Raw genomic sequence first — 54,495 nt, 5'->3', positions numbered from 1 at the left:
CAGACGTGGACGGTGGTGATCGGGAGGGAGGAGTCGGCCGGGATCTCCAGGGACGACGGGGTGACGCCCGCCGCCACCAGGTCGGAGCCCAGGGTGGCCACCATGGCGCCGTTGTCGGTGCACAGCCCCGGCCGGGGGACGCGCAGCCGCACCCCCGCCGCGTCGCAGCGTTCCTGCGCCAGGGCCCGCAGCCGGGAGTTGGCCGCCACACCGCCGCCGATCAGCAGGTCCCGGACGTCGTGCTCGCGGCACGCCTGAAGGGCCTTGCGGGTCAGCACGTCGACCACGGCCTCCTGGAACGACGCCGCCACGTCGGGCACGTGGATCGGCTCGCCGGACCTCTCCCTGGCCTCCACCCAGCGGGCCACGGCGGTCTTCAGGCCGGAGAACGAGAAGTCGAGGGTGCCGTCGTCGTACTTGCCCCTCGGGAAGGCGATGGCCGTGCCGGAGCCGTCGCGGGCCGCCCGGTCGATGTAGGGGCCGCCGGGGAAGGGCAGGCCGAGCACCCGCGCCACCTTGTCGAACGCCTCGCCCGCGGCGTCGTCCACCGTGGAGCCGAGCGAGACGACGTCCTTGGCGACGTCGGGGACCAGCAGCAGGGAGGAGTGACCTCCCGAGACGAGCATGGCGATGCACGGCTTGGGCAGGGCGCCGTGTTCGAGCTGGTCCACGGCCACGTGGGCGGCCAGGTGGTTCACCCCGTACAGCGGGACGCCGAGGCCCAGCGCGTACGCCTTGGCGGCGGCGACGCCGACCAGCAGCGCGCCGGCCAGCCCCGGCCCGGCGGTCACCGCGATCGCGTCGATGTCGGAGAAGCGCAGACCCGCCTGCTCCAGCGCCCGCTCGACGGTGGGGGTCATCGCCTCCAGGTGCGCCCGGGACGCCACCTCGGGCACCACCCCGCCGAAGCGGGCGTGCTCCTCGACGCTGGAGGCGATCGTGTTGGCCAGCAGGGTGTGCCCCCGGACGATGCCGATCCCGGTCTCGTCGCAGGAGGTCTCGATGCCCAGGACCAGGGGTTCGTCACTCATCAATGAGATCCTTCCGCATCGTGATCGCGTCGGTGCCGTCCTGGTAGTAGCGGCGGCGCAGGCCGAGCCGGACGAAGCCGAACCGCTCGTACATCGCCTGCGCGGCGGGGTTGTCGGCGCGCACCTCGAGGAAGACCGACCGCGCGCCGCGCCTGCCGGCCTCGGCCAGCAGCTCGGTGAGCAGGGCGCCGCCGACCCCGGTGCGCCGCCGGCCGGCCGCGACGGCGATGGTCTGCACGTCCGCCTGGTCGCCGGCGGCGAAGAGCCCGGCGTAGCCGATGATCCCCTCACCGGTCTCGGCCACCACGTAGTGACGGGTCCCGGGCTGCCCGGCGAGCTCGTCGCGGAGCATGCCCTCGCTCCAGGCGTCCGCCGGGAAGGTGTCCCGCTCGATCTCCATCACGGCGGGCAGGTCGTCCCCGGTCATCGGGCGCAGCGTCACGGCCATCAGGTGACCTTCTTGGGCGCGGCGGGAACCTGCGCGTCGGGGCGGCGGAGGTACACCGGGCGGGGCAGGCTCAGCACGGGGTGCGTGCCGCTCTCCACGACCTCGCGGACGTCGGGCTCGCCGAGCTGCTCGGCGGCCAGCGACGCCAGCGCCCCCGCGAAGGGGTACTCGGGGGCGTCCGCCAGCCGGGAGGCGCCGACGACCTCGGCGTACATCCGCGCGCCCGCACCGACGAGCGGGAGGTCGCCGGGCAGGTCGTGGGGGCGGCTCACCGCGGGGCCGGACAACCGGGTCCGCATGTCCTCGTAGTGGCCCCAGAACACCTCCTTGCGGCGGGCGTCGGTGGCCACCAGGAACGGCTCGGACAGCCCGCTGCCGTAGGCGACGGCGTCGAGCGTGCACACGCCGTACGCCGGGACGCCGAGCGAGGCGGCGAGGGCCTGGGCGGTCATCAGGCCGACCCGCAGGCCGGTGTAGGGACCGGGTCCGGCGCCCGCGACGACGACGGTGACGTCGGCGAGCGCGGCGCCGGCCTCCCGCAGGACGGTCTCGATCGTGGGCACGAGCAGTTCGCCGTGGCGGCGGGCGTCGACGGTCGTCGACTCGGCGAGGACCCGTTCACCGTCGTGCAGCGCTGCGGTGACGGCGGGGGTCGCGGTATCAAAGGCCAGGACCAGCACGAACAGTTAGCCTAGTCCGTCGCGCGGGAGCCGGGACCGCCCGGGCGGATCAGGTCCTGGGGTCGGCCCGTTTGACCAGGGTGGCGTAGACGATGACGTTGTCGCGGTACTCGTGGCGGTCCCAGTCGAAGTCCCCGCCGCAGGTGATCAGCCGCAGGCCGTCCTGGAGGTAGACCTTGTCCGCCGGGAAGCGGTCCTTGCTCACCCGCTCGACGGAGTCCACCCGGTACTGGGCGACGTCGCCGTCGCTGCGCCTGACCTTGACGACCTGCCCCTCACGGATGTCCTTGAGCCGGTAGAAGACCGCGGGGTCGGTCTTGGTGTCCACGTGCCCGAGGATCACCGCGGGGCCCTCGTCGCCGGGCACCGCGGTGCCCTTGACCCAGCCCGCCGCGTTCGGCTTGTCGTACGGCGGGAGCTCGACCTCGCCGTTCTTGACCCCGAGCCTCATCAGGGGCGCCTTGATGCCCAGCGAGGGGATCTCCACGCGTTCGGGCACCACCGGGTCGCGGATCTCCGGGACGTCGACGCCCGCGCCCCGGAAGAGCACCATGACGAGGCCGGTGACGAGGCCGGCGGTGATGACGTGCGACCAGCGCGTGGGTGCGGCCATCGGCGGCTACGAACGCCGTCGCCTGGCGATCGCGACCCCCGTGCCGCCCACCAGGGCGGCGGCCAGCAGCACCCCGGGCACCCCGAGCGGCGAGCCGTCGTCGTCCGGGCCGCCGGCCGCGGTGCCTCCGCCGCCGGTGGAGGGCGCGCGGGTGCTGATGACGGTCCGGGTCGGCCGGGGCCTCGGCCTGCGGGTCGGCTCTTCGGACGCCTCCTCGGTGGGGGCGGCGCTGGGCCTGGTCTCGCCGACCACCCGGAGGCTCGCCTTGCCGGTGTCGTTGGTGCCCTCGCAGCGGGCGTTGACCTCGTAGACGCCGGCCGCGGTGCCGGGGGCCACGGTGGCCTGGCCCCGGACCCACGGCCGCGGGGTCGGCGTGGCGCTCGACGAGGGGGCGGGGCTGGGCGTGACCAGGATCGGGTCGAGGGTCACCGCGGTACGGAAGATCCGGGACGACCCGGTGCCGCGATGCTCCGGCCCGCCCTGCGGGATCGGGCAGTTGGCCAGGATCCACACCTTCTGCCCGGCCTTGACCCGGGCCGGCTGGAGCTGGACCTCGATGTCGCCTCTGCCGGCGGACGTCTGCGACGCCGCGGGTGAGGTGGTCGCCCCCGGCTCGGAGTCCGCCTCGGCCGTGCACCCGGTCACCCCGAGCAGAGCGAGGCCACCCAGAGTGGCCCCCAGAACCGCGGCATGCTTGACGCTTGGCACCGTCGCACTCCACTTCCACTCCGGCCGACGACCCTCGCCCGGCACCACTGCACCTGTTCCCCTTAAAACAAGGGCAAACCCGCTTGGGTCAATCATCGATTTCGATGATCTATACCAACTCGGACGCGGAACGGACGCTCCGGGTTCCGGTCAGACGACACCCTCCCACCGGGCGCCGACCCCGCGCAGCCGTACGGCGCGCTCCTCGCCGGTATCGCCGCGCTCGATGGAGATCTCCAGCCGGTCCTCGGCGAGTCCCTCGACCAGGCCCTCGCCCCACTCCACGACCGTCACCGACTCCTCCAGCGAGGCGTCGAGGTCGAGGTCGTCGACCTCCAGGTCACCGCCCAGCCGGTAGGCGTCCGCGTGCACGAGCGCCGGCCCCCCGGACAGCGAGGGGTGCACCCGGGCGATGACGAACGTCGGCGAGGTGATGGGGCCGCGCACCTTGAGGCCGTCGGCGATCCCCTGGACCAGGGTCGTCTTGCCCGCGCCCAGCGGCCCGGACAGCACCGCCAGGTCACCCGGGCGCAGCAGCCCGGCGAGCTCCCTGCCCAGCTCCCGCATCTCCTCGGCGGTCGCCGCGATTCTCACTTCTCGATCAACTCCCCTGCGATGGTCACGTCCCGCGAGCCGCGTCCGGCGGCCCGGTCATCCGCGCGGGCCTCAGGCATCGGTCCCGCCGGCCTCGCCCGTCCCGTCGGAGTCGGTCCCGCCGGTGCCGGCGCCGTCGGCATCGGCGGCCTCGTCGGCGAGTGCCCGCTTGATCAGGTCGCGCAGCGCGTCGTTGACCACGGCGGGCCGTTCGAGCTGGACCAGGTGCGAGCTGTCGGGAACCTCGGTGAACCGGGCGCGGGGCAGCGCCGCCGCCATGGCCTTGCTGTGGTCCACCGGCGTCAGCCAGTCCTTGTCCCCCACGATGATGGAGGTCGGCACGTCGTCCAGCACTCCCAGGGCGGCCAGCTTGTCGTGGGACATCAGCGCCGGGTAGAAGTCGGCGATCACCTCGAACGGGGTGGAGCGGATCATCGACTCGATGAAGTCCACCACCGTGGGGCTGACGTTCGCGGCGTCACCGAAGCCCAGGTGGCGCAGCATCAGGAAGGCCAGGTCGTTGGCCGCCTCCCGGCCGCGGTCCACCAGCGCGCCCCGGCGGCCCAGCAGCGAGACCGTGCCCGGGGTGACCGTGTGCACGGCCCTGGCCAGCAGGGCGGGCAGTCCCAGGGAGACCTCGCCCAGCCTGCCGGCGGAGGTGGAGATCAGCGCGACCCCCCTGATCTTCTCCTCGAACAGCTCAGGGCGGCGGTCGGCCAGCGCCATGATCGTCATGCCGCCCATGGAGTGGCCCACCAGCACGCACGGGCCGGGTACCAGTTCCTCGATCACCTCGGCGAGGTCCTCGCCCAGCCGGTCGATGAGGACGCCGTGGTCGTCGACCGACGCGCGCGGCGAGCGCCCGTGGGAGCGCTGGTCCCACAGCACCATCCGGTAGGAGTCGAGCAGGTCGCGCCGCTGGTAGTGCCAGGAGTCGAGGTTGAGGGTGTAGCCGTGGCAGAACACCACGGTCAGCGGGGCGTCCTCGGGCCCGTCGACCTCGGCGTGCAGGACCACGCCGTCGGAGGCGGTGACCGCGACGGGCCGGCCGCGCAGCTCGCCGAACGGCTCGCCGGCCTCCAGGTCGGGCCGGAGCCTGATGCGGCCGATGGCGTAACGCTTGGCGAAGGCCGCGGCGGCCACCCCGGCGGACGCGGCGCCGACGAGCGCGCCGGCGACCCCCACCCTGCGCCGTGTGGCGATGCCCATGCGACCCCCTGACGTGCCTCTCACCGGTGAACGCGCGGGACCCGCGAACCGATCCGGGTCACGATCTCATACGAGATCGTGCCGAGGGAATCCGCCCATTCCTGGGCGGTCGGCTCGCCGTGCGAGCCGTCGCCGAACAGGATCACCTCGTCGCCCTCGGCCAGCGGGTCGTCCCCCACGTCGATCATGAACTGGTCCATGCAGACCCGTCCGGCGATGCGGCGGCGCCGTCCACCCGCCATCACCTCCGCCCGATTTGTCGCATATCGCAGAACGCCGTCCGCATACCCGAGGGGCACCAGTCCAAGCGTGGTCTCGCGATCCGTGACGTAAAGGTGCCCGTAGGACACCCCGGATCCGGCCGGAACCCGCTTGGCCAGCGCGATCCGCGCGGTCAGGGTCATCGCCGGGCGCAGGCCGAAGTCCCCGAGGGCGGGCACCGGGCTCAGGCCGTAGACCGCGATACCGGGACGGACCATGTCGTAGCGCGCCCGCGGCAGCGTCAGCGTCGCCGCCGAGTTGGCGATGTGCCGGACCACGTGGGAACCCGCGACGCCCGCCTTCTCCGCCATGGCCAGCGCGTCGTCGAAGACGGCGAGCTGGGATGCGACCGACGGGTGCCCCGGCTCGTCGGCGCAGGCGAGGTGCGACCAGATCCCGGCGACCTCGATCGTCCCCTCCGACTGCCGGGCCAGGGCCCGGTCGAGCAGCGCGGGCCAGTCGCCGAACGCCGCGCCGCCGCGCGACAGGCCGGTGTCGATCTTCAGGTGCAGCCGGGCGGACCGGCCGGCGCGGACCGCCGCCTCGGCGATCCGGTCCACCAGGCCGGGTGCCCCGGCCGACAGCTCCACGTCACGGCCGACCGCCTCGTCCAGCGGCTCGCCCGGAGGGATGATCCACGACATGACCGGCGCGGTGACGCCGGCGTCGCGCAGTTCGAGGGCCTCGCGGATGTAGGCGGTGCCCAGCCGGGCGGCCCCGCCCTCCAGCGCGGCCCGCGCGCAGGCGACCATGCCGTGCCCGTAGCCGTCGGCCTTGACCACGGCCATGACGTCCGCCCCGGGGGCCCGCCCGGCCAGCAGGGCGACGTTGTCCCGGATCGCGGACAGGTCCACCCGCGCCTCGGCGGGCGTCGTCGGGAAGCTCATCTTTCCAGTTTGGCAGCTCGGCCGTCCTCCCGGAGCCGGTCCGTGACCTCCCTGACCGCCTCCGGGACGCCTTCCAGGACGTCCCACGCCGAGACCGGCCCGTTCCGCCCGGCCAGGCCGTGCAGGTACGCCGCGCAGGAGGCCGCGTCGTACGGTCCCAGCCCGGCGGCCAGCAGCGCGCCCGCGACCCCGGCCAGCACGTCGCCGGTGCCCGCGGTGGCCAGCCACGGGCTGCCGGTGAGGTTGATCCTGACCGGCCGCTCGTCCTCGGCGACCACGGTGGTCGAGCCCTTCAGCAGGGTCGTCACGCCCAGCTCGTCCGCGGCCCGCCGCGCGTACTCCACCCTGCGGGCCTCGATCCGCGATCTCGGCACGCCCAGCAGCCGCGACAGCTCACCCGCGTGCGGGGTGATCAGCACCGGCGCGGAGCGGCGCAGCAGCGATCGGTTCCCGGCGACCAGCGTCAGGCCGTCGGCGTCCACCAGCACCGGGACGTCACTCGCCAGCACCGAGTGGGCCACGGCGAGCGCCTCCGGTCCGGTGCCCAGGCCGGGCCCGAGCACCCACGCCTGCACCCGTCCGACCTCGCCGATCCCCTCGCCCGGTTCGAGCGGGGTGATGACGACCTCGGGCCAGCGCGCCCGCACCTGGGCCACGGGCTCGGCGGGACCCGCGTAGCGGACCATCCCCGCTCCCGCCCGGACCGCCCCGCCCACGGCCAGCACCGCCGCGCCGGTGTAGAGGTGGCTCCCGGCCGCGACGCCCACGACGCCCCGGCGGTACTTGTCGGACTCCACGCCCGGCCGGGGCAGCATCAGCGCCACGTCGGGGCCGGTGAGCGCCGACGCCCCGGGGTCGGGGAGATACGGTCCCAGCCCGATGTCCACCAGCTCGACCCGGCCGGCGCGGGCCGCGCCCGGGTCGACGAGCAGCCCGATCTTGCGGGCCCCGAACGTGACGGTGACGTCCGCCCGGACCGCCGGCCCGTCGACCCGCCCGGTGCTCGCGTCCACCCCGCTCGGCACGTCCACCGCGACCACCGTCGCGGGTCCCTCGGCGGCCAGCCGGGCCAGGGTCGCGTACGGCTCACGCAGCGCGCCCGTCCCGCCGATCCCCACGAGCCCGTCCACCACGAGGTCGGCTCCGTCGAGGAGGCGCCGCACCCCGGCGCCCACCGCCGCGCCCTTCCCGGATTCCTTCCCGGAGTCCTTCCCGGAGTCCTTCCCGGTCTCCCCCGCGGGACCCGTCGCGGGATCCGTCACGGGGCCCCGCGCGGGGCCCGCCGCTCCGGCACCCGCCGGGGCCTCCCGGGTCGCGCCGCCGAGGTCCGTCACCCGGCCCCCGGCCCGCCGCAGCGCCGCGAGCCCGCCCTCGTGGGCCCGCGTCCCGGCCAGTACGGCGTGCACCCGGGCACCCCGGGCGGCGAGCCGCGCCCCGGCGTACAGGGCGTCGCCGCCGTTGTCCCCGCCGCCGGCCAGCACCACGACGCGGGAGCCGTACACCGTCCCGAGGACTCCGGCGCAGACGACCGCGAGGCCCGCGGCGGCCCGGTCCATGAGCGTCCCCTCGGGCAGCATCGCCATGAGCGCCGCCTCGGCGGCCCTGATCTGATCGGAGGTGTACGCGGTCAGCATGGCTCCGACGGTATCCCGCGACGATCTCCGGCGCGTGCTCCGGCGCGGCCCGCCGTACGGCCGGCCCGCCGTCGCGCGTTCCCGCGCCCGCCACGCCCCGCCGCGCCCTCACCTCCTTCCCGCGTCGCCGCGCCGTACGACCGGTCGGCGGGGCGGGGCGGCGGGGCGCGGTCAGGCTTCGGCGATCACGTAGGCGATGGCGACGCCCCCGTCGTGGGTCAGCGAGAGGTGCCAGCGCCCCACGCCCAGCCGCTCCGCGACCTCGGCGACCCGGCCGCTGACGTGCAGCTCCGGCCGGCCGTGCGGGCCGCGGCGCACCTCGGCCTCCAGGTGCTCCAGCCCCGGCGGGGCGCCGAGCGCCTTGGCCACCGCCTCCTTGGCGGCGAAACGCGCCGCCAGGGAGGGCACCGGCAGGTCCCGCTCGGCCTCGGTGAACAGCCGCTCCCGCAGGGCGGGGGTCCGCTCCAGCGCTTCTTCGAGCCGGGCGACGTCCACGACGTCCACCCCGATGCCCACGATCACCGCCTCAGGCTACAAGCCGCGCCCGTCCCCGCCCCGCTCCGGCGGCTACTCCACGGTCACCGACTTGGCCAGGTTGCGGGGCTGGTCGACGTCGTGGCCCTTGGCGGTGGCCAGCTCGCAGGCGAAGACCTGCAGCGGCACCGCGGCCACCAGCGGCTGGAACAGGGTCTCCACGGCGGGGACGCGGATCAGCGTGTCGGCGTAGGGCTCCACCGCGGTGTCCCCCTCCTCGGCGATCACGATGGTCCTGGCGCCGCGTGCCCGGATCTCCTGGATGTTGGACACGATCTTGTCGTGGATGACCCGCTGACCCGACGGGGAGGGGACCACCACGACGACGGGCAGACCCTGGTCGATCAGCGCGATCGGGCCGTGCTTCAGCTCCCCGGCCGCGAATCCCTCGGCGTGCATGTAGGCCAGCTCCTTGAGCTTCAGCGCCCCTTCGAGGGCGACGGGGAAGCCCACGTGCCGGCCGAGGAAGAGCACGCACCGCTCACCGGCCAGCGAGCGGGCCAGCGCGCGGACCGGCTCCATGGTCGCCAGCACCTCCTCCACCTGGGCGGGCATCCCGGCCAGCCGGTCCAGGACCTGGGTGATCTCGTCGCCGAACTTCACACCGCGGACCTGCGCGATGTACAGGGCGACGAGGTAGCAGGCGACGAGCTGGGTGAGGAACGCCTTGGTGGAGGCGACGGCGATCTCCGGACCGGCGTGCGTGTAGAGGACGGCGTCGGACTCGCGCGGGATCGTGGAGCCGTTGACGTTGCAGATGGCCAGCACCCGCGACCGCTGCTCGCGGGCGTGCCGTACGGCCATCAGCGTGTCCATGGTCTCGCCCGACTGGCTGATCACGACGACGAGCGTGTCGCGGTTGAGGATGGGGTCGCGGTAGCGGAACTCGCTGGCCAGCTCGACCTCGCACGGAACCCGGGCCCAGTGCTCGATCGCGTACTTGGCGATGAGACCGGCGTGGTAGGAGGTCCCGCACGCGACCACGATGATCTTGCTGACGTCCCGCAGCTCCTGGTCCGACAGCCGCATCTCGTCCAGGGTCAGCAGCCCGTCGGAGCCGATCCTGCCGAGCAGCGTGTCGGCGACCGCCCGCGGCTGCTCGGCGATCTCCTTGAGCATGAAGTGGTCGTAGCCGCCCTTCTCCGCGGCGGAGGCGTCCCAGCCGACGTGGTAGTCGCGCGTCTCGGCCGGGGCCCCATGGAAGTCGGTGACCGTGATCCCCTCGTCCCGCAGCTCGACCACCTGGTCCTGGCCCAGCTCGACGGCCTCACGGGTGTAGGCGATGAACGCGGACACGTCCGAGCCGAGGAAGTTCTCCCCCTCGCCCCGCCCGACGACCAGCGGCGAGTTGCGGCGGGCGCCCACCACCACGCCGGGCTCGTCGGCCGACACGGCCAGCAGCGTGAACGCCCCCTCCAGCCTCCGGCACACCCGGCGCATCGCCTCGGCCAGGCCGTCGGCGGCGTGCCGCTCCAGCAGGTGCGCCACCACCTCGGTGTCGGTGTCCGACAGCAGCTTGTGCCCGTCGTCCTCCAGCTCGGCCCGGAGCTCGGCGAAGTTCTCGATGATGCCGTTGTGGATCACCGCGATCCTGGAGCGGCAGTCGGTGTGCGGGTGGGCGTTGCGGTCGGTCGGCGCGCCGTGGGTCGCCCAGCGGGTGTGCCCGATGCCGACCGTCGCCTCGGGGAGGGACCGCGACGTCAGCGCCGAGCGCAGGTTGGCCAGCTTCCCGGCCCGCTTCTCCACGGCCAGTTCCCCGGAGGGACCGACCAGCGCGATGCCGGAGGAGTCGTAGCCGCGGTACTCCAGCCGGCCCAGACCCTCGACGGCGACCTCGACCGCCGGCCGATGGCCGACATATCCCACTATTCCGCACATGTCCCAACCTCCTTCTTCCTGTGAGATCGACCGACGAGCCTATGGAGAACCCCCGGATGAAACCAAGAATCCTGCCCGCCATCGGGCAGGACCTGCCCCGGACGGAACCGCGCATGCCCGGACCCGCGCGGAGCGGTCCCCGGCGGATCAGTACGCTTGCTGGCTATGACCAACGGGTGGGAGGCGACTCCGTACGTGGAGCTGAGCCGCGAGCAGTGGAGCGGTCTCCGCAGGAACACGCCGCTGACGCTTACCGAGGACGAGCTGGAGGAGCTGCGCGGCGTCGACGACCCGATCGACCTGGCCGAGGTCACCGACATCTACCTGCCGCTCACCCGGCTGCTCAACCTGCACTTCACCGGGGGCAGGCAGCGCGGCGCGGCGGTCAGCACCTTCCTCGGGACGGGCGCCGGGCCCGCGCCGTACATCCTGGGCATCGCCGGCAGCGTCGCCGTCGGCAAGTCCACCACCGCCCGGCTGCTGCACACCCTGCTGGCCCGCTGGCCCGAGCACCCGCGGGTGGACCTGATCACCACCGACAGCTTCCTGTACCCCAACGCGGTCCTCACCGCCCGGGACATCACGCACCGCAAGGGCTTCCCGGAGAGCTACGACCGGCGGGCCCTGGTCAGGTTCGTCGCCGACGTCAAGGCCGGCCGGCCCGAGGTGACCGCCCCGGTCTACAGCCACCTGGAGTACGACATCGTCCCCGGCGCGACGCAGACCGTCCGCCGGCCCGACATCCTCATCGTCGAGGGCCTCAACGTGCTGCAGCCCGCCCCGCCGGCCGCCCTCGCGGTCAACGACTACTTCGACTTCTCCATCTACGTGGACGCCAAGGTCGAGAACGTCCGGGACTGGTACCTCGACCGCTTCCACAAGCTGCGCCGTACCGCCTTCGAGGATCCGCGGTCCTACTTCCGGCACCTGGCCCAGCTGTCGGACGACGAGGCGACCGAGTTCGCCAGGAACGTCTGGCGCGACGTCAACGAGCGCAACCTCGTCGAGAACATCGCCCCCACCCGGGGCCGGGCCGACCTGGTGCTGCACAAGGGCTCAGACCACTCCGTGCGCCGGGTGGGACTGCGCCGCATCTGACGGGTAGGAGGAGTCGCGTGCTGCATCTCCGCGTGATCAGCCCGTCCGAGCGGACGGAGGAGGTCCTCGGCCTGCTCGACGAGGCCGTCGGCGTGGCCAACGTCGTCGTGCTGCACGGCGCGGCCCGCTCCCCCAAGGGCGACCTCGTGCAGTTCGACATCGCCCGCGAGGCCGCCAGCGAGATGATCGACTGCCTGCGCGACCTCGACCTGGACACCGTCGGGTCCATCGCGGGCGAACGGGTCGACCTGTCGGTCTCCGAGGTGGCCGCCCGCGCGGAGGAGGAGGCGCCCGGCCACGGCGACGACGCGGTGATCTGGGACGAGCTCGCCCAGCGGGTCGAGGACGACACCGAGCTGAGCTGGGCCTTCCTGGCGTTCCTGGTGATCGCCACACAGATCGCGGCGGTCGGCGTGATCGTGAACTCGCCGATCCTGATCGTCGGCGCGATGGTGCTCGGCCCGGAGTTCGGCGCGGTCGCGGCCGTCTGCTTCGGCCTGCTCAGAGGCGACCGGCACCTGATCGTCCGTGCCCTGCGCACGCTCCTGACCGGGTTCGCGGTCGCCATAGCGGTCACGCTCGCCTGCGCGCTGGCCTTCCGCGCGCTGGGCTGGATCGACCCCGCCACGCTGCGCGGGCACGAGGAGATCGAGTTCATCGTCAAGCCCGACCGCTGGTCGATCGTCGTGGCGCTGCTGGCCGGGGCGGCCGGGGTGCTGTCGGTCACCGCGGGCAAGTCCTCGGCCCTGGTGGGCGTCTTCATCTCGGTGACCACCGTTCCCGCCGCCGGATACCTCTCCGTCGCCGTCGCCCTCGGCCGCTGGGACGACGTGACGGGCTCGGTCACCCAGCTCGCGGCGAACATCGCCGGCATGGTCGTCTCCGGTACGGTCACCCTGGTCGTCCAACGGGCCTACTGGTCGCGGTTCGGCGTACGGTTCCCCACGCGCGGGTCACGCGGCGGGGGGCCGGGACTCCCACGGGTCGGCCGGTAGGGATCGCGGCCGGCGGGAACCGGACGGAAGCCCGGACCCGGCGAAAGCCCGAGCCGGGCGGAGACCGTACGGCCGGAACCGGGCGGCAGCCCGAACCGGGTGAAAACCGTACGGCCGGAGCCGAACCGGCCTTTCGGCCGAGGCGGATTCGTCCGCACGGCGGAGGAACCAGGCACGGCCGGTGGATAGTGTCCGGGTATGACTATCCTCGCCACCGAGGGACTCACCAGACGATTCCCCCGGGTGACGGCACTCGACGGGCTCACCGTCGAGGTCGGCCCCGGCGTGACCGGCCTGGTCGGCGCGAACGGCGCGGGCAAATCGACGCTGATCAAGATCCTGCTGGGTCTGCTCGCGCCCTCGGCCGGCCGCGCCGAGGTGCTGGGCATGGACGTGACGACCCGGGGCGCGGAGATCCGCGGGGCCGTCGGGTACATGCCCGAGCACGACTGCCTGCCCCCCGACCTGTCCGCCACGGAGTTCACCGTCCACATGGGCCAGATGGCCGGCCTGCCGCGCACGGCGGCCCGCGAGCGCGCCGCCGACGTGCTGCGCCACGTCGGCCTGTACGAGGAGCGCTACCGCGCCATGGGCGGCTACTCCACCGGCATGAAGCAGCGGGTCAAGCTGGCCCAGGCCCTGGCGCACGATCCCCGGCTGGTCCTCCTGGACGAGCCCACCAACGGGCTGGACCCCCAGGGGCGCGACGAGATGCTGGCGCTGATCCGCAGGATCGGCACCGAGTTCGGCATCAGCGTGCTCGTCACCTCCCACCTGCTGGGCGAGCTGGAGCGGATCTGCGACCACGTCATCGTGATCGACGGCGGCAGGCTGCTGCGCTCCTCCCCCATCTCCGACTTCACGCAGACCACCCGGACCGTCGTGGTGGAGGTGGAGGAGGGCCGCGACGCCCTGGCCGCCCGGCTCACCGAACTGGGCGAGACCGTCACCCCGCACGGCCGGACGCTCCTGGTGGAGGTCGGCGCGCCGGAGACCTTCGACACGCTCCGCGACGCCGTCTGCGACCTCGGCCTGCACCTCGTCCGCATGGAGCAGGGCCGCCAGCGCATCGAGGACGTCTTCCGGGAGCCCGCCGATGCCTGACCTGCCCGGCCCGCCGGACGACCGGAACCGGCCCCGCCCGCCCGACCAGCCGGACGACCTGACCGGCCGCGACACGCCCATCCGCCCGGACGGGCCCCCGGCGGGCCCCGGTCGCACCCGCGAGAGGACCGCCGTGCCCGAGACGCCCCCAGCGCCCTCCGGCGCGCTCACCCCGGCCCCCGCCGGGGTCATCCACGACATCGGCTACCGCCACTACGAAGGGGTACGGCTCGGCCGCGCCCACGCCGTCGCGGCGCTGACCCTGCACACCCTGCGCGGGGTGTTCGGACTGGGCCGCCCGGCCCGATCGAAGATCATCCCGTTCGCGCTCGCGACGGTCATGATGTTCCCCACGGTCGTATCCATCGGGGTCATGGCGCTGATCAAGCGTGAGGGGATCATCACCTACACCGGTTACGCGACCATCATGCAGGTCGTGATCGCCGTCTTCCTCGCCGCGCAGTCCCCCTACACCGTCGCGCCCGACCTGCGCTTCCGGGTGCTGCCGCTCTACCTGTCGCGGCCGGTGCGGCTCGTCGACTACGTCGGGGCCAAGGTCGCCGCGATGACCGCGGCGATGTTCCTGATCCTGGCCGTCCCGCTCACCGTGCTGTTCATCGGCGAACTGGTCATCGACCTGCCCGGCCCGACCAACGTCTCCGGCTATCTCACCGCCCTCGCCGGGGCCGCCGTCCTCGCCGTGACGCTGTCCTGCCTGGGCGTGGCGATCGCCTCCTTCACCCCGCGGCGCGGCCTGGGCGTCGCCGCGGTCATCGCGTTCTACCTGCTCACCTCGGCGGTCTCGGGTGCGCTCGCGGCGATGCTGGAATCGGTGAACGACTACACCGCCGCCGCGTGGGCGTGGATGATCAATCCGTTCTTCCTCGTGGACGCCGCGGTCCAGGTGGGCGTCTTCGGCGCGAAGGCGTCCGGCCCCACCACCTACCCGGCGGGCGCCGGCGTCGCCGTGACGATCCTGGCCGTGGCCCTGCTGATCGCCCTGTCCGTGACCGCCCTGATCCTGCGCTACCGGAAGGCGGCCTCGCAATGAGGATCGAACTGGCCCAGGTCTCCCGCTGGTACGGCAACGTCGTCGCCGTCAACGACGTCACCATGACCATCGGCCCCGGCGTCACCGGCCTGCTCGGACCCAACGGCGCCGGCAAGTCGACGCTCCTGCACATGATGGCCGGGTTCCTCGCCCCGTCCAGCGGCACGGTGACCCTCGACGGGACGAAGATCTGGCGCAACCACCGCGTCTACCGCTCCATCGGCCTGGTCCCCGAGCGTGAGGCCGCCTACGGCTTCCTCACCGGCCGGCAGTTCGTGCTGTCCGGAGCCCGGCTGCACCGCCTCCCCGACCCCGAGGACGCCGCCCGCAAGGCGATCGCCCTGGTCGAGATGGAACCCGCCGGGGACCGCAGGATCGAGACCTACTCCAAGGGGATGCGGCAGCGGATCAAGGTCGCCGCCGCCCTCGTCCACGACCCGCAGGTCCTCCTGCTCGACGAGCCCTTCAACGGCATGGACCCGCGCCAGCGCATGCACCTGATGGAGCTGGTCACCGGCATGGGGGCGGCGGGCAAGACCATCCTGTTCAGCTCGCACATCCTGGAGGAGGTCGAGCGCGTCGCCCAGCACATCGAGGTCATGGTCGCCGGCCGGCACGCCGCCTCCGGCGACTTCCGCGAGATCCGCCGCAGGATGACCGACCGGCCGCACGTGTTCCGGATCCGCTCCAGCGACGACCGCCGCCTGGCGTCGGCCCTGGTCGCCGACCCCTCCTCCAGCGCGGTCTCCCTCACCGGGCAGGGCCTGGAGGTGCAGGCCGTCGACTTCCGGCGGTTCACCCACCTGCTGCCCAGGGTCGCCCGAGACGCGGGGGTGCGGATCACGCAGGTCTCCCCTGCCGACGAGGACCTCGAAAGCGTCTTCTCCTACCTGATCGACAGGAGCAGCTGATGAACGGTGTCATCGCCGGGATCTCCTACCGCGCGCTGCTCGGCCGCAGAAGGATCTGGCTGCTCGTCCTGCTCCCACTGGTGCTCCTCGGCCTGGCCGTGCTGCTGCGCTGGATCGGCGAGGCCGGCGAGCAGGCGACCATCACGCTCCTGCAGACCTTCGCCATCGGCACGATGCTGCCGCTGCTCGGCCTGATCGCGGGCACCGGCGTGATCGCCCCTGAGATCGAGGACGGCACGGTCGTCCACCTGCTGTCCAAGCCGATCTCCCGGCCGGTCATCGCGCGGACCAAGTTCGCCGTCGCCGCCTCCCTGCTCGCCCTGTTCGGCGCCGTCCCGACCTTCGCCGCGGCCTACCTGCTGGTCGGCTCCGAGTCCGGCATCGCGTACGGCTTCACCGCCGGCGCCCTGGCCGGGGGCGTCGCGTACGCCGCGGTGTTCATGCTGCTGGGCATCATCACCCGGCACGCGGTCACGATCGGCATCGCCTACGCCCTGGTGTGGGAGGGCGTGGTCGGCAACTTCGTCCCGGGCGCCCGCAGGTTCTCCATCCAGCAGTGGGCCCAGACCGTCGCCGACCAGGTGTCGTCATCGGCGTTCCTGTCCACCGGGATCGCGATCGGCTTCGCCTCCGTCGCCCTGCTGGTCGTCACCGTCGGCGCGGTCGTCTGGGCCGGTCACCGCCTGCGGGGCTTCTCCCTCACCGGCGACGAGTAGTTCCGGCGGCATGCGCGCCCCGGCGAGGGGGCGCGCATGTACCGTTCACACATGAGGTCTCTGACGGAGCTGCGTCTCACCGAGTTCAAGACCTTCCGCGACGAGACGCTCCCACTGGGTGGCATGACGACGCTCATCGGCCGCAACAGCAGCGGTAAGTCGAACGCGCTGGACGGCTTGGAGGTGCTCTCCCGCCTGGCGTCCGGAGCGGACCTCGTCGACGCGCTCGACAGCAGGCGGGGCGATGAGGGTCCACTGCGAGGAGGCATAGAAGGGTGTCCTCCCCATGGAAGCGACAGATTCCAGTTGGGCTGCACTCTTCTCTCCCTCGATCGGATCGATAAGGGATATTTCCTGGTCAAACTCGATATCACCGTCCAGGTCCATCCGGAACCTGAGATCCTCAGTGAGACACTCGTCGGCATCTCCGAAAAACACCGTTCAACTCGGAACCCGCAAGGCCGGATAGCCCATGATCTGCTGAGGACGGTGGACACCCAGCCGGGGTCCGGCAGCATCGACGCCTCCTGGTACAACGGTCGCCCGGGTCGTGACCCTCGGGCGTCGTTCCGCTCCACACGACTGCTCACCAGCCAGCTTCCACTGCGGCTCCCGGGCGAGACGGAGGCCGAGCGCCGGGTGGTCGCCGCGGCGGAAGACGTCCTGGAGGCGCTTCGCGGGGTCTTCCACCTGGACCCTGTGCCACACCTGATGCGGCAGTACGTTCCCAGCCGTGACACGCGGCTGAGGAGAACCGCGGAGAACCTCTCCGCAGTGATCGGTCACATGGAGCGGCACGACCCCGATCGGTTCCGGCAGCTCGTCGCTCGCGTGCGCGATCTCGTCGAGCATGACGTGGCCGGAATCGAGATCATCCGCTCCCAGCTCAACGACGTCATGGTGGCCCTGCGCGAGGACGGGGCGGTCACTCCGGCCAGGGAGATGAGCGACGGCCTGCTGAGGTTCACCGCGATCGCCACGAGCCTGCTCCGCCAGGGGCGGGACCTCGACCTCGGCGGGCGCGGCGCGGAGGATGACCGCAGATCACCGATTCTGGTCATCGAGGAGTTGGAGAACGGCCTGCACCCCTCTCAAGCCAGTCAGATACTAGATCTGGTCAGGCAGGCCACACAGGAGGACGCCTCCCAAGTGATCTTCACCACGCACAGCCCCGCCTTGCTCTCCGCCCTGGACGCGGATGATCACAAACGTGTCGTCGTCTGCTCCCGTGATCGCAATACCGGTCTCTCCCGTCTCCGGGGGCTTTCGAAGATGGAGGGGTATCCCAGCCTGATGGCCCAGGGCGATCTCGGCACGGTCGTCACCTCCGGCCTCCTGGAGCAAACCCCCGCCCGCGAGCGCGATTTCACCGAGTTCGACCGGCTGATGGGAATCGGCTGACGGTGAGACGCAGGGTGGAGTTCGTCGACACGTCGGTGCTCTGCAACATCCTCGACGTCCCCGGTAAGAACCAGAGCCGGAAGAACGTGGTACGGCAGTGGCGGGAAGAGAAGAGGGACTGCGACCTCATCCTGCCCGTCACCGCGGTGATCGAGACGGGCAACCACATCGCCCAGCTCCCGGACGGCCGGATTCGCAGGGATCGCGCCGAGAGGCTTCAGCAGCTCCTCGAACTGGTCATCACCGGCCAGGCACCCTGGGTCCTGCACACCGTCGAGTGGGGAGAGGACTTCCTCCGGCGGCTCCTCGCCGGAGCCGGCACCGGAACACCGTTCTCCGATCACGTGATGGCGAAACTCGGCCTGGGAGACCTCTGCATTCTCACGGAACGGGAGCTCTATCGGAGCAGGGTGACCGGGGTGGAGGTCGGCATCTGGACGCTCGACGGCCAGCTCCATTCCCACTCGTGACGAAGGGGGGCGGGGGGGGGCGGGGGGGGGCCGGGCCCCCCCCCCCCCGGCCGGCCCCGGGGGGGGGGGCCGGGGGGGGGGGGGGGGGGGGGCGGCCCCCCGCCCCCCGCCGCGCGCCCCCCCGGGGGCGGGGGGGGGGGGGGCCGGGGGGTCCCCCCGGCCCCCCCGCCCCCCTTCGTTCGAACGCTCCGGCGGTCCGGTGGTCAGGCGCAGGCCGTGCGGACGACCTGGGCCAGGCGGTCCGCCATCAGCTCGGCCTGCTCCGCCGAGGCGGCCTCGACCATGACGCGGATCATCGGCTCGGTGCCGCTCGGCCGGATCAGGACCCGGCCGGTCTCCCCGAGCTCCGACTCCGCCACGGCGACCGCCGCCGACAGCTCCGGAACCGAGGCCTTGGTCCGGTCGACGTCCTTGACGTTGATCAGGACCTGCGGCATCCGGGTCATCACCGAGGCGAGCTCCGCCAGTGGCCTGCCCTCGCGGGCGACCGTCTGCAGCAGATGGAGGGAGGTCAGCACGCCGTCGCCGGTGGTGGCGTGGTCGAGCATCAGGACATGACCCGACTGCTCGCCGCCGAGGTTGTAGCCGCCCGCCTTCATGGCCTCCAGCACGTAGCGGTCGCCCACGGCGGTCTCGACCACCTCGATGCCGGCGTTCCGCATGGCGATCTTGAAGCCCAGGTTGGACATGACCGTTGCGACCACGGTGTCGGCCGCCAGCCTGCCCTCGGCGCGCAACGCCAGGGCGAGCACCGCCATGATCTGGTCACCGTCGACCACCTCGCCGGTGTGCGCCACCGCCAGGCAGCGGTCGGCGTCGCCGTCGTAGGCGATGCCGACGTCGGCCCCGCCGGAGACCACGGCCTCCTGGAGCCGCTCCAGATGGGTGGAGCCGACCCCGGCGTTGATGTTGAGACCGTCCGGGCTCGCGCCGATGGTCTCGACCGTCGCGCCGGCCCTGCGCAGAACCTCGGGGGCGACCACGTGGGCCGCGCCGTTGGCGCAGTCGACGACCACCCGCAGGCCGTCCAGACGGCCCGTCATGGTGGACAGCAGATGGGACACGTAACGGTCGGCCTCGCCGTACGCCTCGCGCACGCGGCCGACCGCGGCGCCGGCCGGGCGGTCCCACTTCTCGCCGAGGCGCCGCTCGATCTCGTTCTCCACCGCGTCGGGCAGCTTGTGACCGGTGCGGGTGAGGAACTTGATCCCGTTGTCGGGGGCGGGGTTGTGGGAGGCGGTGATCATCACGCCCGTGTCGGCTCCGAGAGCCGTGGTGAGGTAAGCGACCGCCGGGGTGGGCAGCACGCCGAGCCGGAGGACGTCCACGCCGGACGACGCGAGGCCGGCGACCACGGCGGCCTCCAGGAACTCTCCTGAAGCCCGCGGGTCCCGGCCCACGACCGCGACGGGGCGGTCGTGCCGCCCCGTACCGGCGTTGAACGCTCCGGCGTCGCCGAGGACATGAGCCGCGGCCACGGACAGCTCCATGGCCAGCTCGGCCGTGAGGTCGCTTCCCGCGACCCCACGGACCCCGTCGGTGCCGAAGAGGCGCCCCAACTTAACGCTTGCTGTACTGCGGAGCCTTGCGGGCCTTCTTGAGGCCGTACTTCTTGCGCTCGGTGGCGCGGGCGTCACGGGTCAGGAAGCCGGCCTTCTTCAGCGGCGGGCGGTTGACCTCGACGTCCAGCGTGGCCAGCGCACGGGAGAGGCCCATGCGCAGGGCGCCGGCCTGGCCGGTCACGCCGCCGCCGTCGATGCGGGCGATGACGTCGAACTGGTCCTCGGCGCCGAGCGTCACGAAGGGCTCGTTGACGATCTGCTGGTGGACCTTGTTCGGGAAGTAGACGTCCAGCGGACGGCCGTTGATCGTCCACTTGCCGGTGCCCGGCACGATGCGGACGCGGGCGACGGCCTCCTTGCGGCGGCCGGTGCCGTAGGAGTTGCCCGTCGTGATGGGCTTGCGGACGGCGGCCTCGCCGCCGGCAACGGACTCGGTGGTGTACTCGGAGGGGAACTCCTCCGACAGAAACGTTTCCTGCTCACCCTCGACGGGCGTCTCGACACCGGTGGGCTCAGCCACGGTTCTCCTCTTACTTTCCTACTTGGCGCCGGCCGTCGGACCGGCGCTGCTGGCGATAAGCAGCTGGGCGACTACTGGGCGATCTGGTTCAGCTCGAACGGCACCGGCCTCTGAGCCTGGTGCGGGTGCTCGGAGCCGGCGTAGACCTTGAGCTTCTTGATCATCTTTCGGCCGAGGGCGTTCTTGGGGAGCATGCCCCGCACGGCCTTCTCGACGGCGCGGTCAGGACGCTTGTCCATGAGCTCGCCGTAGGTCATGGAACGCAGACCGCCGGGGTAGCCCGAGTGGCGGTAAGCCTTCTTCTGCTCCAGCTTGTTGCCGGTCAGGGCGACCTTGTCGGCGTTGATGACGATCACGAAGTCACCGGTGTCGACGTGGTTGGCGAAGGTCGGCTTGTGCTTACCGCGAAGCAGGATCGCGACGTGGCTTGCCAGCCGGCCGAGCACGATGTCGGTGGCATCGATGATGTGCCACTGACGCTCGACTTCAGCAGGCTTGGGTGTGTACGTGCGCACGGTCGTATGCCTTCTTTGCTCGCGTCTTCGGGACTGTCGGAAACGACAGCGGCTTGGTCGGTAGGTGCGGGCACACGACAGCCCGGACCTTCCGTCTCCCAGCCTTCAGGAGATGACGCCGGACGCGCCGCGTATCGGTCTTGACGAAGGAGACCAATTCGCACACAACAAACTAAGAGGGTACCGGTGATGGAGGGCACGGGTCAAAGAGACCCGGCCACACGCCGGTGCCTGCGACCAGTGTACCCATGCCAGGCGACTGCTCCGGGATCGCCGCACCCGACTCACCAGAACGGTTCCGCTACGTTCCGGGCATTCTCTTCTTCCTCTTACGAAACATCTCTATCTTTGACAGCGGTATGTGGCAGTCCCCTCACGCCCGGCGCACCCATCGGTCCAGCCTTCGCCGCATGGGGCTGTTCGCATGCCTGACCCTCGTTCTGCTGCTGGGGTTCCTGCTCGGCAGGAACAGCCGCGAGACGACGACCACCGGCCAGGTGTACCTGAACAACGCCGACCCGGCGCGCCCCTCTCCCTCGGCCGCCGGAGGGCGGCCCGACGGCCGGGGCCCGCTCGCCCGGGTCGTGCGCCCCACCGCCCCCGTGACGTCCTCGCCACGGCCCACCGCGCGTGCCAGCAGGGGCCCGCGCCACCCCCTCACCGACCCCACCGAGGACGCCCCCCGCTATCTCAACGGCGACGACACGGGCACGACCCGGGTCATGACGTCCCTGAGCGCGATGGAGCGCGACGTCGTCCGGCTGACCAACGCCCAGCGCAGGCGGGCCGGCTGCGCGCCGCTGCGGATCGACGCGCGGCTGGTCAGGTCCGCCCGGGTCCACTCCGCCGAGATGGCGGCCAGCGGGCTCTTCTCCCACAACTCCCCCGACGGCGCCTCGCCCTGGAAGCGGATGGAGGCGGCCCGCTACCGCGACGGCGGCGCCGAGAACATCGGCCGCGGCTACTTCACCGCCGCCGAAACGGTCCGCAACTGGATGGCCAACCCCGGCCACCGGCGCAACATCCTCGACTGCAGGCTCGCCGCCACCGGGGTCGGGCTCGCCGAGGGCCCGGACGGCCCCTGGTGGACGCAGGATTTCGGCTACAGCTAGACCCGCGCCGCGGGGAGGGGGGCCCCGGCGGGGCCCCGGGCCGATCCGCGCGGGCGGGCCGCGGGCGGGCGGAAGATCTGAAGCACATGGCCTAGTCTCGGCGCATGGGTTTTCCCGGTGAACCGCCGCGCCGCCAGCCGTACGTCCTGCCCGACGCGCCGACGCCGCCCTCGCGCGGTGAGCACCCGCCAGGGTCCCCGCCGCACGACCGGCCCGGGGTCACGCCCACCGGTGACGGCGGCTGGTTCGCCTCACCGGGCAGGCCCTCCGAACAGCCGTACGACGCCTCCGAGCCCCGCGGCGGATCCGGGCAGCCGTACGGTGCCTCCGAGCCCCGCGGCGGATCCGGGCAGCCGTACGGCGCGCCGCAACCGCCCCCGGAACGCCACGAGGCCGCACCGTCCGCCGGGGAGTCGCCCGCCGGGGAGGACGCCGGGTCCGGCGCCGCGCCGTACGAGCGGACCTCCCGGCGGCGCACGGGGTCCCCCCGCGCCACCGGGGAGCCGGCCGGAGCGCCCGAGCAGCCGCGCCAGGCGATGTGGAGCCCCTACGACGAGGGCCCCCGCTCCTACCGGCCGTTCATCTTCATCGGGGCCGGGCTCGCCGTGCTGGTCGCCGCCGGGTTCGGCCTGGCGGCCCTCGCCGGCTCCGACGACGTCCCGCCGTCCGCCACCGCGAGCCCGCCGGCCGAGAGCTCGGGCGCGCAGCTGCCCGACGTGCCGGACGGCAAGTTCGGGTTCGCCGCCTCGCGGACCACCGACCCCGGCAGGCTCACCCTCGACGAGCTGTTCAAGCGGAAGAAGGTCGCGCACGGCGGCCAGAGGTTCGAGATGACCATCCGCAGGAACGACACCAAGTGCAAGGACGCCGTGGTGGGCGACAAGCTGCAGAAGGCACTGACCGGCGGCAAATGCAACCAGCTGCTGCGGGCCAGCTTCCGCGACGCCTCGGGGAAGATCATCGGCACCGTCGGGGTCGCCAATCTCAAGACCTCGGCCTCGGCGTCCAAGGTCGTCTCCACGGTGCGGGGCAAATCCCTGGAGGAATATCTCAAGGCGCTGCCCGGTAAGGACAAAGTCACCAAATCTCTCGGCAGCGGCGAGGCGTTCGCCGGCGGATGGACCCACGGCCACTACGCCGTGCTGGTCTGGTTCCAGTACAAAGACGGGCATCTGCCGAAGAAGACCGAGGTCAAGAAGCTGAACCAGGCGGCCTTCGGGGCCGTCGACGCGACCGTCACGCCCGCGCTGGAGGCACGCTCGCTGACCGGCAAGCGCCCCTGACGGAGGGCTCGCCCGCCTGTCTCCGGCCGGGAGACGGGCGGGCCGATACGGCCCCGGACGCCCATACCCGCCTGACGATCTTGCGGCTATCGCTACGCTTCCCCGTATGCGTGGCCAGGAATCCGGGTCCGAGCACGAACGCGAAGCCGAACGTTCGGCCGCACCGACGACGCCTCCGCCGAGTTTCGGCCAGCCTTCGCCGCCGGTGCAGCGGACCGCCCCCTCAGGTGACGACCAGCCCTACGACCAGTCCCGGGACCCCTCGGCGTGGCCGGAGCAGGCTCCGGGCGCGGCCCAGCCGTGGACGGTCCCCGACGACGGCGCCCCCTACGACTGGTACGCCGACCCCGACGACGAGGCGCAGGCCCCACGGCCCTCCCAGCCTCCACAGTCCTTCCATCCGCCGCAGCCCCCTGCCTCGCGGCCCAGCGTCCCGCAGCCCGGGGCGCCCGCGCCGCCGGGGCGCTCCGGGCCGCCGTGGGCGGGCCCCGCGACCCCGCAGAGCCCGCAGAGCCCTCAGAACGCCCAGAGCGCCCAGGGCGGCGGCTCCGGGGCTCCTCCGTGGGCGGCGGCTCCGCAATCCCCTCAGGAGGCTCCTCGGGACCCCTCCTCACCACCCTGGGCCCCGCAGGCGGGAGCGGCGGGCACATCCGCTCCCTCTCCGTCCGGCCCGGCGTGGGCGGCCCCGCCGGCTCCGGAGCAGCCCGGCGGCCCCGGCGGCGGGTCACCCGTCCCGCTGACCACCGCGCCGATCGTGCCGGGGGCCCCGCCCTGGCAGCCGCCGCCCGCCTTCACCGCGGCCGCCGCCGGGATGCAGGTCTGGCCCTCCACCGAACCCGGGGCCCATGACGGCCCGCGGTGGCCTGCCGCCACCGGCGAGCCGGTCTGGACCGAGCACGACGACGCCGCGGGCCGTCCCGGCGGGCCGGGCGGCGTCGCCGTCCGGCCACCCGGCGCGGACGGCCCCGGGGGCGACCCCGCCGCCGAGGCCGGGTCCGGCGGTGCGGCCGCCGCGGAACGGCCCGCCGGGCCCGCGGGCCCCGGGCAGGACGCGCCCGCGGGGGGGACCGTCCCCCCGCGCGTGCCCGACCAGGATCAGGCGGCCGCAGGAGCGGCCGCCGCCGGCTCCCCCGGCGCCGTCCCCGCGCCTCCCGGCTCCCCCGGCGCCGTCCCCGCGGCTTCCGCCGTACCGGACGCGACGCCGGAGGCGGCCTCGCAGGCGCCCGCCGGGCAGTCCCCACCGGGCGCGCCGCACCCGGCGCGCGAGGACTCGGCGGCCTCCGAGGCATCTGAGGCCTCTCCCTTGCCCCCCGGCCCTCTGCCCGCCGGTCCCGCGCCGGCCGGGGAGGCGGCCCCGCCGGGCGGCATACCCGAGCTGCCGCCGCTCTTCCCGCCCATCCCCGCGGCGCAGACGGCCCAGCCGCCCGTCCCGATACAGGCGGTCGCGCAGGAGCGCGGCCCCTTCACCCCACCCTCGGCGATGGTTCCCGTCCAGTTCGCCCCGCAGGCCGCGCCCCCCGCCACCCGGCGGAACCGGGTCGTGATCCTGGCGGCCGCGGCGGTGGTCCTGGCGGCCGGCGTCGGCACCGGCGTCGTCCTCGTCCAGCGGTCCTCCGACGATCCGAAACCGCCGGCCGTGGCCCAACCGGCCCCCACCGCCGGGGACACCGGTCCCACGGACCCCCCGGCGGCCACGGAGGAACCTCAGCTGACCGACGCCCAGGTGATCAACTCGGAGAAGACCGACCCCGGCAAGATGACCGTGACGGATGCCTTCACCAAGAAGGTCACCGTGGGCTCGGCCACCTTCGTCCGGGTCAAGACCGACGTCGCCAAGCAGTGCCAGGAGGCGGCGGCCGGGAAGTTCGCCAGCGCGCTGAGCAACCGCGACTGCCGGCAGGTGCTGCGCGCGACGTACGTGGACAAGAAGCGGAAGTACGCCGTGACCACCGGGATCGCCGTGCTGCCCGACCGGGCGTCGGCCATCGCGGCCGACCAGGAGAAGAACCTCGGCACCAACCTGTGGTTCCGCGGCCTGTCCGGGGCCGCCGGATCCGGGGCCGAACGCGTGAGCATCGCGGGCGGCTACGCGTCGGGGATGGTGTGGGGCCGCTACATCGTCTTCAGCTACGCCACCTTCAGCGACGGCCACACCCCGACCGCCAAGGAGAAGGTCCTCGGCAGGGTCAGCGGGGCCTTCCGGGACGCGACCGCCAAGGCCGTCGAGAAGCGCGCGGTCGCGGGGCAGGCCGGTCAGACCGGCGGCGCGTCCGTCACCGACTGAGCGTGCGCACCCGGCGGGTCTCCTTGGCCCGCCGGGCCAGCTCCCCGGGCTCGGGGTAGCGCACCTCCTCCAGGCAGAGGCCGTGCGCCGGCGCGACGCGCACCCCGGAGTCGCGCACGGCCCGCGTCAGCACCCCGCCCGGCCAGCCCACCGGCAGGCGGCCCTCGCCGACGGGCAGCAGCGCCCCGATGAGCGCGCGGACCATCGAGTGGCAGAACGCGTCGGCCACCACGGTGGCCACGAGGAGGTCGCCCTCTCGCACCCAGTCGAGCCGCTGCAGTTCGCGGATCGTGGTGGCTCCCTCGCGCTTCTTGCAGAACGCGGCGAAGTCGTGCTCGCCGAGCAGGGTTCGCGCCGCCTCGTTCAGTCTGCCGAGATCGAGGGGCCGGCCGTACCAGACGACCTCGTGACGGCGGAGCGGGTCCACCCCGCCGGCGGCGTCGCAGACCCGGTAGGCGTAGCGGCGGGACACCGCGGAGAACCGCGCGTCGAAGCCCTCCGGGGCCGCCGTGACGCCGTGCACCCTGACGTCCGGCGGGAGGATCCCGGCGAGCCTGCGGCGCAGCACGGGCAGCCGTACGGCGACGCCCTCCGCCGTCTCGGGACCGGGGAGGGGCTCGGTCCGGCGGTGCCGGCTGTCCAGTGCGCCCAGCATCGCGGCGTCCACGTCCACGTGCGCCACCTGGCCCCGGGCATGGACCCCCGCGTCGGTCCGGCCGGCCACGGTCAGCGCCGGCGGATCGGGGACCCTGAGGACCTTCCCGAGCGCCTCCTCGATCTCCCCCTGGACCGTCCGCCGACCCGGCTGCCTGGCCCAGCCGGAGAAGTCGGTGCCGTCGTAGGCGAGGTCCAGGCGCAGCCGTACCACGATGTTCCTCCCTTGAGCGCCTTCAAGCCCTTGAGCGCCCGAGTCCTTGAGCACCCGAGTCCTTGAGCTCCTGAGTCCCCTGATGAACGTGGAACGGGCCCGGCACCCGGGAAAGGGATGCCGGGCCCGTTCAGCGGGCCTGACGGATCAGGCTTCGTCCTTCTTGGCCTCGGTCTCCTCGGCCTTCGGAGCCTCGGCGGTCTCCTCAGCCGGGGTCTCCTCGGTCTCCTCGACCTTGGTCTCCTCGACCTTGGTCTCCTCGGCCTTGGGGGCCGGGGTCGCCGGGGCCGCGGTGGTGCGGACCGTGTTCAGCGGCTCGGACACCAGCTCGATGACGGCCATCGGGGCGGCGTCGCCCTTACGGTTGCCGATCTTGGTGATCCGGGTGTAGCCACCGGGACGCTCGGCGAAGGTCGGGGCGATCTCCGTGAACAGGTGGTGGACGACGCCCTTGTCGCGGACGATGGTCATCACCTGGCGACGGTTGTGGATGTCGCCCTTCTTCGCCTTGGTGATCAGCCGCTCGGCCAGCGGGCGGAGCCGCTTGGCCTTGGCGACCGTGGTGGTGATCCGGCCGTGCTGGAACAGCTGAGTGGCCAGGTTCGACAGGATCAGCCGCTCGTGAGCGGGGCTTCCACCGAGACGGGCACCCTTGGCGGGCTGAGGCATTTCGATCTCCTTGTAGTTAACCCGCCCCGGCCGTACGAGGTACCGGGGTCGGGCCGGCGGGCCTCAGTGGCCCCCGATTGATGAAACTCAGTACTGCTCGGTCTCGACGTACGCGCTGTCGTCGTCGTCGTAGCCGCCGCCGGCCACCGCGGTCGGGTCGAACCCGGGCGGGGAGTCCTTGAGCGCGAGCGTCATCTCGTGCAGCTTCTGCTTGACCTCCTCGATGGACTTCGCACCGAAGTTGCGGATGTCCAGGAGGTCCTGCTCGCTGCGGGCCACGAGCTCACCCACGGTGTGGATGCCCTCGCGCTTGAGGCAGTTGTAGGAGCGGACCGTGAGGTTCAGCTCCTCGATCGGCAGCGCCAGGTCGGCGGCCAGGGCCGCGTCCGTCGGCGACGGGCCGATGTCGATGCCCTCGGCCTCGACGTTCAGCTCGCGGGCGAGACCGAACAGCTCGACGAGGGTCTTGCCGGCCGAGGCCACCGCGTCGCGGGGCTTCATGCACGGCTTGGTCTCGACGTCCAGGATCAGACGGTCGAAGTCGGTGCGCTGCTCGACACGGGTCGCCTCGACCTTGTAGGTGACCTTGAGCACCGGGGAGTAGATGGAGTCGATCGGGATCCGGCCGATCTCCTGGCCCGGCTGCTTGTTCTGCGCGGCGGAGACGTAGCCGCGACCGCGCTCGACGGTCAGCTCCATCTCCAGCTTCGCCTTGCCGTTCAGGGTGGCGATGCGCAGCTCGGGGTTGTGCACCTCGACGCCCGCGGGGGGCGCGATGTCGGCGGCGGTGACGTCACCGGGGCCCTGCTTGCGCAGGTACATCACGACCGGCTCGTCGTGCTCGGAGGACACGACCAGCTCCTTGAGGTTCAGGATGATGTCGGTGACATCCTCCTTGACCCCCGGAACGGTCGAGAACTCGTGCAGCACGCCCTCGATGCGGATGCTCGTCACGGCCGCGCCCGGGATGGACGACAGCAGCGTGCGGCGCAGCGAGTTGCCGATGGTGTAACCGAAGCCCGGCTCCAGCGGCTCGATGACGAACTTGGAGCGGGTCTCCTCGAGGGACTCCTCAAGGAGGGTCGGACGCTGAGCGATCAGCATGTGGGTTCTCCCCTTGCATGGCGACGCCCGCTATTTGACGTCGCTCGTTACAAACAGCATAGGTGCCGTACGGCTGAGCCGTACGGCACCCGTGTGAGCGCTACTTGGAGTAGAGCTCGACGATCAGCTGCTCCTGGACCTGCGTGTCGATCTGCTGGCGGACCGGGAGCTGGTGGACCAGGACGCGCATGGCCTCGGGGGCCACACCCAGCCAGGCCGGGAAGGTCCGGTCACCGGCGGTGGCGCGGGCGACCTCGTAGGGCAGCAGGTTGCGCGAACGCTCCCGCACCTCGACGATGTCGTGCTCGCGCACGCGGTACGACGGGATGTCGACCTTCTTGCCGTTCACCAGGAAGTGGCCGTGGCGCACCTGCTGACGGGCGGCGTCGCGGGACTCGGCGAAACCGGCGCGGTAGACCACGTTGTCGAGACGGCTCTCCAGGATCTGGAGGAGGTTCTCGCCGGTCTTGCCGCCCTTGCGGTTGGCTTCCTCGTAGTAGTTGCGGAACTGCTTCTCGAGGATGCCGTAGATGCGGCGGGTCTTCTGCTTCTCACGAAGCTGGAGCTGGTACTCAGACTCCTTCGGACGGCCGCGGCCGTGCTCACCCGGCGGGTAAGGACGGATCTCGATGGGGCACTTCGCGGACTCGCACTTCTTGCCCTTGAGGAAGAGCTTGGTCTTCTCCCTGCGGCAGAGCTTGCAGTCCGCACCCGTGTAACGAGCCATTTTCTATCTTCTCCTGGGCGTCAGACGCGACGGCGCTTGGGCGGACGGCAGCCGTTGTGCGGCACGGGGGTGACGTCCTGGATGGACCCGACCTCGAGCCCGGTCGCCTGCAGCGAGCGGATCGCGGTCTCACGGCCGGAGCCGGGGCCCTTGACGAAGACGTCGACCTTGCGCATGCCGTGCTCCATGGCGCGGCGGGCGGCGTTCTCGGCGGCCATCTGGGCGGCGAACGGGGTGGACTTGCGAGAGCCCTTGAACCCGACGTGGCCGGCGCTGGCCCAGGAGATCACGTTCCCGTTCGGGTCGGTGATCGAAACGATCGTGTTGTTGAACGTGCTCTTGATGTGGGCGTGCCCATGAGCGACGTTCTTCTTTTCCTTGCGACGCACCTTCTTGGGCGCGCCCTGGCGGCTCTTAGGAGGCATAGCTTGCCTTCACTCCTGAGGTCTTCGGTCCTGCGGCTACGCGGACTACTTCTTACCGGGCTTCTTCTTGCCGGCGACGGTCTTCTTCTTGCCCTTGCGGGTACGCGCGTTGGTCTGCGTGCGCTGACCGTGCACGGGAAGGCCGCGGCGGTGCCGGATGCCCTGGTAGCACTGAATCTCGATCTTGCGGCGGATGTCGGCCTGGACCTCGCGGCGGAGGTCACCTTCGATCTTGAAGTTGGCCTCGATGTAGTCACGCAGCGGGACGAGCTCGTCGTCCGTGAGCTGGTGAACGCGAAGGTCGCCGTTCACGCCGGTGGCCGCGAGGGCCTCCAGCGCGCGGGTGCGGCCGATTCCGTAAATGTAGGTGAGAGCGATCTCCAGCCGCTTGTCGCGGGGGAGGTCGACGCCAACCAGGCGAGCCATGGTCGGGCATTCTCCTTCGTTGTGGCGGAGGTCCTGCGCCGCACTGCCCCTCCCCATGCCCAGGGGCGAGGGCCCCGGCCTCCGACCGGGGGTCTCCCGCGTGGTCCGGCCCGATGCGGGCCGCCTGCGCGGGCGTGAGACGCGCTTGCGTTTTACGGCCCCACATGGGACGAGTCCGCCACGTGGAGCGGACTCATGTAAGGCCTTGTTCTGCGACTAGCCCTGGCGCTGCTTGTGGCGCAGGTTGTCGCAGATCACCATGACGCGACCGTGCCGGCGGATCACCTTGCACTTGTCGCAGATCTTCTTGACGCTCGGCTTGACCTTCATAGTCCTAATTCGTCCCTCAGACGCTTACTTGTATCGGTAGACGATCCGCCCACGACTGAGGTCGTAGGGGCTCAGTTCGACGACAACCCGGTCGTCGGGAAGGATCCGGATGTAATGCATTCGCATCCGCCCGCTGATGTGGGCCAGGACCTTGTGGCCGTTGTCGAGTTGCACCCGGAACATCGCGTTCGGGAGCGACTCAACCACAGTGCCCTCGATCTCGATGGCGCCGTCTTTCTTGGCCATGGCCCTCGCGTTTCACTGATCGGTCGTCTGAGGCATCGGAACACTAAGCAGCCGCGACCACGCGCTTCGATGAGAGCGGCGGTTGCGAAACCGCCGACACGCAATGGTCATAGTGAACCGAAGAAGGAGTGTACGGCACCGGGCGGTGAAATGCGAAACAGACGGCCGGTACCTTGACACAACCGCTATCCAGGATACCTCAGATCAGGCCGTCCTCACGCGCCGGCGAGGTCTCGCGGGCATCGCGCGCCCTGCGGCCGCTCGCCAGGGTCAGCCCCGCTCCCAGCACCGTCACCACGATGGCGAGCGCCCCGAACAGCCACAGCGTCCGGGCGACGGACGCCGCCCCCGTCTCCCGCCCCGCCTCTCCTCCGGGGTGTCCGGCGGGCTGCGGCGCGCCCACCGTGAACATGCCGTTGTACGGCCCGCCCCTGACGCACCGGACCGTGACGACGTAGGAGCCGGGGGTGGCGTCGAAGCTGACGCGGGCGGTGCCGTACATCGCGCCGTCGTGGTCGCCGAGCCGGGCGGAGGTGGTGTCGAAGGCGGCGGAGTAGGCGACCGCGGGGGCGACGCACGGGTCGACGGAGACGATCACGAGCTGTCCCGGACGGGCCGTGGACGGGGTGACGCTCACGTCGTCCCCCGCTGCGGCGCCGCCGGCGAACACGAACGCGGCCGCGCACATCCCGAGGACTCTCGCGCACGTCGCGACGTCGCGACCAGGCCCCATCGCCCACCCCCACCTCACGGCCCACCAATGGCGATCATGTACCCGGTCGCCCGCGGGGCAAGGCCCTCGGGGAGTAAAGATCACGCACAACGCCGGAAAGGCCCCGGCGGCGGGGTGTCGTCAGCGGTCCCCGCGGCGGCCCGCCGAGAGCAGCGTGATGACCAGCAGGACCATGCCCCACGGCCCCATCACCCACAGCGGCCAGGGATAGGGGAAGTCGAGGCCGCTCACCAGGCCGACGAAGAACCAGATCCCCCAGTTGATCGCGACGGCCACCGCCCAGACCTGCCACGCCTCCCTGATGTCGCCGGACTTCTTGCCGGACTTGGCCTTCGCACGGCGCTCCGGCTGCCGGGAGGCGGGCTCGGGGAGGCTCCGCAGGTCGACGTCGGGGAGGTCGGAGGTCAGCCGGGCCAGCTCACCGTAGGTCTTGCTGGTGTAGAGCTGCTCCAGACGCTCGTCGAACTCCTCCGTGCTGAGCCGGCCCTGCGCGTAGTGCTCTCTCAGCGCCGCGGCGACCCTGTCCCGGTCACCGTCAGAGGCACGCATCTCCGGACCAACCGCCATCGGCATCACATCCGCTCACCGGCGGGCAGGTCGCCTAGCCCGCGTCTCCCAACAGGTCGGCAAGCCGCTCTTTCCCCCCGTCAAGGGCGGTCAGTACCCACGGACCATTATCGGTCACCGCGACGCTGTGTTCGAAGTGCGCGGACGCCTTTCCGTCGACGGTCACGACGGTCCAGTCGTCGGCCAGCACCCTGGTCCGGTCGGTGCCGAGGTTCAGCATCGGCTCGACGGCGAAGCACATGCCCGCCTCGAAGCGCGGCCCGCGGCCCGGGCGGCCGTGGTTGGCGACCCACGGGTCCATGTGCATCTCGGTTCCGATGCCGTGCCCGCCGTACTCCTGGGGGATGCCGTAGCGGCCCTGGGAGCGGACGTACCTCTCGATCTCGTGGCCGATGTCGGAGAGGTGGCGGCCGACGGTGAGCGCGGCGATGCCCCGCCACATGGCCTCCTCGGTGACCCGCATCAGCTCGGTCAGCTTGGGATCCACCTCGCCCACCGGAACCGTGATCGCGGAGTCGCCGTGCCAGCCGTCGAGAATGGCCCCGCAGTCGATCGAGATGACGTCGCCCTCGCGCAGCGGGCGCCGGTCACTCGGAATCCCGTGGACGACCTCGTTGTTCACCGACGCGCAGATCGTCGCCGGGAAGCCCTGGTAACCCTTGAAGGAGGGGATCGCGCCCTCGTCCCTGATGGCCTTCTCCGCGATGCCGTCGAGGTCCAGCGGGGTCATCCCCGGCTGGACGCTCTCGCGGAGCAGTCGCAGCGTCCGGCCGACCACCAGGCCCGCCGCCCGCATCTTCTCCAGCTGTTCGGGCGTCTTCAGCTGGATTCCGTGCCTGTTCTTCTTGAACACGTGCGCACCCCCTGGGGTGGTTCAACGGGCGGTCGAGGAGCCCAATTCCCCCGATTCTGCCCTAAATGACAACACGCCACCCGTGGAGTTCCCATGGGTGGCGTGCTGGATGAGATTTCCGGCCTGCCGGCCCGCCTCGCGGGCCGTTCCCCGGGCCATGACCCGGGAGCCGACCCGAGCCGGCCGTTCCCGCGCCGGGCCGTTCCCGGACCCGGACGGGCCGCTCGCGAACCGGGACCCGGGCGGATCACTTCCGGACCGGGATCTAGTCGGCGAAGGGGCGCAGAGCCTCCATCGCGCGCTGGGTGATCTCCTCCACCGGGCCGGTGGCGTCCACACCGATCAGGATGCCCTCGTCGGCGTAGAAGGAGACGAGCGGGGCGGTCTGCTCCTGGTAGACCTCCAGTCGGTGGCGGACGGTCTCCTCGGAGTCGTCGTCACGCTGGTACAGCCGACCGCCGCAGACGTCGCAGACGTCGTCCTTCTTGTCGTCGAAGTCGACGTGCCAGATGCGGCCGCACTGGCCGCAGGTGCGGCGCCCCGCCAGCCTGCGCACGACCTCCTCGTCGTCGACCACGAGCTCGAGGACGACGTCGAGGGCCGCGCCGAACTCCGAGAGCATCTTCTTCAGGATCTCGGCCTGGGGCACGTTCCTGGGGAAACCGTCGAGCAGGAAACCGTCCTGCGCGTCGCTCTCCGCGAGGCGGTCGCGGACCATCGCGATCGTCACCTCGTCGGGCACGAGGTCGCCGCGGTCCATGTACTCTTTGGCAATCCTGCCGAGCTCCGTGCCGCCCGAGACGTTGGCACGGAAGATGTCACCTGTCGAGATCTTCGGGATGGACAGGTTCGATGCGATGAACTGGGCCTGCGTCCCCTTACCCGCTCCGGGGGGCCCGACCAGGACGAGACGCACTACTTCAGGAAGCCTTCGTAGTTGCGCTGCTGGAGCTGGCTCTCGATCTGCTTCACGGTGTCGAGACCGACACCAACCATGATCAGAATGCTCGTTCCTCCGAACGGGAAGTTCTGACTCGCACCGACGACCGCGAGCGCGACGATCGGCACCATGGCGATCAGGCCCAGATACAGCGCGCCGGGAGCGGTCAGCCTCGTGAGCACATAGTTCAGGTACTCAGCCGTCGGCCGGCCCGGGCGGATGCCCGGGATGAACCCACCGTACTTCTTCATGTTGTCGGCGACTTCAACGGGGTTGAAGGTGATGGACACGTAGAAGTAGGTGAAGAAGACGATGAGCAGGAAGAAAGTGACCATGTACGCCGGGGTGTCGCCCCGCACCAGGTTCTGGTCGATCCACTGGACGACCTGGTTCGGCTCCTCCGCGGAGTTGCTGAAGAGGGTCGTGACCAGCTGCGGGAGATACAGCAGCGAGGAGGCGAAGATGACGGGGATGATGCCCGCCTGGTTCACCTTCAGGGGGATGTAGGTCGAGGTCCCGCCGTACATCCGGCGGCCGACCATGCGCTTGGCGTACTGCACGGGGATCCGGCGTTGCGCCTGCTCGACCATGACCACCAGGGCGATCATCGCGATACCGGTGATGATCACCACCGCGAAGACGAAGGCGCCCTTCTGGCGGGCGATGTTCAGCAGCTCGGCCGGGAAGACCGCGATCACCTGGGTGAAGATCAGGATGGACATGCCGTTGCCGACGCCACGGTCGGTGACGAGCTCGCCCAGCCACATGATGACGCCGGTGCCGGCGGTCATCGTCAGCACCATCGTGACGATGGCGAAGATGTTGTTCTTGTCGATGAGGATCTCTTCGCGGCACTGCGGGAACAGCTGCCCGCTGCGCGCGAGGGCGATGAAGGCGGTGGACTGCAGGATCGCCAGGCCGATCGTCAGATAACGCGTGTACTGCGTGATCTTCGTCTGGCCCGCCTGCCCCTCCTTCTTCAGCGCCTCCAGCCGGGGGATGACCACAACGAGGAGCTGGAGGATGATGCTCGCGGTGATGTAGGGCATGATGCCCAGCGCGAACACTGAAAGTTTCAGCAGGGCGCCACCGCTGAACAGCTGCACCATGCCGTAGATGTTTCCGGAATCGCCGGCCTGCGCCTGCTGGAGGCATCGGGCGATGTTCTCGTTGTTTACACCCGGGGTCGGAAGAACCGAACCGAGTCGGAAAAGCGCGATGATGCCCAGTGTGAAGAGCAGCTTCTTGCGCAGGTCCGGCGTACGGAACGCTCGGGTAAACGCGGTCAGCACGGTCCCTCCTGCGCGCCTGAAAGGCGAGGTCGGTCAACGATGGTGCGGGGGTGGCGCATCTTACTATCTCAAGTCAACGAGCCCGCGGAAATGAGTAGTCGAAGCCCACTGTCCAGCGAACTCTAACGCACTACGGGCGCGGGGGCCCATTATGAGCCCCCGCGCCACGTCATGCCATGCCTACAGCTCGGAGACGGAGCCACCGGCAGCGGCGATCTTCTCCTTCGCGCTGGCGGAGAAGGCGTGCGCCTGCACGTTCAACGCCACGGAGATGTCGCCGGTACCGAGCACCTTCACCGGCTGCCTCTTGCGGACCGCACCCTTGGCGACCAGCGCCTCGACGGTGACGTCGCCACCCTCGGGGAAGAGCTCGCCGAGCCTGTCCAGATTGACGACCTGGTAGGTCGTCTTGAACATGGCGTTGGAGAAGCCCTTCAGCTTGGGCAGGCGACGCTGGAGCGGAACGTTGCCACCCTCGAAACCGGGGGTGTTGGTGGTCCTGGCGTGCGTGCCCTTGGTGCCACGGCCCGCGGTCTTGCCCTTGGACGCCTCGCCGCGACCCTTGCGGATCTTCGACTTGTTGGCGCCGGGGGCCGGCCGCAGGTGGTGAATACGGAGCGGAGTGTTCTCTGCCATGTCTAGTCGACCTCTTCCACGGTGACGAGGTGCGTCACCACGGAGACCATGCCGCGGATCTCCGGGCGGTCCTCCTTGACGACGACGTCGCCGATGCGCTTCAGACCGAGCGAGCGCAGCGAATCACGCTGGTTCTGCTTGCCGCCGATCTTCGAGCGAACCTGGGTGATCTTCAGGCGTGCCATCGCCTAGCTCACCGCCTTAGCCGCCGCCGCCTCGGCGATGCCCTCGGCGCGAGCCTTGAGCATGGCCTTGGGGGCGACGTCCTCGATCGGCAGGCCACGGCGGGCGGCGATCTCCTCGGGCCTGCTGAGGCCCTTCAGAGCCGCCACGGTGGCGTGCACGATGTTGATCGGGTTGTCCGAGCCGAGCGACTTGGACAGCACGTCGTGGATGCCGGCGCACTCCAGCACGGCGCGCACCGGGCCACCGGCGATGACACCGGTACCGGGCGAGGCCGGGCGGAGGAAGACGACGCCGGCCGCCTCCTCACCCTGCACGATGTGCGGGATGGTGCCCTGGATGCGGGGCACGCGGAAGAAGTGCTTCTTGGCCTCCTCGACGCCCTTGGCGATCGCCGCGGGCACCTCCTTGGCCTTGCCGTAGCCGACGCCGACCAGACCGTTGCCGTCGCCGACGACGACGAGGGCGGTGAAGCTGAAGCGCCGACCGCCCTTCACGACCTTGGCCACTCGGTTGATCTTCACGACGCGCTCGATGTACGAGACGCCCTTGTCGGCGTTGCCACCGCGGCGGTCGTCACGACGACCATCACGCCGCTCGCCACCGGCGGCGCCACCGCGACGCGGTGCTCCAGCCATTAGTGGTTCCTCTTCTCATTCGTAAGACGGGCCATCAGAACTCCAGCCCGCCTTCGCGGGCGCTGTCCGCGAGGGCCGCGATGCGGCCCGCGTAGCGGTTGCCACCGCGGTCGAACACGACGGCGGTGATCCCGGCGGCCTTGGCCCGCTGAGCGAGAAGCTCGCCGACCTGCTTGGCCTTGTCGGTCTTGGCGCCCTCGGCCGAACGCAGGGAGGCGTCCATGGTGGAGGCGCTCACCAGCGTGTGGCCCTGAGCGTCGTCGACGATCTGGACGAACAGGTGCCGCGTGGAGCGGTTGACGACCAGGCGCGGACGCTGAGCCGTACCGACGACCTTCTTGCGGACTCGGCCGTGGCGGCGGGCCCGCGAGACGGCGCGAGCGGCCGTGTGCTTGCCGAACGCAGTCTTGCCAGCCATGCCTACTTACCAGCCTTTCCGACCTTGCGGCGGACAACCTCGCCCTGGTAACGCACACCCTTGCCCTTGTACGGGTCGGGCTTGCGCAACTTGCGGATGTTCGCGGCGATTTCGCCGACCTTCTGCTTGTCGATGCCGTCCACGTGGAACAGCGTCGGCTTCTCGACGCGGAAGGTGATGCCCTCCGGAGCGTCGATGACCACCGGGTGACTGAAGCCGAGGGAGAACTCGAGCTGGTTCGGGCCCTTGGCCTGGACGCGGTAACCGACGCCCACGATCTCCAGGGTCTTGGAGTATCCCTGGGTCACACCGGTCACCATGTTGGCGATCAGCGTGCGGGACAGGCCGTGCAGCGCACGGATCTTGTTCTCATCGCTGGGGCGCGTGACGGTCACATTGCCGTCATCACCCTTGGCGACCTCGATCGGCTCAGCGACCGTGTGTGAAAGCGTGCCCTTGGGGCCCTTGACCGTGACGTCCCGGCCATCGATGGCGATGTCCACTCCGTTCGGTACAGGGATGGGCAGCCGTCCGATTCGCGACATGCTGTGACTTCTCCCTTCTACCAAACGAAGGCGAGGACTTCCCCGCCCACTCCACGCTTGCCGGCCTGCTTGTCGGTCATGAGACCGCCGGACGTCGAGATGATCGCGACGCCCAGCCCGCCCAGGACCCGAGGCAGGTTGTCCTTCTTCGCATAGACCCGCAGGCCGGGCTTGGAGACCCGGCGCAGGCCAGAGAGCGAACGCTCACGGTTCTGCCCGAACTTGAGCTCCACCACGAGGTTCTTTCCAACCTTGGCGTCCTCGACGCTCCAGGACTGGATGTAACCCTCCTGCTGGAGGATCTCGGCGATGTGCGCCTTGATCTTCGAGTACGGCATCGCCACGGTGTCGTGGTACGCCGAGTTCGCGTTTCGCAGACGCGTGAGCATGTCTGCGATCGGGTCGGTCATCGTCATGGCCGGTGGCCTTCCTCACCGCGGTTTCCCCAGGGGACCTGCGGTGCGGTCATGGGCGCCTGGGACGGCGCCCGGTGAATGGACTTACTGGTGCGGCCGGCGGCGCCGCGCGGCTCCACGGACCCCTGCGGGACCCGTACGGCCGCGCGGACGGCTACCAGCTCGACTTGGTGATGCCGGGCAGCTCGCCCCGGTGCGCCATCTCGCGGAAGCAGATGCGGCACAGGCCGAACTTCCGGAAAACGGCGCGCGGGCGACCGCAGCGCGAGCACCGAGTGTACGCCCGGACCTCGAACTTGGCCTTGCGAGCAGCCTTGACCTTGAGCGACGTCTTCGCCATGATCAGGCCTCCTTGAAGGGGAATCCGAGGTGCTTGAGCAGCGCCCGGCCCTGGTCGTCGGACTTAGCGGTGGTCACGACGGTGATGTCCATGCCCCGCTGGCGGTCGATCCTGTCCTGGTCGACCTCGTGGAACATGACCTGCTCGGTGAGGCCGAAGGTGTAGTTGCCGTTGCCGTCGAACTGCTTGGGCGACAGACCGCGGAAGTCACGGATACGCGGCAGCGCCAGCGACAGCAGCCGGTCCAGGAACTCCCACATCCGGTCGCCGCGCAGCGTGACGTGGGCGCCGATCGGCATGCCCTCACGCAGCTTGAACTGGGCGATGGACTTGCGGGCCCGGACGACGGCCGGCTTCTGACCGGTGATCGCGGTGAGGTCGCGGACGGCGCCCTCGATGAGCTTCGAGTCGCGAGCGGCCTCGCCGACGCCCATGTTCACCTTGATCTTGGTGATCGTGGGCACCAGCATGATGTTCTCGATCCCGAACTCCTCACGCAGCTTCGCGATGATCTCCTCGCGGTAGCGCTGCTTGAGGCGCGGGGCGGGCCGCGCGGCCTGGACGGTCTCGGTGGTCTCAGCGGTCATCAGTTGTCCTCACCCGACTCGTCGGAGGCGGACTTGGCCGACTCCTTCTTGGCAGGCTTCTCGTCATCCTTGAGCTTCTTGACGTTGCTCACGTGGATGGGAGCCTCCATGGTCTGCACACCGCCGGTCTTGGCGCCGCGCGGGCCCTGGTGGGTCTCCTTGGAGTGCTTCTTGATCAGGTTGACGCCCTCGACCACCACGCGGTCCTCGCGCGGGAAGGCGGCGATCACCCGGCCCTTGGCACCCTTGTCCTTGCCGGCGATGACCTGGACCAGGTCACCCTTCTTCACATGCAGCTTCGGCATTTACAACACCTCCGGCGCGAGCGAGATGATGCGCATGAACTTCTTGTCACGCAGCTCGCGTCCGACCGGACCGAAGATACGCGTGCCACGAGGGTCACCGCTGTCCTTGATGATGACGGCGGCGTTCTCGTCGAAGCGGATGTAGGAGCCGTCGGGCCGGCGGCGCTCCTTGACAGTGCGGACGACGACCGCCTTGACGACGTCGCCCTTCTTCACGGTGCCGCCCGGAATGGCGTCCTTGACCGTGGCGACGATGATGTCGCCGATTCCCGCGTAGCGCCGGCCCGAGCCACCGAGCACGCGGATGCAAAGGATCTCCTTGGCACCCGTGTTGTCGGCGACCTTGAGCCGCGACTCCTGCTGGATCACTTGTACTCCTGTTTGTCTCGCCGGTTCTCACCCTCGGGTGAGCCTTGCGGAACCTGCTGGGTCTTTTTCCCCCGGGACAGCCCTGCTGACGGGTTCGCCCGTCGCAGCCTACGCGGTGCGACGGGGTCCTCCCGCCCGCGGGCCGCCGCCGCAGGCGGGGCGAAGATCTTCTTCGCCCCCTTGGACACCACCGTGGGGAGTGAACGGGTCACTCCCCACGGGGCGCGTTCGTTACTTGGCCTTCTCGAGGATCTCGACGACCCGCCAGCGCTTGCTGGCCGACAGCGGCCGGGTCTCCATCAGAAGGACGCGGTCGCCGACGCCGCAGGCGTTGGCCTCGTCGTGCGCCTTGTACTTGGTCGTCCTGCGGATGACCTTGCCGTACAGCGGGTGCTTGACGCGGTCCTCAACGGCGACCACGACGGTCTTGTCCATCTTGTCGCTGACCACCAGGCCCTCACGGGTCTTGCGGTAGTTCCGCGCCTGGGTCGTGCTCTCAGCGGTCTCAGCCATCGACCGACTCCTTCTCAACCGTAACGATGCCGAGCTCCCGCTCACGCATCACGGTGTAGATACGGGCGATCTCGCGGCGGACGGCGCGCAGCCGCCCGTGGCTCTCCAACTGGCCGGTCGCGGCCTGGAAGCGGAGGTTGAACAGCTCCTCCTTGGCTTCCTTCAGCTTCTGGACCAGGGTGTCCTGGTCCTCCACCCGCAGCTCACCGGCGGTCAGGCCCTTAGCCATCACGCCTCACCCACTTCACGCTTGACGAACCGGCACTTCATCGGGAGCTTGTGCATCGCACGACGCAGAGCCTCACGGGCCACCGGCTCGGCGACACCCGACAGCTCGAACATGATGCGGCCGGGCTTGACGTTGGCGATCCACCACTCCGGCGAACCCTTACCGGAACCCATGCGGGTCTCGGCCGGCTTCTTGGTCAGCGGACGGTCCGGGTAGATGTTGATCCAGACCTTGCCGCCACGCTTGATGTGCCGGGTCATGGCGATACGAGCCGACTCGATCTGGCGGTTGGTCACGTAGGAGTGCTCAAGCGCCTGGATGCCGAACTCGCCGAACACGACCCTGGTGCCGCCCTTGGCGGCGCCGTGACGGTCAGGCCGGTGCTGCTTGCGGTGCTTGACCCTGCGAGGGATCAGCATGGTCAGCTCCCTTCAGCACCCGGCTGCGCAGCCGGGCCGGTCTCGGGGGCGGCCTGCGAGGCCGCCTCGTTCCTGGGGGCGCGGTCACCGCGACCGGCGCCACCGCGGCGCGGACGGTCACCGGCGCCACGGCGGGGACGGTCGGCGCCGCCGCCACGACGGTCGTCGCGGTCACGACGCTGGCCGGCACGGGCACCGGCGGCGGCCGCCTCGCGCTCGGCGCGGCTCGTCGGGGCCTCACCCTTGTAGATCCACACCTTCACGCCGATGCGGCCGAAGGTGGTGCGGGCCTCGTAGAGGCCGTAGTCGATGTCGGCGCGGAGCGTGTGCAGGGGCACGCGGCCCTCGCGGTAGAACTCCGAACGCGACATCTCGGCACCGCCCAGACGGCCGGAGCACTGCACCCGGATGCCCTTGGCGCCGCTCTTCATCGCCGACTGCATCGCCTTGCGCATGGCCCGCCGGAACGAGACACGGCTGGACAGCTGCTCGGCCACGCCCTGCGCGACGAGCTGGGCGTCGATCTCAGGGTTCTTGACCTCGAGGATGTTCAGCTGGACCTGCTTCTTGGTCAGCTTCTCGAGGTCACCGCGGATCCGGTCGGCCTCGGCGCCGCGGCGGCCGATGACGATGCCCGGACGGGCGGTGTGGATGTCGACCTGTACCCGGTCGGTGGTCCGCTCGATCTCCACCTTGGAGATGCCGGCCCGCTCCATGCCCTTCTTGAGCATGCGGCGGATCGCCACATCCTCGGCAACGTACGACTTGTAGAGCTTGTCGGCATACCACCGGCTCTTGAAGTCGGTCGTGATGCCGAGGCGGAACCCGTGCGGGTTTACCTTCTGACCCACTAGCGGGTCCTCCCCTTCGGCTCGCGGGACTCCACGATCACGGTGATGTGGCTCGTCCGCTTGTTGATCCGATAGGCACGGCCCTGGGCGCGGGGACGGAACCGCTTCAGGGTCGGGCCCTCGTCGACCCACGCACGGCTCACGAAGAGCGTGCCGGGGTCGAGCTTGAAGTTGTGCTCCGCGTTCGCAATGGCGCTCGACAGCACCTTGTACACGGTCTCGCTCGCCGCCTGGGGAGCGAACTGCAGCACGGCCTGCGCCTCCGAAGCGGGCAGCCCGCGAATGAGGTCCACCACGCGGCGGGCCTTCATGGGCGTGTGGCGCGCGAACCGCACCTGAGCCCTGGCTTCCATCGCTTACTCCTCTTACTTCTGCTTCGCTGAGGCGCTTACCGCCGGCTGCGGCGGTCTTCCTTGACGTGGCTGCGGAACGTCCGCGTGGGGGCGAACTCACCGAGCTTGTGACCGATCATCGACTCGGTGACGAACACCGGGACGTGCTTGCGGCCGTCGTGGACGGCGATCGTGTGGCCGAGCATGTCGGGCACGATCATGGAGCGCCGAGACCACGTCTTGATGACGTTCTTGGTGCCCTTTTCGTTCTGCGTGTCCACCTTCTTCTGAAGGTGGTCGTCCACGAAGGGACCCTTCTTAAGGCTACGTGGCATTTTGGCTGCTCCTACCGCTTCTTCCGCTTGGTCCTACGGCGGATGATCAGCCGGTCGCTGGCCTTGTTCGCCGCACGAGTACGACCCTCGGGCTTGCCCTTGGGGTTCACCGGGTGACGGCCGCCGGAGGTCTTACCCTCACCACCACCGTGCGGGTGGTCGACCGGGTTCATCGCGACACCGCGAACGGTGGGGCGCTTGCCCTTCCACCGCATACGGCCGGCCTTACCCCAGTTGATGTTGCCCTGCTCGGCGTTGCCGACCTGACCGATGGAGGCCCGGCAGCGGACGTCGACCTGGCGCATTTCGCCGGAGGGCATGCGCAGCGTGGCGTACTGGCCCTCCTTGGCGAGAAGCTGGATCTGCGCGCCGGCGGACCGGCCCAGCTTGGCGCCACCGCCCGGACGGAGCTCCACCGCGTGGATGAAGGTACCGGTCGGGATGTTGCGCAGCGGGAGGCAGTTACCCGGCTTGATGTCGGCCGTGGGGCCGTTCTCGATCAGGTCGCCCTGCTTGAGGCCGGTCGGGCAGAGGATGTAGCGCTTCTCCCCGTCGGCGTAGTGCAGCAGCGCGATGCGGGAGGTGCGGTTCGGGTCGTACTCGATGTGAGCGACCTTGGCCGGGATCCCGTCCTTGTCGTGGCGCCGGAAGTCGATGATCCGGTAGGCGCGCTTGTGGCCGCCGCCCTGGTGGCGGGTGGTGACCCGGCCGTGGACGTTGCGGCCGCCCTTGCTGTGCAGGGGCGCCAGCAGCGACTTCTCGGGCGTGCTGCGCGTGATCTCGGAGAAGTCCGAGACACTGGCGCCGCGGCGACCCGGGGTCGTCGGCTTGAGCTTACGGATGCCCATCTTTTTCGTTCATCCTTTGTCGGTTGATCCGGCCGAAGGCCCCCCGTCGTGGGACGGGGGGCGTTCCGGCCGGGTACTTACGTGCGAGCGGGTCAGCCGACCTGACCGAAGATGTCGATCCGGTCGCCCTCGACCAGGCTCACGATCGCGCGCTTGGTGTTGGGACGCTGTCCGTAGCCGAACTTGGTCCGCTTGCGCTTGCCCTGGCGGTTGATGGTGTTGACGCTGGCCACCTTGACGCCGAAGATCTGCTCAATGGCGATCTTGACCTGCGTCTTGTTGGCCGTCTTCCGCACCAGGAACGTGTACTTGTTGTGCTCGTCGATCAGGCCGTAGCTCTTCTCGGAGACAACCGGCTTGATGATGATGTCGCGCGGGTCGGCGATCTTCTCCATCAGGCGTCTTCCTTCCCGCTCTTGCCCAGACGCTCCACGACCTGGTCGTACGCAGCCTGGGTGAAAACGACGTCGTCGTAGCAGAGCACGTCGTAGGTGTTCAGCTGCCCCGCGTCCAGCAGGTGGACCTCGGGAGCGTTGCGCAGGCTGAGCCAGGTGAGCTCGTCACCCTCGTCGACGACGACGAGCACGCTGCGAGCCTGCGTGATCTTCCGCAGCGACTCCAGGGCCGCCTTGGTCTTCGGGGTCTCACCCTCGACCAGGCCGCTGACCAGGTGAACGCGGCCGCCGTTGGCCCGGTCGGACAGGGCGCCGCGCAGCGCGGCGGCCTTCATCTTCTTGGGCGTCTTCTGGCTGTAGTCCCGCGGGACCGGGCCGTGAACGGTGCCGCCGCCGGCGAACTGCGGGGCGCGGGTCGAACCCTGACGGGCGCGGCCGGTGCCCTTCTGGCGGTACGGCTTCTTGCCGCCGCCGCTGACCTCACCGCGGGTCTTGGCCTTGTGGGTGCCCTGCCGGCGAGCGGCGAGCTGGGCCACGACGACCTGGTGGATCAGAGGAATGTTGACCTTGGCGCCGAAGATGTCTTCGGGCAGGTCGACGGTGCCCGACTTGGCTCCGCGCACGTCGAGGACGTCAATGGTGCTCACTTGGCAGCCCCCTTCTTGGCAGAGGTGCGGACGAGGACCAGGCTGCCGTTGGCGCCGGGGATCGCACCCTTGATCAGGATGAGATTCTTCTCGGCGTCCACGGCGTGGACCTTCAGGCTCTGGATGGTGGTGCGGACGTTGCCCATCCGACCGGCCATGCGCAGGCCCTTGAAGACGCGGCCCGGGGTGGCGCAGCCGCCGATGGAACCCGGCGAGCGGTGCTTGCGCTGGGTACCGTGCGAGGCGCCCAGACCCTTGAAGCCGTGCCGCTTCATGACACCGGCGAAGCCCTTGCCCTTGCTCTTGCCCGTCACGTCGACGAACTGGCCGGCCTCGAAGGTGTCGGCCAGCAGCTCCTGGCCGAGGGTGTAGTCGTTCGCGTCGTCGGTGCGGATCTCCGCGAAGTAACGGCGCGGGGTGATGTCGTGCTTGCGGAGGTAGTCGCCGAGCGGCTTGTTGACCTTCCGGGGGTCGACCTGTCCGAAGCCGAGCTGGATGGCGGAGTAGCCGTCCTTCTCGGTGGTGCGGACGCGGGTCACCACGCACGGACCGGCCTCGACGACGGTCACCGGGACCATCCGGTTGTCCGCGTCGAAGACCTGGGTCATGCCGAGCTTCTTGCCCAGGACGCCCTTGATCTGCTTAGCCATGTCAGTGCGTTCCCTCAGAGCTTGATCGAGATGTCAACGCCGGCGGGAAGGTCGAGTCGCATGAGCGAGTCGACCGTCTTCGGCGTCGGGTCGATGATGTCAATCAGCCGCTTGTGCGTGCGCATCTCGAAGTGCTCGCGGCTGTCCTTGTACTTGTGCGGCGAACGGATGACGCAGTACACGTTCTTCTCGGTCGGCAGCGGCACCGGGCCCGCGACCTTAGCGCCAGTCCGCGTCACCGTCTCGACGATCTTCTTGGCCGAAACGTCGATGACCTCGTGGTCATAGGCCTTGAGCCGGATGCGGATCTTCTGTCCCGCCATAATGGCCTCGGTGTCCTTCGCTGTCGTCTGAAAAAGTTGCGTGCGGCCTGTGGCCGCTGTGATGGCCGAGTCCGCCGGGCCTGGTGGCCCGTGCCGTCTCCGGCATGGCTTCCTCGTCCGTGCCCCACGTAGCAGACGCTTTCGGTCTGCGCTTTCTTCCGTGATCTGGCAGTTACTTCGGTCACTTCGGCCGAACCAACTGCGAGATCACGGTTCGTGGGTCGTGCCCGGCGGCACGTGCCGTACGGCACGGCCACCTCGTGGTGCGGCGGCCGGCCCTTTGGTCGAGGGCCGGCCGCCGCTCCGCGAGCGTACTACTTGAGGATCTTCGTCACACGGCCGGCGCCGACGGTGCGGCCACCCTCGCGGATCGCGAACTTGAGGCCCTCCTCCATCGCGATCGGCTGGATGAGCTGGACGGTCATCTCGGTGTTGTCACCGGGCATGACCATCTCGGTGCCCTCCGGCAGGTTCACAACGCCGGTCACGTCAGTCGTACGGAAGTAGAACTGCGGACGGTAGTTGTTGAAGAACGGCGTGTGGCGGCCGCCCTCGTCCTTCGAGAGGATGTAGACCTGACCCTCGAACTCCGTGTGCGGAGTCGTGGTGCCCGGCTTGATGATGCACTGGCCGCGCTCGACGTCCTCGCGCTTGATGCCACGGAGGAGCAGACCGACGTTGTCACCGGCCTGGCCCTCGTCGAGGAGCTTGCGGAACATCTCGACACCGGTGACCGTGGTGGTGGTCTTGGTGTCCTTGATGCCGATGATGTCGACGGTCTCGTTGACCTTGACGACACCGCGCTCGATACGGCCGGTGACGACGGTGCCGCGACCGGTGATCGAGAACACGTCCTCGATCGGCATGAGGAACGGCTTGTCGGTCTCACGGGTCGGCTCGGGGACGTTCTCGTCCACGGCGGTCATGAGCTCGATGATGCTGTCGCCCCACTTCTGGTCGCCCTCGAGGGCCTTCAGAGCGGAGACGCGGACGACCGGCAGGTCGTCGCCGGGGAACTCCTGAGCCGAGAGAAGCTCACGGACCTCGAGCTCGACGAGCTCCAGGATCTCCTCGTCGTCGACCATGTCGGCCTTGTTGAGGGCCACGACGATGTAGGGGACGCCGACCTGGCGGGCCAGGAGGACGTGCTCCTTCGTCTGCGGCATCGGGCCGTCGGTGGCGGCGACCACGAGGATCGCGCCGTCCATCTGGGCCGCACCGGTGATCATGTTCTTCACGTAGTCGGCGTGACCGGGGCAGTCCACGTGGGCGTAGTGGCGCTTCTCGGTCTGGTACTCGACGTGCGCGATGGAGATCGTGATACCACGAGCCTTCTCCTCGGGCGCCTTGTCGATCTTGTCGAACGGGGTCGCCTCGTTGAGCTCAGGGAAACGCTCGTGGAGCACCTTGGTGATCGCCGCGGTCAGAGTGGTCTTGCCGTGGTCGATGTGCCCAATGGTGCCGATGTTTACGTGCGGCTTGGTCCGCTCGAACTTGGCCTTGGCCACTGTCTGTCTCCTTAGAGATTCTGACTTGACTTTCGTCTTTTCACTCGGGCTTGGGGAGGCCGTCCCTCACGGGACCGGCCGGCGAGCCGTCTTTCTCCCCGCACCCTCCCGATGAGGAGGCGACCAGGTCGCCTCCGCCACCGGAACGGATGCCGGACCTACTCGCCCCGCACCTTCGCGACGATCTCCTTGGCGATGTGCGCAGGCACTTCCGCGTAGGAGTCGAACTGCATGCTGAAGCTGGCGCGCCCCTGCGTCTTGCTACGAAGGTCACCCACGTAGCCGAACATCTCAGAGAGCGGCACGAGCGCCTGGATGACACGCGCGCCGGCGCGCTCATCCATCGCCCGGATCTGCCCGCGGCGGCCGTTGAGGTCGCCGATGACGTCGCCCATGTAGTCCTCGGGGGTGGTGACATCGACAGCCATCACCGGCTCCAGGATTACGGCGTCCGCCTTGCGCGCGGCCTCCTTGAAGGCCATCGATCCAGCGATCTTGAAGGCCATTTCGGACGAGTCGACCTCGTGGAAGGCGCCGTCCTGCAGGGTGACCTTCACCCCGACCATGGGGTAGCCGGCGAGAACGCCGAACTCGGCGGCCTCCTGGGCGCCCGCGTCCACCGACGGGATGTACTCCCTGGGGATGCGGCCACCGGAGACCTTGTTCGCGAACTCGTAGCCGTCGTTGCCTTCGCCGAGCGGCTCGAGGTCGATGATGACCCGGGCGAACTGGCCGGAACCACCGGTCTGCTTCTTGTGGGTGTAGTCGACCTTCTCCACCTTGCGGCGGATGGTCTCCCGGTAGGCGACCTGCGGCCGGCCGACGTTGGCCTCGACCTTGAACTCGCGGCGCATCCGGTCGACGAGGATCTCCAGGTGGAGCTCGCCCATACCCCAGATGACGGTCTGGCCGGTCTCCTCGTCACGGCGGACCTGGAAGGACGGGTCCTCCTCGGCCAGCCGCTGGATCGCGGTGCTGAGCTTCTCCTGGTCGCCCTTGGTCTTGGGCTCGATCGCGACGTTGATGACCGGGGCCGGGAACGTCATCGACTCCAGGACGACCTGGTTGGCCGGGTCGCACAGGGTGTCACCGGTGGTGGTGTCCTTCAGACCCATCACGGCGACGATCTGACCGGCGTGCGCGGACGGGCGCTCCTCGCGCTTGTTCGCGTGCATCTGGTAGATCTTGCCGATCCGCTCCTTGCGGCCCTTCACGGAGTTGATGACCCCGGAGCCGGACTCGAGGGTGCCCGAGTAGATGCGGATGTAGGTGAGACGACCCAGGTGCTGGTCGGCCGCGATCTTGAAGGCGAGCGCGGAGAACGGCTCGTCCACGTCCGCGTGACGCTCCACGACCGCCTCCTCGTCACCGACCGCGTGGCCCTTGAAGGCCGGGATGTCGGTGGGCGCGGGGAGGTAGGCGACGATCGCGTCGAGCAGGGGCTGGACGCCCTTGTTCTTGAACGCGGTACCGGTCAGGACCGGGTTGATGGCGCTGGACAGCGTCGCGCGGCGGATGGCCGCGACCAGCTGCTCCTCGGTGGGCTCGACGCCCTCCAGGAAGAGCTCCATCAGCTCGTCGTCGTTCTCGGCCACGGTCTCCACGAGCTTGTCACGCCACTCGCGGGCGGCGTCGGCGTACTCGGCCGGGATGTCGACGACCTCGTACATCTCGCCCTTGGCCGCCTCGGCGCTCCAGAGCAGGCCCTTCATCTTCACCAGGTCGATGACGCCCTTGAAGTCGGCCTCGACGCCCCAGGGAAGCTGGATGACCGCCGGGGTGGCGTTCAGCCGGCTGACCATCATGTCGACGCAGCGGTGGAACTCCGCGCCGACGCGGTCCATCTTGTTGACGAAGCAGATGCGGGGCACGCCGTAACCGTCGGCCTGGCGCCAGACCGTCTCGGACTGAGGCTCGACACCCGCCACACCGTCGAACACGGCGACGGCACCGTCGAGGACGCGGAGCGAGCGCTCCACCTCGATGGTGAAGTCGACGTGGCCCGGCGTGTCGATGATGTTGATCGTGTGGCCGAGCCACTCGCAGGTCGTAGCGGCGGAGGTGATGGTGATACCACGCTCCTGCTCCTGCTCCATCCAGTCCATCGTGGCTGCGCCCTCGTGGACTTCACCGATCTTGTAGTTGATGCCGGTGTAGAACAGGATGCGCTCGGTCGTGGTGGTCTTGCCCGCGTCGATGTGGGCCATGATGCCGATGTTTCGCACCTTGGCCAGGTCAAGAGCGGTCGTGGTGGCCACTTCTCTCGCGTCCTCGTCGTCTCGTCGAACCCGCTGTTACCAGCGGTAGTGGGCGAAGGCCTTGTTGGACTCGGCCATCTTGTGGGTGTCCTCGCGCTTCTTGACGCTGGCGCCGAGGCCATTGCTGGCGTCGAGCAGCTCGTTCATGAGGCGCTCGGTCATGGTCTTCTCGCGACGGGCGCGGGAGTACTGCACCAGCCAACGCAGGGCCAGGGTGGTGCTGCGCGCGGCGCGCACCTCGACCGGGACCTGGTAGGTCGCACCGCCGACGCGGCGGCTGCGGACCTCGAGGGTGGGCTTGACGTTGTCCAGCGCGCGCTTCAGGGTGACGACCGGGTCGTTGCCGGTCTTCTCCCGAGCACCTTCGAGGGCGCCGTAGACGATGGACTGCGCGATGGAGCGCTTGCCGTCCAGGAGCACCTTGTTGATGAGCGCGGTGACCAGCGGCGAGTTGTGGACCGGGTCAGCCATGAGCTGACGACGGCCAGGAGAACCCTTGCGAGGCATTCTTACTTCTCCTTCTTCGCGCCGTAACGGCTACGGGCCTGCTTGCGGTTGCGGACACCCTGGGTGTCGAGCGAGCCGCGGATGATCTTGTAGCGAACACCCGGCAGGTCCTTCACACGACCGCCACGGACGAGCACGATGGAGTGCTCCTGAAGGTTGTGGCCGACACCCGGGATGTAGGCCGTGACCTCGATGCCGTTGGTGAGCCGGACACGCGCGACCTTGCGGAGGGCGGAGTTCGGCTTCTTGGGGGTCGTGGTGTAAACGCGCATGCAGGTGCCGCGTCGCTGGGGGCTGGCCTTGAGCGCCGGGGTCTTGGTCTTGGTGACCTTGTCCTGGCGGCCCTTGCGGACCAGCTGCTGAATCGTAGGCACCGCGTCTCCGTTCGTGCTTGCCGGTGATTCGAATGTTGTTGCCTTTGCAGGTACTGCCGGTGTCATGACCTGCGAAGTGGCCGCCCACTCCGACCCACGCGGTCGGGCGTGTCGCGCACTTGTCGCGCCAGCTCCGAGCCTGCCCGGTGGAGGGGGCCACGCGGCGCCTCTGCCGACTCCTCGCGGGAACCTGTCGACGCGCACGCATGAGGGCCCATGAAGACACGGGCACGGTGGGTAAGACTACCCAGTCAAGCGCAACACGTCAAAACCATCGCGCCTGCCGGCCGTCCCGGTGAACACCCGTATTCGTGCCATGACTCCCGCGGCCGGCTCACCGCCGGTCGCTGCTGGGTCCATGACGAGTTTACCGGTCGTGCGGGACTTCTCCGGCCGTTCTTCCTCTCAACGTCAGGACTTCACCGCAACATTCCGGTCAAGAGAGACCAACAGGGATTCGGCGGGAAGCGGGAAAGCGGACGGCGCCCGCCCCCGGAGGGGACGGGCGCCGTCGACGTCACACTCAGCGGTTGTACTGACCGAAGTCGTACTCCTCCAGCGGAACGGCCTCGCCGGAGCCCGAACCGAAGGTGTAGTCCGCCGCGGAGCCGTCGTAGCCGCCGACCGTGTACATCGCGGCCTTGGCCTCCTCGGTCGGCTCGACCCGGACGTTGCGGTACTGCGGCATGCCGGTACCGGCCGGGATGAGCTTTCCGATGATGACGTTCTCCTTGAGGCCGAGCAGGGAGTCGGACTTGGCGTGGATCGCCGCGTCCGTGAGCACCCTGGTCGTCTCCTGGAAGGACGCCGCCGACAGCCAGGACTCGGTGGCCAGCGACGCCTTGGTGATGCCCATGAGGACCGGACGGCCGGAGGCCGGCGTGCCCTGCTCCGCCACGCACTCGCGGTTCATCCGCTCGAAGCGGGGCCGCTCGACGAGCTCACCGGGCAGCATGTCGGTGTCACCCGACTCCAGCACGTTCACGCGCTTGAGCATCTGCCGAACGATGATCTCGATGTGCTTGTCGTGGATGGACACACCCTGCGAGCGGTAGACCTGCTGGACCTCGGCCACCAGGTGCAGCTGCACGGCCCGCGGGCCGAGGATGCGCAGCACCTCGTTGGGGTTGACCGCACCGGCGATCAGCTGCTGGCCCACCTTGACGTGCTGACCCTCCGAGACCAGCATCCGCGACCGCATCGAGACCTGGTAGGCGACCTCTTCGGAACCGTCGTCGGGAATGATGACGACCTTCCGGGTCTTGTCGGTCTCGTCGATGCGGACCCGGCCCTCGGCCTCGCTGATCGGGGCGACGCCCTTGGGGACGCGCGCCTCGAAGAGCTCCTGGACACGGGGCAGACCATGGGTGATGTCCGCACCCGCCACACCACCGGTGTGGAAGGTACGCATCGTCAGCTGGGTGCCGGGCTCGCCGATCGACTGGGCGGCGATGATGCCGACGGCCTCGCCGACGTCCACGAGCTTGCCGGTGGCCAGCGAACGGCCGTAGCAGGTGGCGCAGACACCGATCTTGGCCTCGCAGACCAGCGGGCTGCGGGTCCTGACGGTCTCCACCCCGGCCTCGACCAGCGCGGTGACGTGGATGTCGTTGATGTCGACACCCGCACTCACGATGACCTTGCCGTCCACCTCGACGTCCTCGGCCAGGATGCGGCCGTGCACGTTGCTCTCGCCGTTCTCGGGCTTGACCAGGTTGCCCTGCGCGTCACGCTCGGCGACGTGCAGCGGGACCGTACGGTCGGTGCCGCAGTCGATCTCGCGGACGATGACGTCCTGGGCGACGTCCACCAGACGCCGGGTGAGGTACCCGGAGTCGGCGGTCCGCAGCGCGGTGTCGGCCAGACCCTTCCGCTGTCCGTGGGTGGAGATGAAGTACTCCAGCACCGACAGGCCCTCGCGGAACGAGGCCTTGATCGGACGCGGGATCGTCTCACCCTTGGTGTTGGACACCAGACCGCGGATGCCGGAGATCTGCCGGACCTGCATCAGGTTTCCACGGGCGCCGGACTGGACCATCATCCAGACCGGGTTGCTCTTGGGGAACGCCTGCTGCATGTCGTCGGTCACGTCGCTGGTGGCGTGGGTCCAGATCTCGATGAGCTCCTGGCGGCGCTCCTCGTCGGTGATCAGGCCGCGCTCGTACTCCCGCTGGACCTTGTCGGCCCGGCGCTCGTACGACTCCATGATCGTGGCCTTGTTCGGCGGCGCGATGACATCCTCGATGGAGATCGTCACACCGGCCCGAGTCGCCCAGTAGAAGCCGGCGTCCTTGAGCGCGTCGAGCGCGGCCGCCACCTCCACCTTCGGGTACTTCTCGGCCAGCTCGTTGACGATGGCCGAGAGCTGCTTCTTGCCGACCTGGAAGTTGACGTACGGGTAGTTCGCCGGGAGCGTCTGGTTGAACAGGCAGCGGCCGAGCGTGGTCTCCAGGCGGTAGGGGTCGCCCGGCTCCCAGCCCTCGGGACCCTGCCAGCCGCGCGGCGGCGGGACGTCCCCGTCGAACCGGACCTGGATCGTGGCCTGGATGTCCAGCTCGCGGCGGTCGAAGGCCATGAGCGCCTCCGACACCGAGCCGAAGACCCGGCCCTGACCCGGCGCGTTCTCGCTCTCGTCCTTCTCGGTGGTCAGCGAGTACAGGCCGATGACCATGTCCTGGGTGGGCATGGTGACCGGCTTGCCGTCGGCCGGCTTCAGGATGTTGTTGGTGGACAGCATCAGGATGCGGGCCTCGGCCTGCGCCTCGGCCGACAGCGGCAGGTGCACGGCCATCTGGTCACCGTCGAAGTCCGCGTTGAACGCGGTGCAGACGAGCGGGTGGATCTGGATGGCTTTGCCCTCGACCAGCTGCGGCTCGAAGGCCTGGATGCCCAGGCGGTGCAGGGTGGGCGCGCGGTTGAGCAGCACGGGGTGCTCGGTGATGACCTCTTCGAGGACGTCCCACACGACCGGGCGGGCCCGCTCGACCATCCGCTTGGCCGACTTGATGTTCTGCGCGTGGTTCAGGTCGACCAGGCGCTTCATCACGAACGGCTTGAAGAGCTCCAGCGCCATCTGCTTGGGCAGACCGCACTGGTGCAGCTTCAGCTGCGGGCCGACGACGATGACCGAACGGCCGGAGTAGTCGACGCGCTTGCCCAGGAGGTTCTGGCGGAACCGGCCCTGCTTGCCCTTCAGCATGTCGCTGAGGGACTTCAGCGGGCGGTTGCCGGGGCCGGTGACCGGGCGGCCGCGGCGGCCGTTGTCGAACAGCGCGTCGACGGCCTCCTGGAGCATCCGCTTCTCGTTGTTCACGATGATCTCGGGCGCGCCGAGGTCGAGAAGACGCTTGAGGCGGTTGTTCCGGTTGATCACCCGGCGGTACAGGTCGTTCAGGTCCGAGGTCGCGAACCGGCCACCGTCGAGCTGCACCATCGGGCGCAGGTCCGGCGGGATGACCGGGATGCAGTCGAGGACCATGCCGTTGGGCGAGTTGCGCGTGTTCAGGAACGCGGACACGACCTTGAGACGCTTGAGCGCGCGGGCCTTCTTCTGGCCCTTGCCGCTGCGGATCGTCTCGCGGAGGTTCTCGGCCTCGGCGTCGAGGTCGAAGTTGGACAGACGCTCCTGGATGGCCTGGGCGCCCATGCCACCGCGGAAGTAGCGGCCGAAGCGGTCGCGCATCTCGCGGTAGAGCAGCTCGTCGCCCTCGAGGTCCTGGACCTTGAGGTTCTTGAAGCGGCTCCAGACCTCCTCCAGGCGGTCCAGCTCGCGCTGAGCCCGGTCGCGGAGCTGACGCATCTCGCGCTCGGCGCCCTCACGGACCTTGCGGCGCTGGTCGCCCTTGGCGCCGGCGGCCTCCAGCTCGGCCAGGTCGCCCTCGAGCTTCTTCTGGCGGGCCTCGACGTCGGCGTCACGGCGCTGCTCGATGTGCTGCCGCTCGACGGAGATCTTCGCCTCCAGCGACGGCAGGTCACGCTCGCGCAGTTCCTTGTCCACGTGCGTGATCATGTAGGCCGCGAAGTAGATGACCTTCTCCAGGTCCTTCGGGGCCAGGTCGAGCAGGTATCCCAGACGGGACGGCACGCCCTTGAAGTACCAGATGTGCGTGACCGGCGCGGCCAGCTCGATGTGGCCCATCCGCTCACGGCGCACCTTGGCCCGGGTCACCTCGACGCCGCAGCGCTCACAGATGATGCCCTTGAAGCGGACGCGCTTGTACTTGCCGCAGTAGCACTCCCAGTCCCGGGTGGGACCGAAGATCTTCTCGCAGAAGAGGCCGTCCTTCTCGGGCTTGAGGGTCCGGTAGTTGATGGTCTCCGGCTTCTTCACCTCACCGTGCGACCACTGACGGATGTCGTCCGCCGTCGCCAGTCCGATCCGAAGCTCATCGAAGAAGTTGACGTCCAGCATTTGTAATCCCCTCCTCAGCTTCTAGATCAGACCTCTTCGACACTGCTCGGCTCGCGCCGGGACAGGTCGATGCCGAGCTCCTCCGCGGCGCGGAAGACGTCCTCGTCGGTGTCGCGCATCTCGATCGACATGCCGTCGCTGGAGAGCACCTCGACGTTCAGGCACAGCGACTGCATCTCCTTGATGAGCACCTTGAAGGACTCGGGGATGCCCGGCTCGGGGATGTTCTCGCCCTTGACGATGGCCTCGTAGACCTTCACGCGGCCCAGCACGTCGTCGGACTTGATGGTCAGCAGCTCCTGCAGCGCGTAGGCCGCGCCGTAGGCCTCCAGCGCCCACACCTCCATCTCACCGAAGCGCTGGCCGCCGAACTGGGCCTTACCGCCGAGCGGCTGCTGGGTGATCATGGAGTACGGGCCCGTCGACCGGGCGTGGATCTTGTCGTCCACCAGGTGGAGCAGCTTCAGGATGTAGATGTAGCCGACCGAGATCGGGTGCGGGAACGGCTCGCCGGAGCGGCCGTCGAACAGCTTGGCCTTGCCGTTCGGGCCGACCATGCGGCCGCCGTCCCGGTTGACCAGGGTGCTGTCGAGCAGGCCGACGATCTCTTCCTCGCTGGCGCCGTCGAACACCGGGGTGGCCATGTTGGTTCGCGGCTCGACCTCGGCGAAGCCCTTGTCGCGCAGCCGTTCGGCCCAGGCCTCCTCGACGCCGGAGATGTCCCAGCCCCGGGCGGCGATCCACCCCAGATGGGTCTCCAGCACCTGCCCGACGTTCAT

The 54,495-nt window shown here is 70.0% G+C and carries 64 protein-coding genes and 1 pseudogene (1 of these 65 only partly in view); 11 read left to right on the top strand and 54 right to left on the bottom strand.

Annotated features, from left to right (window positions below; genetic code table 11):
• The 11 genes from tsaD to glmS form a co-directional block, all read right to left on the bottom strand.
• Nucleotides 1-1,031: the 5' portion of a tRNA (adenosine(37)-N6)-threonylcarbamoyltransferase complex transferase subunit TsaD gene (tsaD, locus tag ACFYSC_RS07565; protein WP_389958064.1), read on the bottom strand. The gene continues 1 nt to the left of window position 1, outside the view; only the first 1,031 of its 1,032 coding nucleotides appear in the window; it begins with the start codon at nucleotides 1,029-1,031; its stop codon straddles the left edge of the window (only 2 of its three bases are visible, at nucleotides 1-2).
• Nucleotides 1,024-1,479 (bottom strand): ribosomal protein S18-alanine N-acetyltransferase, encoded by a 456-nt coding sequence (gene rimI / locus ACFYSC_RS07560; RefSeq protein WP_389958062.1) that lies wholly within the window; start codon nucleotides 1,477-1,479, stop codon nucleotides 1,024-1,026. Before rimI ends, tsaD begins: the two co-directional genes overlap by 8 nt.
• On the bottom strand, nucleotides 1,479-2,159 hold the full coding sequence (gene tsaB / locus ACFYSC_RS07555; protein ID WP_389958059.1) for a tRNA (adenosine(37)-N6)-threonylcarbamoyltransferase complex dimerization subunit type 1 TsaB: 681 nt from the start codon (nucleotides 2,157-2,159) through the stop codon (nucleotides 1,479-1,481). The genes rimI and tsaB overlap by 1 nt, the downstream gene beginning before the upstream one ends.
• Before the next feature lie 49 nt (nucleotides 2,160-2,208).
• The gene (locus ACFYSC_RS07550) at nucleotides 2,209-2,772 is read right to left on the bottom strand and encodes a class F sortase (RefSeq protein ID WP_389958057.1); all 564 of its coding nucleotides are present in this window, start codon (nucleotides 2,770-2,772) and stop codon (nucleotides 2,209-2,211) included.
• Between the two features lie 6 nt (nucleotides 2,773-2,778).
• Nucleotides 2,779-3,480 carry a hypothetical protein gene (locus ACFYSC_RS07545; protein WP_389958055.1) on the bottom strand — a complete coding sequence of 234 codons (702 nt, stop codon included), beginning with the start codon at nucleotides 3,478-3,480 and terminating at the stop codon, nucleotides 2,779-2,781.
• A 150-nt stretch (nucleotides 3,481-3,630) separates the two neighbouring features.
• Nucleotides 3,631-4,047, bottom strand: coding sequence for a tRNA (adenosine(37)-N6)-threonylcarbamoyltransferase complex ATPase subunit type 1 TsaE (gene tsaE, locus ACFYSC_RS07540; RefSeq protein ID WP_389959247.1), 417 nt, complete (start codon nucleotides 4,045-4,047; stop codon nucleotides 3,631-3,633).
• A gap of 99 nt (nucleotides 4,048-4,146) precedes the next feature.
• Entirely contained in the window at nucleotides 4,147-5,283 is a 1,137-nt protein-coding gene (locus ACFYSC_RS07535) for an alpha/beta fold hydrolase (RefSeq protein ID WP_389958053.1), read from the bottom strand.
• A 20-nt stretch (nucleotides 5,284-5,303) separates the two neighbouring features.
• Nucleotides 5,304-6,431, bottom strand: coding sequence for an alanine racemase (alr, locus tag ACFYSC_RS07530; RefSeq protein WP_389958050.1), 1,128 nt, complete (start codon nucleotides 6,429-6,431; stop codon nucleotides 5,304-5,306).
• A complete protein-coding gene (locus ACFYSC_RS07525; protein ID WP_389958048.1) occupies nucleotides 6,428-8,065 on the bottom strand; it encodes an NAD(P)H-hydrate dehydratase in 1,638 nt (545 codons plus the stop codon). The genes alr and ACFYSC_RS07525 overlap by 4 nt, the downstream gene beginning before the upstream one ends.
• A 171-nt stretch (nucleotides 8,066-8,236) precedes the next feature.
• On the bottom strand, nucleotides 8,237-8,587 hold the full coding sequence (locus ACFYSC_RS07520) for a holo-ACP synthase (RefSeq protein ID WP_389958045.1): 351 nt from the start codon (nucleotides 8,585-8,587) through the stop codon (nucleotides 8,237-8,239).
• A 45-nt stretch (nucleotides 8,588-8,632) separates the two neighbouring features.
• Complete coding sequence (gene glmS, locus ACFYSC_RS07515) at nucleotides 8,633-10,477, bottom strand: glutamine--fructose-6-phosphate transaminase (isomerizing) (RefSeq protein ID WP_389958042.1); 1,845 nt, start codon at nucleotides 10,475-10,477, stop codon at nucleotides 8,633-8,635.
• Between the two features lie 165 nt (nucleotides 10,478-10,642).
• Between glmS and coaA the strand changes: the two genes are divergently transcribed.
• From coaA to ACFYSC_RS07475, 8 genes are all read left to right on the top strand, one after another.
• Nucleotides 10,643-11,575: a type I pantothenate kinase gene (gene coaA / locus ACFYSC_RS07510; RefSeq protein WP_389958039.1), complete on the top strand. Its 933-nt coding sequence runs from the start codon at nucleotides 10,643-10,645 to the stop codon at nucleotides 11,573-11,575.
• Between the two features lie 17 nt (nucleotides 11,576-11,592).
• Nucleotides 11,593-12,570 (top strand): DUF389 domain-containing protein, encoded by a 978-nt coding sequence (locus ACFYSC_RS07505; protein ID WP_389958036.1) that lies wholly within the window; start codon nucleotides 11,593-11,595, stop codon nucleotides 12,568-12,570.
• A 198-nt stretch (nucleotides 12,571-12,768) separates the two neighbouring features.
• Entirely contained in the window at nucleotides 12,769-13,674 is a 906-nt protein-coding gene (locus tag ACFYSC_RS07500) for an ABC transporter ATP-binding protein (RefSeq protein WP_389958033.1), read from the top strand.
• Nucleotides 13,667-14,725, top strand: coding sequence for an ABC transporter permease (locus ACFYSC_RS07495; protein WP_389958031.1), 1,059 nt, complete (start codon nucleotides 13,667-13,669; stop codon nucleotides 14,723-14,725). The genes ACFYSC_RS07500 and ACFYSC_RS07495 overlap by 8 nt, the downstream gene beginning before the upstream one ends.
• Entirely contained in the window at nucleotides 14,722-15,636 is a 915-nt protein-coding gene (locus ACFYSC_RS07490; RefSeq protein ID WP_362942287.1) for an ABC transporter ATP-binding protein, read from the top strand. The genes ACFYSC_RS07495 and ACFYSC_RS07490 overlap by 4 nt, the downstream gene beginning before the upstream one ends.
• Complete coding sequence (locus ACFYSC_RS07485) at nucleotides 15,636-16,352, top strand: ABC transporter permease (protein ID WP_362942284.1); 717 nt, start codon at nucleotides 15,636-15,638, stop codon at nucleotides 16,350-16,352. Before ACFYSC_RS07490 ends, ACFYSC_RS07485 begins: the two co-directional genes overlap by 1 nt.
• Before the next feature lie 51 nt (nucleotides 16,353-16,403).
• Nucleotides 16,404-17,753 carry an AAA family ATPase gene (locus ACFYSC_RS07480; RefSeq protein WP_389958026.1) on the top strand — a complete coding sequence of 450 codons (1,350 nt, stop codon included), beginning with the start codon at nucleotides 16,404-16,406 and terminating at the stop codon, nucleotides 17,751-17,753.
• A gap of 2 nt (nucleotides 17,754-17,755) precedes the next feature.
• Nucleotides 17,756-18,223 carry a hypothetical protein gene (locus tag ACFYSC_RS07475; protein ID WP_389958023.1) on the top strand — a complete coding sequence of 156 codons (468 nt, stop codon included), beginning with the start codon at nucleotides 17,756-17,758 and terminating at the stop codon, nucleotides 18,221-18,223.
• Nucleotides 18,224-18,426: 203 nt separating this feature from the next.
• On the opposite strand, the gene glmM is transcribed toward ACFYSC_RS07475, so the two are convergent.
• The 3 genes from glmM to rplM form a co-directional block, all read right to left on the bottom strand.
• The gene (gene glmM, locus ACFYSC_RS07470; protein WP_389958021.1) at nucleotides 18,427-19,782 is read right to left on the bottom strand and encodes a phosphoglucosamine mutase; all 1,356 of its coding nucleotides are present in this window, start codon (nucleotides 19,780-19,782) and stop codon (nucleotides 18,427-18,429) included.
• A gap of 1 nt (nucleotide 19,783) precedes the next feature.
• Nucleotides 19,784-20,305 (bottom strand): 30S ribosomal protein S9, encoded by a 522-nt coding sequence (rpsI, locus tag ACFYSC_RS07465; RefSeq protein ID WP_362942278.1) that lies wholly within the window; start codon nucleotides 20,303-20,305, stop codon nucleotides 19,784-19,786.
• A gap of 71 nt (nucleotides 20,306-20,376) precedes the next feature.
• Complete coding sequence (gene rplM / locus ACFYSC_RS07460; RefSeq protein WP_362942275.1) at nucleotides 20,377-20,820, bottom strand: 50S ribosomal protein L13; 444 nt, start codon at nucleotides 20,818-20,820, stop codon at nucleotides 20,377-20,379.
• A 410-nt stretch (nucleotides 20,821-21,230) separates the two neighbouring features.
• Here rplM and ACFYSC_RS07455 point away from each other — a divergent pair, with 410 nt between their 5' ends.
• From ACFYSC_RS07455 to ACFYSC_RS07445, 3 genes are all read left to right on the top strand, one after another.
• Entirely contained in the window at nucleotides 21,231-21,932 is a 702-nt protein-coding gene (locus ACFYSC_RS07455) for a CAP domain-containing protein (RefSeq protein ID WP_389958017.1), read from the top strand.
• Between the two features lie 104 nt (nucleotides 21,933-22,036).
• Nucleotides 22,037-23,215: a hypothetical protein gene (locus ACFYSC_RS07450; protein WP_389958014.1), complete on the top strand. Its 1,179-nt coding sequence runs from the start codon at nucleotides 22,037-22,039 to the stop codon at nucleotides 23,213-23,215.
• A gap of 106 nt (nucleotides 23,216-23,321) precedes the next feature.
• On the top strand, nucleotides 23,322-25,499 hold the full coding sequence (locus ACFYSC_RS07445) for a hypothetical protein (RefSeq protein ID WP_389958012.1): 2,178 nt from the start codon (nucleotides 23,322-23,324) through the stop codon (nucleotides 25,497-25,499).
• Here the strand turns inward: ACFYSC_RS07445 and truA are convergent.
• The 40 genes and pseudogenes from truA to ACFYSC_RS07245 form a co-directional block, all read right to left on the bottom strand.
• Complete coding sequence (truA, locus tag ACFYSC_RS07440; RefSeq protein ID WP_389958010.1) at nucleotides 25,489-26,367, bottom strand: tRNA pseudouridine(38-40) synthase TruA; 879 nt, start codon at nucleotides 26,365-26,367, stop codon at nucleotides 25,489-25,491. The two genes, ACFYSC_RS07445 and truA, sit on opposite strands and share 11 nt — an antisense overlap.
• A gap of 147 nt (nucleotides 26,368-26,514) precedes the next feature.
• Complete coding sequence (gene rplQ, locus ACFYSC_RS07435; protein WP_389958008.1) at nucleotides 26,515-27,036, bottom strand: 50S ribosomal protein L17; 522 nt, start codon at nucleotides 27,034-27,036, stop codon at nucleotides 26,515-26,517.
• An 87-nt stretch (nucleotides 27,037-27,123) separates the two neighbouring features.
• A complete protein-coding gene (locus tag ACFYSC_RS07430; protein WP_362942257.1) occupies nucleotides 27,124-28,140 on the bottom strand; it encodes a DNA-directed RNA polymerase subunit alpha in 1,017 nt (338 codons plus the stop codon).
• Between the two features lie 100 nt (nucleotides 28,141-28,240).
• On the bottom strand, nucleotides 28,241-28,867 hold the full coding sequence (gene rpsD / locus ACFYSC_RS07425) for a 30S ribosomal protein S4 (RefSeq protein WP_362942254.1): 627 nt from the start codon (nucleotides 28,865-28,867) through the stop codon (nucleotides 28,241-28,243).
• A 20-nt stretch (nucleotides 28,868-28,887) separates the two neighbouring features.
• The gene (gene rpsK, locus ACFYSC_RS07420) at nucleotides 28,888-29,292 is read right to left on the bottom strand and encodes a 30S ribosomal protein S11 (protein ID WP_020542285.1); all 405 of its coding nucleotides are present in this window, start codon (nucleotides 29,290-29,292) and stop codon (nucleotides 28,888-28,890) included.
• A gap of 45 nt (nucleotides 29,293-29,337) precedes the next feature.
• Complete coding sequence (gene rpsM, locus ACFYSC_RS07415; protein WP_362942251.1) at nucleotides 29,338-29,718, bottom strand: 30S ribosomal protein S13; 381 nt, start codon at nucleotides 29,716-29,718, stop codon at nucleotides 29,338-29,340.
• 216 nt (nucleotides 29,719-29,934) lie between these two features.
• Complete coding sequence (gene rpmJ / locus ACFYSC_RS07410; protein WP_003956441.1) at nucleotides 29,935-30,048, bottom strand: 50S ribosomal protein L36; 114 nt, start codon at nucleotides 30,046-30,048, stop codon at nucleotides 29,935-29,937.
• Between the two features lie 24 nt (nucleotides 30,049-30,072).
• Complete coding sequence (infA, locus tag ACFYSC_RS07405) at nucleotides 30,073-30,294, bottom strand: translation initiation factor IF-1 (protein WP_012887858.1); 222 nt, start codon at nucleotides 30,292-30,294, stop codon at nucleotides 30,073-30,075.
• A 199-nt stretch (nucleotides 30,295-30,493) separates the two neighbouring features.
• Nucleotides 30,494-30,982 (bottom strand): hypothetical protein, encoded by a 489-nt coding sequence (locus tag ACFYSC_RS07400; RefSeq protein ID WP_389958002.1) that lies wholly within the window; start codon nucleotides 30,980-30,982, stop codon nucleotides 30,494-30,496.
• A gap of 165 nt (nucleotides 30,983-31,147) precedes the next feature.
• Nucleotides 31,148-31,576: a DUF1707 domain-containing protein gene (locus tag ACFYSC_RS07395; protein ID WP_389957999.1), complete on the bottom strand. Its 429-nt coding sequence runs from the start codon at nucleotides 31,574-31,576 to the stop codon at nucleotides 31,148-31,150.
• Between the two features lie 52 nt (nucleotides 31,577-31,628).
• The gene (map, locus tag ACFYSC_RS07390; RefSeq protein WP_362942242.1) at nucleotides 31,629-32,447 is read right to left on the bottom strand and encodes a type I methionyl aminopeptidase; all 819 of its coding nucleotides are present in this window, start codon (nucleotides 32,445-32,447) and stop codon (nucleotides 31,629-31,631) included.
• Between the two features lie 265 nt (nucleotides 32,448-32,712).
• On the bottom strand, nucleotides 32,713-33,363 hold the full coding sequence (locus tag ACFYSC_RS07385) for an adenylate kinase (protein WP_362942239.1): 651 nt from the start codon (nucleotides 33,361-33,363) through the stop codon (nucleotides 32,713-32,715).
• Nucleotides 33,363-34,679, bottom strand: coding sequence for a preprotein translocase subunit SecY (gene secY, locus ACFYSC_RS07380; protein WP_362942236.1), 1,317 nt, complete (start codon nucleotides 34,677-34,679; stop codon nucleotides 33,363-33,365). Before secY ends, ACFYSC_RS07385 begins: the two co-directional genes overlap by 1 nt.
• 180 nt (nucleotides 34,680-34,859) lie before the next feature.
• The gene (gene rplO, locus ACFYSC_RS07375) at nucleotides 34,860-35,315 is read right to left on the bottom strand and encodes a 50S ribosomal protein L15 (RefSeq protein ID WP_362942233.1); all 456 of its coding nucleotides are present in this window, start codon (nucleotides 35,313-35,315) and stop codon (nucleotides 34,860-34,862) included.
• A gap of 2 nt (nucleotides 35,316-35,317) precedes the next feature.
• Nucleotides 35,318-35,500, bottom strand: a complete 183-nt coding sequence (gene rpmD / locus ACFYSC_RS07370; protein ID WP_068896549.1) for a 50S ribosomal protein L30 — start codon at nucleotides 35,498-35,500, stop codon at nucleotides 35,318-35,320.
• 3 nt (nucleotides 35,501-35,503) lie between these two features.
• The gene (gene rpsE / locus ACFYSC_RS07365; RefSeq protein WP_179819682.1) at nucleotides 35,504-36,136 is read right to left on the bottom strand and encodes a 30S ribosomal protein S5; all 633 of its coding nucleotides are present in this window, start codon (nucleotides 36,134-36,136) and stop codon (nucleotides 35,504-35,506) included.
• Nucleotides 36,137-36,170: 34 nt separating this feature from the next.
• A complete protein-coding gene (gene rplR / locus ACFYSC_RS07360; protein WP_362942229.1) occupies nucleotides 36,171-36,554 on the bottom strand; it encodes a 50S ribosomal protein L18 in 384 nt (127 codons plus the stop codon).
• Nucleotides 36,555-36,556: 2 nt separating this feature from the next.
• A complete protein-coding gene (gene rplF, locus ACFYSC_RS07355) occupies nucleotides 36,557-37,099 on the bottom strand; it encodes a 50S ribosomal protein L6 (RefSeq protein WP_389957993.1) in 543 nt (180 codons plus the stop codon).
• 17 nt (nucleotides 37,100-37,116) lie between these two features.
• On the bottom strand, nucleotides 37,117-37,515 hold the full coding sequence (rpsH, locus tag ACFYSC_RS07350) for a 30S ribosomal protein S8 (protein WP_362942223.1): 399 nt from the start codon (nucleotides 37,513-37,515) through the stop codon (nucleotides 37,117-37,119).
• A 154-nt stretch (nucleotides 37,516-37,669) separates the two neighbouring features.
• Nucleotides 37,670-37,855 carry a type Z 30S ribosomal protein S14 gene (locus ACFYSC_RS07345; protein ID WP_068896544.1) on the bottom strand — a complete coding sequence of 62 codons (186 nt, stop codon included), beginning with the start codon at nucleotides 37,853-37,855 and terminating at the stop codon, nucleotides 37,670-37,672.
• Nucleotides 37,856-37,857: 2 nt separating this feature from the next.
• On the bottom strand, nucleotides 37,858-38,442 hold the full coding sequence (rplE, locus tag ACFYSC_RS07340) for a 50S ribosomal protein L5 (protein WP_389957991.1): 585 nt from the start codon (nucleotides 38,440-38,442) through the stop codon (nucleotides 37,858-37,860).
• Entirely contained in the window at nucleotides 38,442-38,738 is a 297-nt protein-coding gene (gene rplX / locus ACFYSC_RS07335; RefSeq protein ID WP_389959244.1) for a 50S ribosomal protein L24, read from the bottom strand. Before rplX ends, rplE begins: the two co-directional genes overlap by 1 nt.
• Before the next feature lie 9 nt (nucleotides 38,739-38,747).
• Nucleotides 38,748-39,116 (bottom strand): 50S ribosomal protein L14, encoded by a 369-nt coding sequence (rplN, locus tag ACFYSC_RS07330; RefSeq protein ID WP_179819688.1) that lies wholly within the window; start codon nucleotides 39,114-39,116, stop codon nucleotides 38,748-38,750.
• Between the two features lie 231 nt (nucleotides 39,117-39,347).
• A complete protein-coding gene (gene rpsQ, locus ACFYSC_RS07325; protein ID WP_179819689.1) occupies nucleotides 39,348-39,629 on the bottom strand; it encodes a 30S ribosomal protein S17 in 282 nt (93 codons plus the stop codon).
• A complete protein-coding gene (gene rpmC, locus ACFYSC_RS07320) occupies nucleotides 39,622-39,858 on the bottom strand; it encodes a 50S ribosomal protein L29 (protein WP_362942211.1) in 237 nt (78 codons plus the stop codon). Before rpmC ends, rpsQ begins: the two co-directional genes overlap by 8 nt.
• Nucleotides 39,858-40,277, bottom strand: coding sequence for a 50S ribosomal protein L16 (gene rplP, locus ACFYSC_RS07315; RefSeq protein ID WP_184538242.1), 420 nt, complete (start codon nucleotides 40,275-40,277; stop codon nucleotides 39,858-39,860). The genes rpmC and rplP overlap by 1 nt, the downstream gene beginning before the upstream one ends.
• 2 nt (nucleotides 40,278-40,279) lie before the next feature.
• Nucleotides 40,280-41,128 carry a 30S ribosomal protein S3 gene (rpsC, locus tag ACFYSC_RS07310; RefSeq protein WP_362942208.1) on the bottom strand — a complete coding sequence of 283 codons (849 nt, stop codon included), beginning with the start codon at nucleotides 41,126-41,128 and terminating at the stop codon, nucleotides 40,280-40,282.
• A complete protein-coding gene (gene rplV / locus ACFYSC_RS07305; RefSeq protein WP_362942205.1) occupies nucleotides 41,128-41,481 on the bottom strand; it encodes a 50S ribosomal protein L22 in 354 nt (117 codons plus the stop codon). Before rplV ends, rpsC begins: the two co-directional genes overlap by 1 nt.
• Nucleotides 41,482-41,516: 35 nt before the next feature.
• Nucleotides 41,517-41,795: a 30S ribosomal protein S19 gene (gene rpsS / locus ACFYSC_RS07300; protein WP_362942202.1), complete on the bottom strand. Its 279-nt coding sequence runs from the start codon at nucleotides 41,793-41,795 to the stop codon at nucleotides 41,517-41,519.
• An 11-nt stretch (nucleotides 41,796-41,806) separates the two neighbouring features.
• Entirely contained in the window at nucleotides 41,807-42,643 is an 837-nt protein-coding gene (rplB, locus tag ACFYSC_RS07295) for a 50S ribosomal protein L2 (protein ID WP_362942200.1), read from the bottom strand.
• Nucleotides 42,644-42,735: 92 nt separating this feature from the next.
• The gene (gene rplW / locus ACFYSC_RS07290; RefSeq protein WP_189246832.1) at nucleotides 42,736-43,038 is read right to left on the bottom strand and encodes a 50S ribosomal protein L23; all 303 of its coding nucleotides are present in this window, start codon (nucleotides 43,036-43,038) and stop codon (nucleotides 42,736-42,738) included.
• Nucleotides 43,038-43,685, bottom strand: a complete 648-nt coding sequence (rplD, locus tag ACFYSC_RS07285; RefSeq protein ID WP_389957982.1) for a 50S ribosomal protein L4 — start codon at nucleotides 43,683-43,685, stop codon at nucleotides 43,038-43,040. Before rplD ends, rplW begins: the two co-directional genes overlap by 1 nt.
• The gene (gene rplC, locus ACFYSC_RS07280; RefSeq protein ID WP_389957979.1) at nucleotides 43,682-44,335 is read right to left on the bottom strand and encodes a 50S ribosomal protein L3; all 654 of its coding nucleotides are present in this window, start codon (nucleotides 44,333-44,335) and stop codon (nucleotides 43,682-43,684) included. The genes rplD and rplC overlap by 4 nt, the downstream gene beginning before the upstream one ends.
• A 14-nt stretch (nucleotides 44,336-44,349) precedes the next feature.
• Nucleotides 44,350-44,658: a 30S ribosomal protein S10 gene (rpsJ, locus tag ACFYSC_RS07275; protein ID WP_030912931.1), complete on the bottom strand. Its 309-nt coding sequence runs from the start codon at nucleotides 44,656-44,658 to the stop codon at nucleotides 44,350-44,352.
• Nucleotides 44,659-44,972: 314 nt separating this feature from the next.
• Complete coding sequence (tuf, locus tag ACFYSC_RS07270; protein WP_362942190.1) at nucleotides 44,973-46,166, bottom strand: elongation factor Tu; 1,194 nt, start codon at nucleotides 46,164-46,166, stop codon at nucleotides 44,973-44,975.
• A gap of 158 nt (nucleotides 46,167-46,324) precedes the next feature.
• Nucleotides 46,325-48,373 carry an elongation factor G gene (gene fusA, locus ACFYSC_RS07265; protein WP_389959241.1) on the bottom strand — a complete coding sequence of 683 codons (2,049 nt, stop codon included), beginning with the start codon at nucleotides 48,371-48,373 and terminating at the stop codon, nucleotides 46,325-46,327.
• 87 nt (nucleotides 48,374-48,460) lie between these two features.
• Nucleotides 48,461-48,931, bottom strand: a complete 471-nt coding sequence (rpsG, locus tag ACFYSC_RS07260) for a 30S ribosomal protein S7 (RefSeq protein ID WP_179819699.1) — start codon at nucleotides 48,929-48,931, stop codon at nucleotides 48,461-48,463.
• A 2-nt stretch (nucleotides 48,932-48,933) separates the two neighbouring features.
• Nucleotides 48,934-49,305 (bottom strand): 30S ribosomal protein S12, encoded by a 372-nt coding sequence (rpsL, locus tag ACFYSC_RS07255; RefSeq protein ID WP_012887826.1) that lies wholly within the window; start codon nucleotides 49,303-49,305, stop codon nucleotides 48,934-48,936.
• 523 nt (nucleotides 49,306-49,828) lie between these two features.
• Nucleotides 49,829-53,716 (bottom strand): DNA-directed RNA polymerase subunit beta', encoded by a 3,888-nt coding sequence (locus tag ACFYSC_RS07250; protein ID WP_362942181.1) that lies wholly within the window; start codon nucleotides 53,714-53,716, stop codon nucleotides 49,829-49,831.
• 26 nt (nucleotides 53,717-53,742) lie between these two features.
• Nucleotides 53,743-54,495, bottom strand: a pseudogene (locus ACFYSC_RS07245) (DNA-directed RNA polymerase subunit beta); the annotation flags it as partial.

Origin of the sequence: Streptosporangium sp. NPDC004379 (assembly GCF_042873875.1) — a bacterium.
GTDB lineage: Bacteria > Actinomycetota > Actinomycetes > Streptosporangiales > Streptosporangiaceae > Streptosporangium.
Note: the sequence above shows the minus strand (reverse complement) of the source record. Positions and strands in the feature narration are given on the sequence as shown.

Coding starts and splice junctions, on each gene's coding strand:
- rimI (WP_389958062.1), bottom strand. CDS start 1,479: ATGGCCGTGACGCTGCGCCCGATGACCGGGGACGACCTGCCCGCCGTG.
- ACFYSC_RS07550 (WP_389958057.1), bottom strand. CDS start 2,772: ATGGCCGCACCCACGCGCTGGTCGCACGTCATCACCGCCGGCCTCGTC.
- tsaE (WP_389959247.1), bottom strand. CDS start 4,047: ATGCGGGAGCTGGGCAGGGAGCTCGCCGGGCTGCTGCGCCCGGGTGAC.
- ACFYSC_RS07535 (WP_389958053.1), bottom strand. CDS start 5,283: ATGGGCATCGCCACACGGCGCAGGGTGGGGGTCGCCGGCGCGCTCGTC.
- alr (WP_389958050.1), bottom strand. CDS start 6,431: ATGAGCTTCCCGACGACGCCCGCCGAGGCGCGGGTGGACCTGTCCGCG.
- ACFYSC_RS07525 (WP_389958048.1), bottom strand. CDS start 8,065: ATGCTGACCGCGTACACCTCCGATCAGATCAGGGCCGCCGAGGCGGCG.
- glmS (WP_389958042.1), bottom strand. CDS start 10,477: ATGTGCGGAATAGTGGGATATGTCGGCCATCGGCCGGCGGTCGAGGTC.
- coaA (WP_389958039.1), top strand. CDS start 10,643: ATGACCAACGGGTGGGAGGCGACTCCGTACGTGGAGCTGAGCCGCGAG.
- ACFYSC_RS07500 (WP_389958033.1), top strand. CDS start 12,769: ATGACTATCCTCGCCACCGAGGGACTCACCAGACGATTCCCCCGGGTG.
- ACFYSC_RS07495 (WP_389958031.1), top strand. CDS start 13,667: ATGCCTGACCTGCCCGGCCCGCCGGACGACCGGAACCGGCCCCGCCCG.
- ACFYSC_RS07490 (WP_362942287.1), top strand. CDS start 14,722: ATGAGGATCGAACTGGCCCAGGTCTCCCGCTGGTACGGCAACGTCGTC.
- ACFYSC_RS07485 (WP_362942284.1), top strand. CDS start 15,636: ATGAACGGTGTCATCGCCGGGATCTCCTACCGCGCGCTGCTCGGCCGC.
- ACFYSC_RS07480 (WP_389958026.1), top strand. CDS start 16,404: ATGAGGTCTCTGACGGAGCTGCGTCTCACCGAGTTCAAGACCTTCCGC.
- ACFYSC_RS07455 (WP_389958017.1), top strand. CDS start 21,231: ATGGGGCTGTTCGCATGCCTGACCCTCGTTCTGCTGCTGGGGTTCCTG.
- ACFYSC_RS07450 (WP_389958014.1), top strand. CDS start 22,037: ATGGGTTTTCCCGGTGAACCGCCGCGCCGCCAGCCGTACGTCCTGCCC.
- ACFYSC_RS07445 (WP_389958012.1), top strand. CDS start 23,322: ATGCGTGGCCAGGAATCCGGGTCCGAGCACGAACGCGAAGCCGAACGT.
- rplQ (WP_389958008.1), bottom strand. CDS start 27,036: ATGCCTCAGCCCGCCAAGGGTGCCCGTCTCGGTGGAAGCCCCGCTCAC.
- ACFYSC_RS07430 (WP_362942257.1), bottom strand. CDS start 28,140: ATGCTGATCGCTCAGCGTCCGACCCTCCTTGAGGAGTCCCTCGAGGAG.
- rpsD (WP_362942254.1), bottom strand. CDS start 28,867: ATGGCTCGTTACACGGGTGCGGACTGCAAGCTCTGCCGCAGGGAGAAG.
- rpsK (WP_020542285.1), bottom strand. CDS start 29,292: ATGCCTCCTAAGAGCCGCCAGGGCGCGCCCAAGAAGGTGCGTCGCAAG.
- rpsM (WP_362942251.1), bottom strand. CDS start 29,718: ATGGCTCGCCTGGTTGGCGTCGACCTCCCCCGCGACAAGCGGCTGGAG.
- rpmJ (WP_003956441.1), bottom strand. CDS start 30,048: ATGAAGGTCAAGCCGAGCGTCAAGAAGATCTGCGACAAGTGCAAGGTG.
- infA (WP_012887858.1), bottom strand. CDS start 30,294: ATGGCCAAGAAAGACGGCGCCATCGAGATCGAGGGCACTGTGGTTGAG.
- ACFYSC_RS07400 (WP_389958002.1), bottom strand. CDS start 30,982: ATGTGCGCGGCCGCGTTCGTGTTCGCCGGCGGCGCCGCAGCGGGGGAC.
- ACFYSC_RS07395 (WP_389957999.1), bottom strand. CDS start 31,576: ATGCGTGCCTCTGACGGTGACCGGGACAGGGTCGCCGCGGCGCTGAGA.
- rplO (WP_362942233.1), bottom strand. CDS start 35,315: ATGGCAGAGAACACTCCGCTCCGTATTCACCACCTGCGGCCGGCCCCC.
- rpmD (WP_068896549.1), bottom strand. CDS start 35,500: ATGGCACGCCTGAAGATCACCCAGGTTCGCTCGAAGATCGGCGGCAAG.
- rpsE (WP_179819682.1), bottom strand. CDS start 36,136: ATGGCTGGAGCACCGCGTCGCGGTGGCGCCGCCGGTGGCGAGCGGCGT.
- rplR (WP_362942229.1), bottom strand. CDS start 36,554: ATGGCTGGCAAGACTGCGTTCGGCAAGCACACGGCCGCTCGCGCCGTC.
- rplF (WP_389957993.1), bottom strand. CDS start 37,099: ATGTCGCGAATCGGACGGCTGCCCATCCCTGTACCGAACGGAGTGGAC.
- rpsH (WP_362942223.1), bottom strand. CDS start 37,515: ATGACGATGACCGACCCGATCGCAGACATGCTCACGCGTCTGCGAAAC.
- ACFYSC_RS07345 (WP_068896544.1), bottom strand. CDS start 37,855: ATGGCGAAGACGTCGCTCAAGGTCAAGGCTGCTCGCAAGGCCAAGTTC.
- rplE (WP_389957991.1), bottom strand. CDS start 38,442: ATGACCGCTGAGACCACCGAGACCGTCCAGGCCGCGCGGCCCGCCCCG.
- rpsQ (WP_179819689.1), bottom strand. CDS start 39,629: ATGGCTGAGACCGCTGAGAGCACGACCCAGGCGCGGAACTACCGCAAG.
- rpmC (WP_362942211.1), bottom strand. CDS start 39,858: ATGGCTAAGGGCCTGACCGCCGGTGAGCTGCGGGTGGAGGACCAGGAC.
- rplP (WP_184538242.1), bottom strand. CDS start 40,277: ATGCTGATCCCTCGCAGGGTCAAGCACCGCAAGCAGCACCGGCCTGAC.
- rplV (WP_362942205.1), bottom strand. CDS start 41,481: ATGGAAGCCAGGGCTCAGGTGCGGTTCGCGCGCCACACGCCCATGAAG.
- rpsS (WP_362942202.1), bottom strand. CDS start 41,795: ATGCCACGTAGCCTTAAGAAGGGTCCCTTCGTGGACGACCACCTTCAG.
- rplB (WP_362942200.1), bottom strand. CDS start 42,643: ATGGGCATCCGTAAGCTCAAGCCGACGACCCCGGGTCGCCGCGGCGCC.
- rplW (WP_189246832.1), bottom strand. CDS start 43,038: ATGGAGAAGATCGCCGACCCGCGCGACATCATCATCAAGCCGGTTGTC.
- rplC (WP_389957979.1), bottom strand. CDS start 44,335: ATGGCTAAGCAGATCAAGGGCGTCCTGGGCAAGAAGCTCGGCATGACC.
- rpsJ (WP_030912931.1), bottom strand. CDS start 44,658: ATGGCGGGACAGAAGATCCGCATCCGGCTCAAGGCCTATGACCACGAG.
- fusA (WP_389959241.1), bottom strand. CDS start 48,373: ATGGCCCACATCGACGCGGGCAAGACCACCACGACCGAGCGCATCCTG.
- rpsG (WP_179819699.1), bottom strand. CDS start 48,931: ATGCCTCGCAAGGGTTCTCCTGGCCGTCGTCAGCTCATGGCTGACCCG.
- ACFYSC_RS07250 (WP_362942181.1), bottom strand. CDS start 53,716: ATGCTGGACGTCAACTTCTTCGATGAGCTTCGGATCGGACTGGCGACG.